This is a genomic window from Cupriavidus sp. 2SB, from assembly GCF_005503625.1.
Taxonomy (GTDB): Bacteria; Pseudomonadota; Gammaproteobacteria; order Burkholderiales; family Burkholderiaceae; genus Cupriavidus.
The window spans coordinates 114,339-171,500 of the sequence record NZ_SCMX01000003.1 but is presented as its reverse complement, the minus strand read 5'-3'; the positions used below and the strand labels follow the sequence as shown (position 1 = coordinate 171,500).

General features: G+C 64.3%; 51 protein-coding genes, 1 tRNA gene and 1 pseudogene (2 of these 53 running past the window's edge). 37 read left to right on the top strand and 16 right to left on the bottom strand.

Annotated features, from left to right (window positions below; all coding sequences use genetic code 11):
• The 13 genes in view from rsmH to ftsA are tightly spaced (at most 41 nt apart) and all read left to right on the top strand, a layout consistent with a single transcriptional unit that may run on beyond the window.
• Positions 1-342, top strand: the 3' portion of a protein-coding gene (rsmH, locus tag FFS21_RS02655) for a 16S rRNA (cytosine(1402)-N(4))-methyltransferase RsmH (RefSeq protein WP_137923384.1). It extends 636 nt beyond the left edge of the window; only the last 342 of its 978 coding nucleotides appear in the window; its start codon lies beyond the left edge, outside the window; its stop codon occupies positions 340-342.
• On the top strand, positions 339-656 hold the full coding sequence (gene ftsL / locus FFS21_RS02650) for a cell division protein FtsL (protein WP_137923383.1): 318 nt from the start codon (positions 339-341) through the stop codon (positions 654-656). The genes rsmH and ftsL overlap by 4 nt, the downstream gene beginning before the upstream one ends.
• Positions 653-2,467, top strand: a complete 1,815-nt coding sequence (locus FFS21_RS02645; protein ID WP_137923382.1) for a peptidoglycan D,D-transpeptidase FtsI family protein — start codon at positions 653-655, stop codon at positions 2,465-2,467. The genes ftsL and FFS21_RS02645 overlap by 4 nt, the downstream gene beginning before the upstream one ends.
• Complete coding sequence (locus FFS21_RS02640; protein ID WP_137923381.1) at positions 2,464-4,011, top strand: UDP-N-acetylmuramoyl-L-alanyl-D-glutamate--2,6-diaminopimelate ligase; 1,548 nt, start codon at positions 2,464-2,466, stop codon at positions 4,009-4,011. The genes FFS21_RS02645 and FFS21_RS02640 overlap by 4 nt, the downstream gene beginning before the upstream one ends.
• Positions 4,008-5,417, top strand: coding sequence for a UDP-N-acetylmuramoyl-tripeptide--D-alanyl-D-alanine ligase (locus tag FFS21_RS02635; protein ID WP_137923380.1), 1,410 nt, complete (start codon positions 4,008-4,010; stop codon positions 5,415-5,417). Before FFS21_RS02640 ends, FFS21_RS02635 begins: the two co-directional genes overlap by 4 nt.
• A 13-nt stretch (positions 5,418-5,430) precedes the next feature.
• On the top strand, positions 5,431-6,600 hold the full coding sequence (mraY, locus tag FFS21_RS02630; RefSeq protein WP_137923379.1) for a phospho-N-acetylmuramoyl-pentapeptide-transferase: 1,170 nt from the start codon (positions 5,431-5,433) through the stop codon (positions 6,598-6,600).
• Positions 6,601-6,641: 41 nt separating this feature from the next.
• Positions 6,642-8,150, top strand: coding sequence for a UDP-N-acetylmuramoyl-L-alanine--D-glutamate ligase (gene murD, locus FFS21_RS02625; protein WP_137923378.1), 1,509 nt, complete (start codon positions 6,642-6,644; stop codon positions 8,148-8,150).
• On the top strand, positions 8,147-9,388 hold the full coding sequence (ftsW, locus tag FFS21_RS02620; protein WP_137923377.1) for a putative lipid II flippase FtsW: 1,242 nt from the start codon (positions 8,147-8,149) through the stop codon (positions 9,386-9,388). The genes murD and ftsW overlap by 4 nt, the downstream gene beginning before the upstream one ends.
• A complete protein-coding gene (gene murG, locus FFS21_RS02615; RefSeq protein WP_137923376.1) occupies positions 9,385-10,455 on the top strand; it encodes an undecaprenyldiphospho-muramoylpentapeptide beta-N-acetylglucosaminyltransferase in 1,071 nt (356 codons plus the stop codon). Before ftsW ends, murG begins: the two co-directional genes overlap by 4 nt.
• A gap of 10 nt (positions 10,456-10,465) precedes the next feature.
• Entirely contained in the window at positions 10,466-11,881 is a 1,416-nt protein-coding gene (gene murC / locus FFS21_RS02610; RefSeq protein WP_137923375.1) for a UDP-N-acetylmuramate--L-alanine ligase, read from the top strand.
• Positions 11,878-12,861 (top strand): D-alanine--D-alanine ligase, encoded by a 984-nt coding sequence (locus FFS21_RS02605; RefSeq protein ID WP_137923374.1) that lies wholly within the window; start codon positions 11,878-11,880, stop codon positions 12,859-12,861. The genes murC and FFS21_RS02605 overlap by 4 nt, the downstream gene beginning before the upstream one ends.
• Before the next feature lie 33 nt (positions 12,862-12,894).
• Positions 12,895-13,803 (top strand): cell division protein FtsQ/DivIB, encoded by a 909-nt coding sequence (locus FFS21_RS02600; protein ID WP_137923373.1) that lies wholly within the window; start codon positions 12,895-12,897, stop codon positions 13,801-13,803.
• Positions 13,800-15,032, top strand: a complete 1,233-nt coding sequence (gene ftsA / locus FFS21_RS02595; RefSeq protein ID WP_061955279.1) for a cell division protein FtsA — start codon at positions 13,800-13,802, stop codon at positions 15,030-15,032. The genes FFS21_RS02600 and ftsA overlap by 4 nt, the downstream gene beginning before the upstream one ends.
• Before the next feature lie 12 nt (positions 15,033-15,044).
• On the opposite strand, the gene FFS21_RS02590 is transcribed toward ftsA, so the two are convergent.
• Entirely contained in the window at positions 15,045-15,224 is a 180-nt protein-coding gene (locus tag FFS21_RS02590; protein WP_137923372.1) for a hypothetical protein, read from the bottom strand.
• On the opposite strand from FFS21_RS02590, the gene ftsZ reads away from it, so the two are divergent.
• The 3 genes from ftsZ to lpxC all read left to right on the top strand — a co-directional run bounded on the left by ftsZ (position 15,211) and on the right by lpxC (position 18,373).
• Positions 15,211-16,407, top strand: a complete 1,197-nt coding sequence (ftsZ, locus tag FFS21_RS02585) for a cell division protein FtsZ (RefSeq protein ID WP_137923371.1) — start codon at positions 15,211-15,213, stop codon at positions 16,405-16,407. The two genes, FFS21_RS02590 and ftsZ, sit on opposite strands and share 14 nt — an antisense overlap.
• A gap of 388 nt (positions 16,408-16,795) precedes the next feature.
• Positions 16,796-17,302, top strand: coding sequence for a peroxiredoxin (locus FFS21_RS02580; RefSeq protein ID WP_137923370.1), 507 nt, complete (start codon positions 16,796-16,798; stop codon positions 17,300-17,302).
• Between the two features lie 153 nt (positions 17,303-17,455).
• Positions 17,456-18,373: a UDP-3-O-acyl-N-acetylglucosamine deacetylase gene (gene lpxC, locus FFS21_RS02575; protein WP_137923369.1), complete on the top strand. Its 918-nt coding sequence runs from the start codon at positions 17,456-17,458 to the stop codon at positions 18,371-18,373.
• 76 nt (positions 18,374-18,449) lie between these two features.
• Here the strand turns inward: lpxC and FFS21_RS02570 are convergent, their stop codons facing one another.
• From FFS21_RS02570 to FFS21_RS02560, 3 genes are all read right to left on the bottom strand, one after another.
• Positions 18,450-19,151, bottom strand: a complete 702-nt coding sequence (locus FFS21_RS02570) for a hypothetical protein (RefSeq protein WP_137923368.1) — start codon at positions 19,149-19,151, stop codon at positions 18,450-18,452.
• A 33-nt stretch (positions 19,152-19,184) separates the two neighbouring features.
• Positions 19,185-20,357, bottom strand: a complete 1,173-nt coding sequence (locus FFS21_RS02565; RefSeq protein WP_137923367.1) for a M20 aminoacylase family protein — start codon at positions 20,355-20,357, stop codon at positions 19,185-19,187.
• Positions 20,358-20,526: 169 nt separating this feature from the next.
• Positions 20,527-21,030, bottom strand: coding sequence for a DciA family protein (locus FFS21_RS02560; protein ID WP_137923366.1), 504 nt, complete (start codon positions 21,028-21,030; stop codon positions 20,527-20,529).
• A gap of 272 nt (positions 21,031-21,302) precedes the next feature.
• Here FFS21_RS02560 and secA point away from each other — a divergent pair, with 272 nt between their 5' ends.
• The 5 genes and pseudogenes from secA (at position 21,303) to FFS21_RS02535 (ending at position 29,052) form a co-directional block, all read left to right on the top strand.
• Positions 21,303-24,095, top strand: a complete 2,793-nt coding sequence (gene secA / locus FFS21_RS02555; RefSeq protein WP_137923365.1) for a preprotein translocase subunit SecA — start codon at positions 21,303-21,305, stop codon at positions 24,093-24,095.
• Between the two features lie 148 nt (positions 24,096-24,243).
• Positions 24,244-25,470 carry a bifunctional glutamate N-acetyltransferase/amino-acid acetyltransferase ArgJ gene (gene argJ / locus FFS21_RS02550; RefSeq protein WP_137923364.1) on the top strand — a complete coding sequence of 409 codons (1,227 nt, stop codon included), beginning with the start codon at positions 24,244-24,246 and terminating at the stop codon, positions 25,468-25,470.
• 42 nt (positions 25,471-25,512) lie between these two features.
• A complete protein-coding gene (locus FFS21_RS02545; RefSeq protein WP_137923363.1) occupies positions 25,513-26,403 on the top strand; it encodes an ATP-binding protein in 891 nt (296 codons plus the stop codon).
• 6 nt (positions 26,404-26,409) lie between these two features.
• Positions 26,410-26,850, top strand: a complete 441-nt coding sequence (locus FFS21_RS02540; RefSeq protein WP_137923362.1) for an NUDIX domain-containing protein — start codon at positions 26,410-26,412, stop codon at positions 26,848-26,850.
• 167 nt (positions 26,851-27,017) lie between these two features.
• Positions 27,018-29,052: pseudogene (locus tag FFS21_RS02535) on the top strand (OPT family oligopeptide transporter).
• 28 nt (positions 29,053-29,080) lie between these two features.
• Here the strand turns inward: FFS21_RS02535 and FFS21_RS02530 are convergent.
• The 8 genes from FFS21_RS02530 to ispB form a co-directional block, all read right to left on the bottom strand.
• Positions 29,081-29,269: a DNA gyrase inhibitor YacG gene (locus tag FFS21_RS02530; RefSeq protein ID WP_130389136.1), complete on the bottom strand. Its 189-nt coding sequence runs from the start codon at positions 29,267-29,269 to the stop codon at positions 29,081-29,083.
• A 6-nt stretch (positions 29,270-29,275) separates the two neighbouring features.
• On the bottom strand, positions 29,276-30,034 hold the full coding sequence (gene zapD, locus FFS21_RS02525; RefSeq protein ID WP_137923361.1) for a cell division protein ZapD: 759 nt from the start codon (positions 30,032-30,034) through the stop codon (positions 29,276-29,278).
• Positions 30,035-30,295: 261 nt separating this feature from the next.
• Entirely contained in the window at positions 30,296-30,922 is a 627-nt protein-coding gene (coaE, locus tag FFS21_RS02520; RefSeq protein ID WP_137923360.1) for a dephospho-CoA kinase, read from the bottom strand.
• A 52-nt stretch (positions 30,923-30,974) separates the two neighbouring features.
• Positions 30,975-31,874, bottom strand: coding sequence for a prepilin peptidase (locus FFS21_RS02515; protein ID WP_283205133.1), 900 nt, complete (start codon positions 31,872-31,874; stop codon positions 30,975-30,977).
• An 18-nt stretch (positions 31,875-31,892) separates the two neighbouring features.
• Positions 31,893-33,155: a type II secretion system F family protein gene (locus tag FFS21_RS02510; RefSeq protein WP_137923358.1), complete on the bottom strand. Its 1,263-nt coding sequence runs from the start codon at positions 33,153-33,155 to the stop codon at positions 31,893-31,895.
• A 150-nt stretch (positions 33,156-33,305) separates the two neighbouring features.
• A complete protein-coding gene (pilB, locus tag FFS21_RS02505) occupies positions 33,306-35,027 on the bottom strand; it encodes a type IV-A pilus assembly ATPase PilB (RefSeq protein WP_137923357.1) in 1,722 nt (573 codons plus the stop codon).
• Positions 35,028-35,352: 325 nt separating this feature from the next.
• Positions 35,353-35,429, bottom strand: a tRNA-Pro gene (locus FFS21_RS02500).
• Between the two features lie 141 nt (positions 35,430-35,570).
• Positions 35,571-36,500, bottom strand: a complete 930-nt coding sequence (gene ispB, locus FFS21_RS02495) for an octaprenyl diphosphate synthase (protein WP_137923396.1) — start codon at positions 36,498-36,500, stop codon at positions 35,571-35,573.
• A 509-nt stretch (positions 36,501-37,009) separates the two neighbouring features.
• On the opposite strand from ispB, the gene rplU reads away from it, so the two are divergent.
• The 4 genes from rplU (at position 37,010) to proB (ending at position 40,110) form a co-directional block, all read left to right on the top strand.
• On the top strand, positions 37,010-37,321 hold the full coding sequence (gene rplU / locus FFS21_RS02490; RefSeq protein ID WP_008647259.1) for a 50S ribosomal protein L21: 312 nt from the start codon (positions 37,010-37,012) through the stop codon (positions 37,319-37,321).
• A gap of 51 nt (positions 37,322-37,372) precedes the next feature.
• Positions 37,373-37,633, top strand: coding sequence for a 50S ribosomal protein L27 (rpmA, locus tag FFS21_RS02485; protein WP_071015560.1), 261 nt, complete (start codon positions 37,373-37,375; stop codon positions 37,631-37,633).
• A 211-nt stretch (positions 37,634-37,844) separates the two neighbouring features.
• A complete protein-coding gene (obgE, locus tag FFS21_RS02480; RefSeq protein WP_137923356.1) occupies positions 37,845-38,942 on the top strand; it encodes a GTPase ObgE in 1,098 nt (365 codons plus the stop codon).
• 49 nt (positions 38,943-38,991) lie between these two features.
• Entirely contained in the window at positions 38,992-40,110 is a 1,119-nt protein-coding gene (gene proB, locus FFS21_RS02475; RefSeq protein ID WP_137923355.1) for a glutamate 5-kinase, read from the top strand.
• Between the two features lie 103 nt (positions 40,111-40,213).
• On the opposite strand, the gene FFS21_RS02470 is transcribed toward proB, so the two are convergent.
• On the bottom strand, positions 40,214-40,804 hold the full coding sequence (locus tag FFS21_RS02470) for a CNP1-like family protein (RefSeq protein ID WP_137923354.1): 591 nt from the start codon (positions 40,802-40,804) through the stop codon (positions 40,214-40,216).
• The gene (locus FFS21_RS02465) at positions 40,797-41,492 is read right to left on the bottom strand and encodes an RNA pyrophosphohydrolase (RefSeq protein WP_137923353.1); all 696 of its coding nucleotides are present in this window, start codon (positions 41,490-41,492) and stop codon (positions 40,797-40,799) included. Before FFS21_RS02465 ends, FFS21_RS02470 begins: the two co-directional genes overlap by 8 nt.
• Positions 41,493-41,686: 194 nt before the next feature.
• Between FFS21_RS02465 and FFS21_RS02460 the strand changes: the two genes are divergently transcribed.
• The 6 genes from FFS21_RS02460 (at position 41,687) to FFS21_RS02435 (ending at position 47,418) form a co-directional block, all read left to right on the top strand.
• Entirely contained in the window at positions 41,687-43,408 is a 1,722-nt protein-coding gene (locus FFS21_RS02460; RefSeq protein WP_137923352.1) for a proline--tRNA ligase, read from the top strand.
• A 49-nt stretch (positions 43,409-43,457) separates the two neighbouring features.
• Positions 43,458-44,198 carry a lytic transglycosylase domain-containing protein gene (locus FFS21_RS02455; protein ID WP_137923395.1) on the top strand — a complete coding sequence of 247 codons (741 nt, stop codon included), beginning with the start codon at positions 43,458-43,460 and terminating at the stop codon, positions 44,196-44,198.
• Complete coding sequence (locus FFS21_RS02450) at positions 44,195-45,121, top strand: 2OG-Fe(II) oxygenase (RefSeq protein ID WP_137923351.1); 927 nt, start codon at positions 44,195-44,197, stop codon at positions 45,119-45,121. The genes FFS21_RS02455 and FFS21_RS02450 overlap by 4 nt, the downstream gene beginning before the upstream one ends.
• 7 nt (positions 45,122-45,128) lie before the next feature.
• Positions 45,129-45,926, top strand: a complete 798-nt coding sequence (locus FFS21_RS02445) for an AraC family transcriptional regulator (protein ID WP_137923350.1) — start codon at positions 45,129-45,131, stop codon at positions 45,924-45,926.
• Positions 45,927-46,034: 108 nt separating this feature from the next.
• The gene (locus FFS21_RS02440) at positions 46,035-46,673 is read left to right on the top strand and encodes a LysE family translocator (RefSeq protein ID WP_137923349.1); all 639 of its coding nucleotides are present in this window, start codon (positions 46,035-46,037) and stop codon (positions 46,671-46,673) included.
• 112 nt (positions 46,674-46,785) lie between these two features.
• Positions 46,786-47,418: a LysE family translocator gene (locus FFS21_RS02435; protein WP_137923348.1), complete on the top strand. Its 633-nt coding sequence runs from the start codon at positions 46,786-46,788 to the stop codon at positions 47,416-47,418.
• A 33-nt stretch (positions 47,419-47,451) separates the two neighbouring features.
• Here FFS21_RS02435 and FFS21_RS02430 read toward each other — a convergent pair whose 3' ends face one another.
• Both FFS21_RS02430 and ffh read right to left on the bottom strand, forming a co-directional pair.
• Positions 47,452-47,994, bottom strand: a complete 543-nt coding sequence (locus tag FFS21_RS02430) for a hypoxanthine-guanine phosphoribosyltransferase (protein WP_137923347.1) — start codon at positions 47,992-47,994, stop codon at positions 47,452-47,454.
• Positions 47,995-48,038: 44 nt separating this feature from the next.
• On the bottom strand, positions 48,039-49,430 hold the full coding sequence (gene ffh, locus FFS21_RS02425; RefSeq protein ID WP_137923346.1) for a signal recognition particle protein: 1,392 nt from the start codon (positions 49,428-49,430) through the stop codon (positions 48,039-48,041).
• A gap of 129 nt (positions 49,431-49,559) precedes the next feature.
• Here ffh and FFS21_RS02420 point away from each other — a divergent pair, with 129 nt between their 5' ends.
• From FFS21_RS02420 to FFS21_RS02395, 6 genes are all read left to right on the top strand, one after another.
• On the top strand, positions 49,560-50,495 hold the full coding sequence (locus tag FFS21_RS02420) for a cytochrome C assembly family protein (RefSeq protein WP_137923345.1): 936 nt from the start codon (positions 49,560-49,562) through the stop codon (positions 50,493-50,495).
• Positions 50,496-50,560: 65 nt separating this feature from the next.
• Complete coding sequence (locus FFS21_RS02415) at positions 50,561-50,839, top strand: PP0621 family protein (RefSeq protein WP_137923344.1); 279 nt, start codon at positions 50,561-50,563, stop codon at positions 50,837-50,839.
• Positions 50,839-52,866: a PAS domain-containing sensor histidine kinase gene (locus FFS21_RS02410; RefSeq protein ID WP_137923343.1), complete on the top strand. Its 2,028-nt coding sequence runs from the start codon at positions 50,839-50,841 to the stop codon at positions 52,864-52,866. The genes FFS21_RS02415 and FFS21_RS02410 overlap by 1 nt, the downstream gene beginning before the upstream one ends.
• 25 nt (positions 52,867-52,891) lie before the next feature.
• On the top strand, positions 52,892-54,592 hold the full coding sequence (locus tag FFS21_RS02405; RefSeq protein ID WP_137923342.1) for a sigma-54-dependent transcriptional regulator: 1,701 nt from the start codon (positions 52,892-52,894) through the stop codon (positions 54,590-54,592).
• Complete coding sequence (gene ampD, locus FFS21_RS02400; RefSeq protein ID WP_137923341.1) at positions 54,585-55,193, top strand: 1,6-anhydro-N-acetylmuramyl-L-alanine amidase AmpD; 609 nt, start codon at positions 54,585-54,587, stop codon at positions 55,191-55,193. Before FFS21_RS02405 ends, ampD begins: the two co-directional genes overlap by 8 nt.
• Positions 55,194-55,762: 569 nt before the next feature.
• Positions 55,763-57,162 carry the 5' end (the start) of a ribonucleoside-diphosphate reductase subunit alpha gene (locus FFS21_RS02395; RefSeq protein ID WP_137923340.1) on the top strand. It continues 1,540 nt past the right edge of the window, so 1,400 of the gene's 2,940 nt are visible here — the first part of the coding sequence; the start codon lies at positions 55,763-55,765; its stop codon lies off the right edge, out of view.

Below are 57,162 nucleotides of genomic sequence, written 5' to 3'. Positions count from 1 at the left end.
TTTCAAGCTCTACGGATTCACGTCAATCAAGAGCTTGCGGACCTCGAAACCGGTCTGAAGGCTGCATACGATCTGCTGCAGGTCGGGGGCCGTCTGGTGGTGATCAGCTTCCACTCGCTCGAGGACCGCATCGTCAAGCGGTTCATGCAGGCGCACGCGCGTCCAGAGCAGGATGTCGATCCCGCGCTGCGCCGTGCGCCGCTGCGCGCGGTGGACCTGCCCCAGCCGACCATGAAGCTGCTGGGCCGCTTCAAGCCGGGTACCGAGGAAGTGGCCGAGAACCCGCGCGCGCGCTCCGCCGTGATGCGCGTGGCCGAGAAGCTTGGAGCGCAGCCGGCATGAACCGCCTGACCTTCTTTCTGCTCGCTGCTCTGATGCTCTGCGCCCTGTCCCTGGTCAGTGCGCAGCATCAGGCGCGCACGCTGTTCGTGGCACTTGAACGCGGGCAGTCCGAGGCCAAGCAACTCGATATCGACTGGTCGCGCCTGCAGTACCAGCAGAGTTCGCTCAGCAAGAGCGCCCGCATCGCCGATTCGGCCCGGGACCAGCTCAAGATGTCGCCGGCGCTGGCCGGTCGCACGCACTACCTCCAGGGGGTGATACTGCCCCCCACACCTCCCGATGCCGAAAAGCCGGGCGGAGGCGCTGACAAATGACCGCCCGCCCGAACCTGAACCGCCCCCGCAACGGCAACAAGCCGCGCGGCGAGGCCGCACGTCCGCGCACCGGCCAGTTCTCGGCCAGTCCGGTGCTGGGCCTGCGCCTGCCGATGTGGCGGTCCAAGTTCGTGGTGTTCCTGATGTTTGCCGCGTTCGGAGCGCTGGCCATCCGCGCAATGTGGATCCAGGGGCCGGGCAACCAGTTCTATGAGGCCGAAGGCAAGAAGCGATTCCAACGCACGCTGGAGTTACCGGCCACGCGCGGCAAGATCCTGGACCGCAACGGACTGGTGCTGGCTACGAGCCTGCCGGTCAAGGCCATCTGGGCGGTGCCCGAGGATGTGCCGAACAATATCGACGCCCAGCAGATGCGCCAACTGGCGAAACTGCTGGAGATGTCCGAGAAGGAGTTGCGCGCCAAGTTCAACGAAGACAAGAGCTTCGTCTACCTGAAGCGTCAGGTGCTGCCCGACGCGGCTGACAAGATCGCCGCGCTCAAGATCGACGGTATCCACCAGACCCGCGAATACAAGCGCTTCTATCCGGAAGGCGAGGCGATGGCGCACATCGTCGGCTTCACGAATGTCGAGGACAAGGGCCAGGAAGGGATGGAACTGGCGCGCGAGACCGCGCTGGCCGGCCGCCCGGGCGCGCGGCAGGTGATCAAGGACCGGCTGGGCCGCGTGGTCGAGGACGTCGGCATCCTGAAGACGCCGCGCGACGGCGAGGACCTGCAACTGTCGATCGACGCCAAGATCCAGTACCTGGCCTACAACGAGGTCAAGGCCGTGGTGGAGCGCCACAAGGCCAAGGCGGCCAGTGCGGTGGTCATCGACGCGCAGACCGGCGAAGTGCTGGCGCTGGCGAACTGGCCCACTTACAACCCGAACGATCGTAGCCGGCTGTCGGGCGAGCAACTGCGCAACCGCGTGCTGACCGATACCTTCGAGCCGGGCTCGATGATGAAGCCGATCACGATTGGCCTGGCGCTGCAGCTGGGTCGCGTGACGCCGTCCACGGTGATCGCCACGACGGGCAAGTACAACTTCGAGGGTGCCACGATCTCGGACACCCACAACTACGGCTCGCTGACGGTGGGCGGCGTGATCCAGAAGTCGAGCAATATTGGCACGACCAAGATCGCGATGATGATGAAGTCCCAGGAAATGTGGGACATGTTCACGAGCGTGGGTCTGGGTCAGGCGCCCAAGATCGGCTTCCCGGGCGCAGTGGCTGGCCGCGTGCGTCCGTGGAAGAGCTGGCGCCCGATCGAGCAGGCAACGATGTCGTATGGCTACGGCCTGTCGGTGTCGCTGTTCCAGGTGGCGCATGCCTATACGATCTTCGCGCATGACGGCGAACTGATCCCGGTGTCGATGTTCAAGACCAATGGTCCGGCTTCGGGCGAGCGCATCCTCACGCCCAAGGTTGCGCGTGACGTGCGCGCGATGCTCGAAACCGTGACGGCCCCGGGCGGCACCGCCCCCGAGGCGCAGGTGATGGGTTACCGCATCGGCGGCAAGACCGGTACGGCGTACAAGCACGTTGGCCGCGGCTACGACCGCAGCAAGTACCGCGCGTCGTTCATCGGCCTGGGTCCGATGTCGAATCCGCGCGTGATCGTGGCAGTGAGCGTCGATGAACCCACGGCCGGCAGCCACTACGGTGGCGCAGTGGCCGGTCCGGCGTTCTCGGCGATCACCGGCGGCGCATTGCGGGCGCTGAACGTGCAGCCCGATTCGCCGATTCGCCAGTTGATGGTCACCGACAAGGTGGCCGAGAGCGAACCCCTGGGTGCGATGCCATGACGACCATGTCGATGCTCCCGCTCGAAGTTTCCGCCCAGGCCAGCAATGCGCTGGCCTGGCTGCGTACGCACGCCCCCGCTGGCGCGAGGCTGACCGGCGACACGCGCCGCCTGCAACCCGGTGATGTGTTCTTTGCCTACGTGCTTGGCAACGAGCGCCTGGCGACCGATGGGCGTCCGCATATCGACAAGGCCATCGCTGCCGGCGCGTCGGCCGTGATCTACGAATCCGACGATTTCGACTGGTTCCAGGGCGACGCCGTGCCGCACCTTGGCGTGTCGCGCCTGCACGAACTGGCAGGACCGATCGCGGCCGGCTGGTACGGCATTGCGGCACGCGGGCTGGCCGTGACCGGCATCACCGGCACCAACGGCAAGACCTCGTGCGCACAGTGGCTGGCTCGCCTGCTGCAGGCTATCGGCACGCCATGCGCGACCATTGGCACGCTGGGCACGGGTTTCCCTGACGCCCTGCGGCACACGGGGTTCACCACGCCCGACGCCGTGCAATTGCAGGCCAGCCTGGCTGGTCTGCATGACGAGGGCGCACGCGCCATCGCGATGGAAGTTTCTTCGCACGGCCTGGAGCAAGGCCGCGTGGCCGGCACCGGGTTTGCCGTGGCCGTGCTGACCAACCTGACGCAGGACCACCTCGACTACCACGGCACGATGGCCGAGTACGAGGCGGCCAAGGCGATGCTGTTCCAGTGGGATGGCTTGCGGGTGGCCGTGCTCAATCGTGACGATGCGATGGGTGGCCGCCTGCTGGCTGGCAACGCTGCCGCCGTCAGCGCGCCGCAGGTGATCGAGTATGGCATCGACGGCAAGGCCGGCGCCACGGCGGGGCGGGCCCAGTGGCTGCGCGCCACCGACGTGCGCGCCACGGGCACCGGCACCGCATTCCGCGTCGACGGCAGCTTCGGCACGGCCGAGATGACCACGCCGATGATCGGCGCCTTCAACGTCAGCAACCTGCTGGCCGTACTCGGCGCTGCGCTGGCGCAGGGAGTCGCGTGGGACGCAGCGTTGGCCGCGTTGCGCACGCTGACGCCGGTGGAAGGCCGCATGGAGCTGTTCGGCGGCCATGACGCGCCGCTGGCCGTGGTCGATTACGCCCATACGCCCGACGCGCTGGTGCAGACACTGACCGCGCTGCGTCCCGTGGCCGACGCCCGTCAGGGCCGGCTCTGGTGCGTGTTCGGCTGCGGCGGCGATCGCGATGCCACCAAACGCCCGCTGATGGGCGAGGTAGCCGAGCGGCTGGCCGACGACGTGGTACTGACCAGCGACAACCCGCGCAGCGAAGATCCGCGCGACATCCTCGAACAGATTGCCGATGGCATGCAGGACCGTAGCCGCGCGAGGCTGATCGAGGACCGCGCCGCTGCCATCCTCCATGCAATCAAGCACGCCGCCCCGGCTGACGTGGTGCTCGTGGCCGGCAAGGGCCATGAAGCCACGCAGGAGATCCAGGGACGCAAGCGGCCGTTCTCGGACCGCGAACATGTGCGCCTGACGCTGGGCGCACGGGGGGTGTCGGCATGAATGGAACCCCAATGACGAATTTGCAGCAAGCCGCCGGCTGGATGGCCGGTGCGCGTATTTCAGGCGATGCCGCGCGTACGTTCACACGTGTGCATACCGACAGCCGTACCGTCGCCGCTGGCGACCTGTTCGTGGCGCTCAAGGGCGAGCGGTTCGACGCACACGACTTCCTGGCCGATGTGGTGGCGCGCGGCGCCGCCGCGGTGCTCGTCAGCGATGACGCGGCCTTGGCCGGGCTCGATGTTCCGGCGCTGATCGTGGCTGACACGCGCATCGGACTGGGTGAACTGGCTGCCGGCTGGCGTCGCGAGTTCACGCTGCCCACGGTGGCCGTGACGGGCAGCAACGGCAAGACGACGGTCAAGGAAATGATCGCCGCGATCTTCGCGGCGGCCGTGGGCGAGGCCGACCGGCTGGCCACGGGCGGCAACCTGAACAACGATATCGGCCTGCCGCTGACGGTGCTGCGCCTGCGCGCGCACCACCGGCTGGCCGTGCTCGAACTGGGCATGAATCATCCGGGCGAGACGGTCTACCTGGCGGGCATCGCCCAGTCGACCGTGGCCGTGATCACCAACGCCCAGCGCGAGCACCAGGAGTTCATGGTCAGCGTGGAGGCAGTGGCGCACGAGCATGCCAGCGCGATTGCGGCGCTGCCGGCTGACGGCGTGGCCGTCTTCCCGGTGGATGCCGAAAGCGGCGGCGCGCACGTGGCCATCTGGCGCCAGGCGGCCGGCACGCGTCGCGTGCTGGCGTTCGGCACCGATGCGTCCGCCGATGTGCGGGCCACGGTTTCGCTCGAGGATGGTGTGCAGGTATTGCATGTGGACGCGGAGGATAAAACGTTCGACTTGCGCCTGCCACTGCTGGGTGCACACAACGTGCGCAACGCGCTGGCCGCCACGGCCTGCGCACTGGCGGCGGGCGTGGACGTGGCAGCCATCCAGCGAGGCATTGCAGGATTTGCCGCCGTGAAGGGGCGCCTGCAGGTCAAGCACACGCCTGCCGGCGTGGTTGTGATCGACGACACCTACAACGCGAACCCGGATTCGGTGCGCGCCGCCATCGACGTGCTGGCCGGGTTTGCCGCGCCCCGCGTGCTGGTGCTCGGCGACATGGGCGAAGTGGGTGACCAGGGTCCGGTGTTCCATGCGGAGATCGGCGCTTATGCGCGCGAGCGTGGCATCGAAACGCTTTGGACGTTGGGCGAACTGGCGCCGCACGCGGTGCAGTCGTACGGCGCCGGTGCGCGCCATTTCGACAAGGCAGAGGCGCTGCTGGACGCGCTGCAGCAGGACAGGGAGGGTGTGGTGGCCGGTGCGGCCGCCGTGCTCGTGAAGGGATCGCGCTTCATGCGCATGGAACGGATGGTCGATGCGCTGGTCGCAACACCTTCCGCTCACTAATAGAAGACATACGATGTTATTGGCTCTGGCCCAGTGGCTGCAAAACGATTACAGCTTCCTGCGGGTCGTCAACTATCTGACTTTCCGCGCGGTGATGGCCAACCTCACCGCGCTTGTGATCGGCCTCGGTTTCGGGCCGTGGGTGATTCGTCGCCTCACCGAACTGAAGATCGGCCAGGCCGTGCGCACGATTGGCCCGCAGACGCACCTCGTGAAGGCGGGCACGCCCACGATGGGCGGCGTGCTGGTGCTGATCTCGATCGCCATCTCCACGCTGCTCTGGTGCGACTGGGGCAACCGCTTCATCTGGGTGGTGCTGCTGGTGACGATCGGTTATGGCGCCGTGGGTTGGGTAGATGACTATCGCAAGGTGGTCTATCGCGATCCGCGTGGCATGTCGAGCCGCGAGAAGTTCTTCTGGCAGACGCTGATCGGGCTTGTGGCGGCCGTCTACCTGGCGTTCTCGGTGTCCGAGGCCAGCAACGTGCGCGTCTGGAGCCTGTTCCTGGGCTGGATCGAAGGCGGCATGTTTGCCGACGTGCCGTACAAGACCAACCTGATCGTTCCGTTCTTCAAGGAAATCAGCTACCCGCTGGGCGTCACGGGTTTCATCATCCTGACCTACCTGGTCATCGTGGGATCGAGCAATGCCGTGAACCTGACCGATGGCCTGGACGGCCTGGTCATCATGCCGGTGGTGCTGGTGGGCGGTGGCCTGGGCGTGTTCGCCTATGTGATGGGTAGCTCGGTCTACAGCAAGTACCTGCTGTTCCCGCACATCCCGGGGGCTGGCGAACTGCTGATCTTCTGCTCGGCCATGGCCGGCGCGGGGCTGGCGTTCCTCTGGTTCAACGCGCACCCGGCACGGGTGTTCATGGGTGACGTTGGCGCGCTGGCGCTGGGCGGCGCGCTGGGAACCATCGCCGTGATCGTGCGCCAGGAAATCGTGTTGTTCGTGATGGGCGGGATCTTCGTGGTGGAAACGCTGTCGGTAATGCTGCAGGTCACGTGGTTCAAGTTCACGAAGAAGCGCTATGGCGAAGGCCGGCGCCTGTTCCGCATGGCGCCGCTGCACCACCATTTCGAACTGGGCGGCTGGAAGGAAACGCAGGTGACCGTGCGGTTCTGGATCATCACGATGCTGCTGGTGCTGATCGGGCTGTCGTCGCTGAAGCTGCGCTGAGCGCATTCGTCTCTCTATATAGATAAAGGCAGGAAATCGAAGTGTTTGGCGCGTTGCAAAAACCTCAAGTGCTGGTACTGGGCCTCGGTGAATCGGGGCTGGCCATGGCACGCTGGTGCGGCCTGAACGGCTGCCGCGTGCGCGTGGCCGACACGCGCGAGGCGCCCGCCAACCTGTCCCCGCTGCAATCGGAACTGCCGTCGGCGCAGTTCGTCGGCGGGCAGTTCGCCGAAGCGCTGCTCGACAACATCGGCCTCGTGGCAATCAGCCCGGGGCTGTCGCCGCTGGAGGCGGACACCCGCGCGCTGATCGAGGCCGCGCAGGCGCGTGGCATTCCGGTCTGGGGAGAGATCGAACTGTTCGCGCAGGCGCTCGGTTATCTCGAAGCCACGTCGGGTTACGCTCCGAAGGTGCTGGCGATCACCGGCACCAACGGCAAGACCACGACGACTGCATTGACTGGCCGGCTGGCCGAACGGGCGGGCAAGACCGTCGGCGTGGCCGGCAACATCAGCCCGTCGGCGCTGGACAAGCTCTCGGCATGCATTGCCAGCGCTACGCTGCCTGATGTCTGGGTGCTGGAACTGTCGAGCTTCCAGCTTGAGACCACATATTCCCTGGCGCCCCATGCGGCGACTGTGCTGAACCTCACACAGGATCACCTGGACTGGCACGGCTCGATGGAAGCCTATGTCGCATCCAAGGCGCGCATCTTCGGCCCGGCCGACAAGGGTTGCGTGCAGGTGCTGAATCGCCAGGACAAGCTGACGATGGACATGGCCCGTGCCGGGGCGTCACTGGTGACGTTCGGCACCGACCTGCCCGAAGTGGCTGGCAGCTATGGCGTGCTGCGCGATGGCGGCATGCCGTGGCTGGCCGTGGCCGAGCCCGATCCCGAAGCGGAGAGCGAGCAGAAGCCGCGCCGCCGCAAGAAGGACGAGGTGGCAGAAGCCGCCGTGCCGGTGCGTCACAAGCGCCTGATGCCGGCGGACGCGCTGCACATCCGCGGCATGCACAACGCCACCAATGCCATGGCCGCGCTGGCCCTGTGCCGCGCAATCGACCTGCCGTTGAATGCGCTGCTGCATGGACTGCGCGAGTATCGCGGCGAGCCGCATCGCGTGGAATGGGTGGCGACGATCGACGAAGTCGAATATTTCGACGACAGCAAGGGAACGAACGTGGGTGCCACGGTGGCCGCGCTGAACGGGCTGGACAAGCGCGTGGTGCTGATCGCCGGCGGTGAAGGCAAGGGGCAGGATTTTTCGCCGCTGGCCGCGCCGGTGGCGCAGTACGCGCGGGCGGTGGTGCTGATCGGCAAGGATGCCGGGGCGATCCGCGAGGCACTGGGCACCGGAGCGGAGATCGTCGACGCTGCTTCGCTGGAAGACGCCGTGGAGAAGTCGGCAGCGCTGGCGGAGTCAGGCGATGTCGTGCTGCTGTCACCGGCATGCGCCAGCCTCGACATGTTCCGCAATTACGTCCACCGCGCGCAGGTGTTCCGCGGCGCCGTGGAAGAACTGGCCTTGTCCCGGGGGATCATGCCATGAGCGAGTCGCAGGTCAAGCGCAGCGGATTCATCGGCGCCACCATCGGCAATGCCTGGGGTGGGCTGCGTGACGCGGTCTCGGGCGTCAAGCCGACCCGTTCGCGCATGATGGAGTACGACCAGCCCTTGCTGTGGGTGGCGATCGTGCTGCTGACGTTCGGCCTCGTGATGGTCTATTCGGCGTCGATTGCGCTGCCGGATTCGCCGCGCTACGCCAACTACCGCGAGGTGCATTTCCTGACGCGCCACGCGTTTGCGTTGTTTGTCGGCCTGTCGATGGGGCTCGTGGCATTCCAGATTCCAGTGAAGGTCTGGGACAAGTACGCCCCGAAGCTGTTCCTGATCGCGCTAGCACTGCTGGTGATCGTGCTGGTGCCGTTCGTCGGCAAGGGCGTGAATGGCGCGCGACGCTGGATTCCGCTCGGCGTGATGAACTTCCAGCCCTCCGAATTGATGAAGCTGGCCGTGGTGCTGTACGCCGCCAACTACACGGTGCGCAAGCAGGAGTGGATGCAAACCGTCGCCAAGGGCTTCCTGCCGATGGGCGTGGCCGTGGTGGTGGTGGGCATGCTGCTGCTGCTGGAGCCAGACATGGGCGCGTTCCTTGTGATCGCGGCCGTGGCCATGGGCATTCTGTTCCTGGGTGGTATCAACGGCAAGCTGTTCGCCGGGCTGGTGGGCGTGGCGGTGGGCGCGTTCGGCCTGCTGATCACGGCATCGCCATGGCGGCGCGAACGGATTTTTGCGTACTTGAATCCGTGGGAAGAGAGCAATGCACTGGGCAAGGCATACCAGCTCACGCACTCCCTGATCGCCTTCGGGCGCGGCGAATGGACGGGCGTGGGCCTGGGCGGCAGCATCGAGAAGCTGCACTACCTGCCCGAAGCGCATACCGACTTCATCCTCGCCGTGATTGGCGAGGAGTTCGGCTTCATCGGCGTGCTGGTGATGATTGTGCTTTTCTACTGGCTGGTGCGCCGCTGCTTCAACATCGGCCGCACCGCACTGCAACTCGACCGCACCTTCGCTGGGCTGGTAGCTAAGGGCATGGGCGTGTGGATCGGCTGGCAGACGTTCATCAACATGGGCGTGAACCTGGGCCTGCTGCCGACCAAGGGGCTGACGTTGCCGCTGGTGAGCTACGGCGGCTCGGGCATTTTGATGAACTGCGTGGCGTTGGCGATCGTACTGCGGATCGATTATGAAAATCGAGTGTTGATGCGCGGAGGGAAGGTATGACAGCGCGCACCCTTCTCGTCATGGCTGGCGGCACAGGAGGACACGTGTTCCCCGGGCTGGCGGTCGCGCATGCATTGCGTGACGAGGGCTGGCGCGTGGTCTGGCTGGGTAATCGCACGGGCATGGAAGCCACGCTGGTGCCGAAGCACGACATCCCGATGGAGTTTATCCAGTTCGGCGGACTGCGCGGCAAGGGCCTGGTGACCAAGTTCATGTTGCCGCTGAACCTGCTGCGCGCGTTCTGGCAGAGCATCGGCGCGCTGCGCCGGGTGAAGCCGGATGTGGTGCTCGGCATGGGTGGCTACATCACGTTCCCGGCGGGGATGATGGCGTCGCTGCTGGGTCGGCCGCTGGTGCTGCATGAGCAGAACTCGATTGCCGGGCTGACCAATAAGGTACTGGCTAAGGTGGCCGACCGCGTGCTGTGCGCGTTCCCGGATGCACTGCCGGACAGCGAGTGGACCGGCAACCCCGTGCGCGCGGAACTGGCGACGATCCCGGCGCCGGAGTCGCGCTATGACCACCGCACCGGGCCGCTGCGCATCCTCGTGGTGGGCGGCAGCTTGGGCGCGGCGGCGCTCAATGACGTCGTACCGAAGGCGCTGGTGTTGTTGCCCGAGGCCACCCGGCCCACGGTCAAGCATCAGGCCGGTGCGAAACAGATCGAGCAGTTGCGCGCGAACTACGCGGCAGCGGGCGTGGCCGGCGAGACCGTGCCATTCATCGACGACATGGCGGCGGCGTATGCCGATGCTGACCTGGTCATCTGCCGCGCGGGCGCGATGACGGTTTCGGAAGTAGCGGCTGCCGGAGTGGCCGCGCTGTTCGTACCGTTCCCGCACGCGGTGGACGACCATCAGACCACCAACGCGATGTTCCTGTCGAAGCAGGGCGCCGCGTTACTGGTGCAACAGAACGAACTGGGCGCGGAAGGACTGGCGAAAACCATTGCCAGCCTGACGCGCGAGCAACTGAAAGACATGGCGCGCGCGGCGCGCAGCCTGGCCAAACCTGAGGCAACCCGGCGCGTAGCCGAGATCTGCCGGCAGGCGGCGGGCGAAAAGTGAAACGAATTCCATGAAGCATATCGTCAAGAATATCCACTTCGTAGGCATCGGCGGTGTCGGAATGAGCGGCATCGCGGAGGTCCTGCTGAACCTGGGCTACAAGGTCTCGGGCTCCGACATGGGCAGCAATGCTGCCACGCGGCGCCTGGCCTCGCTCGGCGCACGCGTTTGCCACGGCCATGATGCCGCGAACGTGGAAGGCGCCAACGCCGTGGTGGTATCCACCGCGGTGGCCAATGAAAATCCCGAAGTCCTGGCCGCACGCGCCAAGCGCATCCCGGTGGTGCCGCGGGCGGTGATGCTGGCCGAACTGATGCGCCTGAAGCAGGGCGTGGCCATCGCCGGCACGCACGGGAAGACGACCACGACCAGCCTCGTGGCCTCGGTGCTGGCCGAAGGCGGGCTGGACCCGACGTTCGTGATCGGCGGCCGGCTGAATTCGGCTGGCGCCAACGCGCGGCTGGGCACCGGTGATTTCATCGTGGCCGAGGCCGATGAGTCGGACGCGTCGTTCCTGAACCTGTTCCCGGTGATGGAAGTCATCACCAACATCGACGCCGACCACATGGACACCTACGGGCATGACTTTGCCCGGCTCAAGCAGGCGTTCGTGGAGTTCACGCAGCGACTGCCGTTCTACGGCATCGCCGTGGTATGCGTCGATGATCCGAACGTGCGCGAGATCCTGCCGTTCGTGTCCAAGCCCGTGGTCCGCTACGGCTTTGCCGAGGACGCCCAGATCCGTGCCATCAACGCGCGCGCCGTGGATGGCCAGATGCATTTCACGGTGCTGCGCCAGTTGAACGGCCACGCCGAGCCGCCGCTGGATATCGTGCTGAACCTGCCGGGCGACCACAACGTGCAGAACGCACTGGCCGCCATCGCCATCGCCACCGAACTGGAGGTGCCCGACGCCGCCATCGTCAAGGCGCTGCGCGAGTTCCATGGCGTGGGTCGCCGCTTCCAGCGATATGGTGAAGTGGCGACGCCCGACGGCGTCGGCACGTTCACGCTGGTGGACGACTACGGCCACCACCCGGTGGAAATGGCCGCCACGCTGGCCGCCGCACGCGGCGCGTTCCCGGGCCGCCGGCTGGTGCTGGCCTTCCAGCCGCACCGCTTTACCCGGACGCGCGACTGCTTCGAGGACTTCGTGAAGGTGCTCGGCACCGTGGATGCGCTGCTGCTGGCGGAAGTCTATGCCGCTGGCGAGGCACCGATCGTGGCCGCCGATGGCCGCGCCATGACCCGCGCGTTGCGCGTGGCAAACAAGGTGGAACCCGTTTTTGTGGAACAGATCGAGGATATGTCCCAGTCGATCCTGAATGCCGTGCGACCTGGCGATGTGGTCGTGACAATGGGTGCCGGCTCGATCGGCGCCGTACCGGGACAACTGGTGTCGCACCAGACGGGAGGCCAGCAATGAGTTTCGTGGCCCAACCCAATATCGATCCGAAATCGCTGGGCAAGGTTGGCGTGCTGCTGGGCGGCAAGTCCGCCGAGCGCGAGATCTCGCTGATGTCCGGCAACGGCGTGCTGGCCGCGCTGAAGTCCCGTGGCGTGGACGCGCACGCGTTCGATCCCGCCTTGCAGTCCGTGGCGGAGCTCGCTGCAGCCAAGTTCGACCGCGTCTTCATCGCCCTGCATGGCCGCTACGGCGAGGACGGCACGATGCAGGGCCTGCTCGAACAACTGGGCGTGCCCTACACCGGTAGCGGCGTGCTGGCCTCGGCGCTGGCGATGGACAAGCAGGCGACCAAGCGGCTGTGGATGACCCACGGCCTGGCGACGCCGCGCTTTGCGATGCTGGACGCGAACACAGATTTCGACGCCGTGGTGCGTGACCTGGGCCTGCCGCTGATCGTCAAGCCGGCACGCGAAGGTTCGTCGATCGGCCTGACCAAGGTGACCGCCGCCGACCAGATGCAGGCCGCGTTCCAGAAGGCCGCCGACTTGGATAACGACGTCATCGCCGAGTCCTTCATCGACGGCGCGGAGCTGACTTGCCCGGTCGTGGGCGAGGGCGCGAGCGCCGCGGCGCTGCCAGTTATCAAGATTGTTGCGCCTGAGTCGAACTACGACTATCAAAATAAGTACTTTACTGACGATACCCAATACCTGTGCCCCTCGACTTTGCCTGAAGCGCTGGAGAACGAAGTCCGCGCGCTGGCCGTCGAAGCATTCCGCGTACTGGGTTGCCGAGGCTGGGCCCGCGCGGACGTGATGTTGACGCGCGACGGCAAGCCGTACCTGCTCGAAATGAATACCTCGCCTGGCATGACCGGCCATTCGCTCGTGCCGATGGCGGCGCGCGCGCAGGGCATCAGCTACGAGGATTTCGTGATGCAGGTGCTGGCGATGGCCACGCTGGATCTGCATCCGAACGAGCATTGGAAGCCCGAGTAACCCTGAAACGACAACCCGAAGACCCGACCAACCATGTGGCATAACGCGCGCCTGCTCAACCTGATCGCCTCAGCGCTCTACGCGCTGGTGGCGCTCATGGCGCTTGGCGCGGGGTTGCTGTGGTTGGCGCAGCGGCCCGTGTTCGGCATCACGCATGTGGAGCTGACCTCGATGGAAGGTGGTCAGCTGCGACACGTGAACGCGCCGAGCGTGCGCGCCAACGCGCTGGGCAAGCTGACGGGCAATTTCTTCACGCTGGACCTGAACGCGGCCCGCCAGGCGTTCGAGTCGGTGCCCTGGGTGCGCCACGCCAGCGTACGGCGCGAATGGCCGAACGGGCTGGCGGTGCAGGTGGAAGAGCACGAGGCGCTGGGCACGTGGGGCAGCCCGGACAGCGGCCGGTTGATAAACACCTACGGCGAGGTGTTCGTGGCCAACACGGCCGAGGCCGAAGAGGATGCGCAACTGCTGGCGCTGGATGGCCCGCAGGACAGCGAGGAAGACGTAGTGGAAAAGCTGGAAATCATGCGCGAGTGGTTCCGGCCGATGAAGGCCGAGCCGCTGGCGGTGGCGCTGTCGGGCCGCTACGCGTGGCGCGCGAAGTTGTCCAACGGCATGGTGGTCGAACTCGGCCGCGAGCAGAACGATGAAGACCGCGCTGCCATGGAGGCGCGGGTGAAGCGCTTCGTGGCCTCGTGGCCGCAGTTGACGGAGCAGTGGGGCAAGCAGATCGAGTATGCCGACCTGCGCTACCCCAATGGTTTTGCGATCCGCGCGGCCAGCGTGCGCTTCCTGACCGATGCCCAGGCCGCCGCGGCAGCCAAGGCAGCGGCGAAGGCGGCGGCCACAGGCACGGCGGCGGCGCCCCAGGCGGCTTCGGCCGGTAATACCAATAACAATCCGACGCGACTCAAGAGCAAGAACGCGGAGAAAAGTCGATGAGCAAGGAATACAAGGACCTACTGGTCGGTCTCGACATCGGCACCTCGAAGGTGGCGGCCGTGGTGGCGGAACTGCGCCCCGACGGCAGCTACGAGGTCATCGGGATGGGTCAGTCCGAGTCCAAGGGTCTGAAGAAGGGGGTCGTGGTCAACATCGAAGCCACCGTGCAGTCGATCCAGCGCGCGCTGGAGGAGGCCGAACTGATGGCCGACTGCAAGATTGCCGAGGTGTTCACCGGTATCGCCGGCAGCCATATCCGCAGCTTCAACTCCAGCGGCATGGTGGCGATCAAGGACAAGGAGGTCACGCAGACGGACGTGGCCCGCGTGATCGAAACCGCCAAGGCGGTCAATATCCCGACCGACCAGCAGATCCTGCACATCCTGACGCAGGAATTCATCATCGACGGCCAGGAAGATGTGCGCGAGCCTATCGGGATGAGCGGCATCCGCCTGGAAGTAAAGGTGCATATCGTGACCGGCGCGGTCAGCGCGGCGCAGAACATCGTCAAGTGCGTGCGCCGCTGCGGGCTGGAAGTGCATGACCTGATCCTGCAGCCGCTGGCGTCGAGCCTGGCCGTGCTGACAGAGGACGAGAAGGAACTGGGCGTGGTGCTGGTCGATATCGGCGGCGGCACGACCGACATCGCCATCTTCAGCGAAGGCGCGATCCGCCATACGGCGGTGATTCCCATCGCCGGTGACCAGATCACCAACGACATCGCGATGGCGCTGCGTACGCCGACGCCCGATGCCGAGGATATCAAGATGCAGTACGGCATTGCCAAGCAGGCGATTGCCGATCCGGAAGACATGATCGAAGTGCCTGGTGTTGGCGATCGCGGTACCCGCACGTTGAGCCGGCAGGCGCTGGCGGCGGTCATCGAGCCGCGCATCGAGGAACTCTATTCGCTGGTGCATCAGGTGGTGCGCGAGTCGGGCTACGAGGAACTGCTGTCGTCGGGCGTGGTGATCACCGGCGGCACGGCGATGATGCCGGGCATGGTCGAACTGGGCGAGGACATCTTCCTGAAGCCCGTGCGCGTGGGTGTGCCCGAGTATCGCGGCAACCTGCACGAGGTGGTGAAGAGCCCGCGTTATTCGACCGTGATGGGGCTACTGCAGGAAGGCTGCGTGCAGCGCATGCGCGGGCGCAAGGTGGCGGTGCAGAGCGGACAGGTCAAGCAGGTGTGGACACGCATGAAGGAATGGTTCGTCGGCAACTTCTGAAGCCGTCGCGTGTCAGGAAAGATTCAGTGCCGTGATCCCGAATCGCGGCACGAAGAGCAGGTCAGACGTTTCACCGGCCATATTGGCCAGGCAGTTTTTGATGGTTTCTTGTTCAGGAGCCAAGGGTTGCGGCGGGGAGGCTGCAGCGTTTGGGGACTGATTTTTCTCGGAGGCAGTGATGGACTTTGACATGATCGAAACGGAGATTCAGGACGGCACCATCATCAAGGTGGTGGGCGTGGGCGGTGCGGGCGGCAACGCCGTGCAGCACATGATCAGCCGTGGTGTGCAGGGCGTGGAATTCATCTGCATGAACACGGATGCCCAGGCTCTGAAGCGCTCCAGCGCGTCGCGCGTGCTGCAACTCGGCAATACGGGGCTGGGCGCTGGCGCCAAGCCTGAGGTGGGCCGCAACTGCGCAGAGCAGGCGCGCGAGCAGATCGCCGATTCGCTGCGTGGCGCACACATGGTCTTCATCACTGCCGGCATGGGCGGCGGTACCGGTACCGGTGCCGCGCCGATCGTGGCACAGGTGGCCAAGGAAATGGGCATCCTGACCGTGGGCGTGGTCAGCAAGCCGTTCGACTTCGAAGGCGCCCGCCGCGCCAAGGTGGCCGAACATGGTTCGGGCGAGCTGGAATCGTCGGTGGATTCGCTGATCGTCGTGCTCAACGAAAAGCTCTTCGAAGTCATGGGCGACGACGCCGAGATGGACAAGTGCTTCCAGTGCGCCGATGACGTGCTGCACAACGCTGTGGCTGGCATCGCTGAAATCATCAATGTCGATGGTCTGGTGAACGTCGACTTTGAAGACGTGAAGACGGTGATGGGCGAACAAGGCAAGGCCATGATGGGCACGGCAACCGTGTCTGGCGTGGACCGCGCCCGCCTGGCTGCCGAGCAGGCTGTGGCCAGCCCGCTGCTGGAAGGCGTGGATCTGTCCGGCGCGCGTGGCGTGCTGGTCAACATCACGGCCAGCCGCTCGCTGAAGCTGTCGGAAACCAAGGAAGTCATGAACACGATCCGCAGCTATGCCGCGGAAGATGCGACCGTGATTTTCGGTACGGTGTACGACGACGCGATGGGCGACGCACTGCGCGTGACCGTGGTGGCAACGGGCCTGGGCCGTTCGGCCAAGAAGCAGCAGCCGATGACGCTGCTGAAGACCGGTACGGACAACATGCCGGTGCAGATGATGTCGGGCATGACCGCCGCCACGTCGCACGCGCACGCCGCGCCGGACTACAGCAACCTGGATACGCCCGCCGTGTGGCGCAGCTCGCGTGAGTCCGCATCGGCTCACGTGGCGGCACTGCAGGAAAAGGGTGTGGATACGTACGACATCCCGGCCTTCCTGCGCAAGCAGGCAGACTGAGTTGGGCTCCGGCAGGGCAGCGGTAACAGCCGTACGCCTGGCAGGTGGTCCTTGGTCCTTTACGCGTCGCGCGAGCGCTCCCTATCCGCTCGGCGATTGCCTGGACTGACGCGATACCCGTCAGGGCGCCCGGCTGTGCCGCGCCCGCGCCCCATGTCGTCCATCGCATCCCGTTGCCGGGACAGGCGGGCCATCGGCCGCCTCCCCGGACTCATCTCCCGCCTCCGGCGGCGGGATGTACTCGTCCGCGCGGCGCGTCCAGAAGACGCGCCGCGCGGCGTTTCTATCGCATGTAATGCCTGCCGCACCTGACGTAAAACCGTGCTTGGTCGCGGTGATGTCAGTCTCTATGATGCAGGCAGGGTTTTCACCAAGAGGGCACAATTCCATGATCGCAGTTGGCCAGCGCGTCCCGGACGCAACGCTGTACGAATTCTTCGAAACGGAATCGGGTGGCTGCGCCCTCGGTCCCAACGCTTTCCAGGTGACCGAACTCGTCAAGGGCAAGAAGATCGTGGTGTTCGGCCTACCCGGCGCGTTCACGCCGACCTGCTCGGCCAAGCATGTGCCGGGCTACGTTCAACTGATCGACGATCTGCGTGCCGCAGGCGTGGATGAGGTCTGGTGCCATTCGGTCAACGACGCTTTCGTGATGGGCGCGTGGGGCCGTGAGCAGCACGCCGGCGACAAGGTGCGCATGATGGCCGACGGCGCCGCCCAGTGGGCGAAGGCGCTCGGCCTCGACCAGGACCTGAGCCAGCGTGGTCTGGGTGTCCGGGCGAAGCGCTACGCCATGGTCATCGACGACGGCGCGGTGACGCACCTGTTCGTCGAGGAACCTGGCGCATTCCAGGTCAGCAGCGCTGAAGCGGTGCTTGCAGCGTTGCGCGACTGATACGAAAGCTTTGTCATTAAGTGCCTTATTGGGCGCTTTACTTACATGTCTAACAGGCGGAAACAGTTTGGTGCAGCGCAGTACACCGGTTGGTGGTAGCATCGCCTTATTAGAATTTTCGCCCAATAGCTTTTAATAATAGTTGAGGCCGTCATGCTCAAACAGCGCACTATCAAATCCCTGGTGAAGACGGTTGGCATTGGTTTGCACTCGGGCCGCAAAGTGACGCTGACCTTGAGGCCTGCTCCCGCCGATGCCGGCATCGTTTTCACTCGCGTCGATCTTCCCGAAGCCGTGGAGATTCCCGTGGCGGCGTCCGCTATTGGCGATACTCGCCTGGCGTCGGTATTGCAGAAGGACGGCGCGCGCGTCTCGACGGTCGAGCATCTGATGTCGGCCTGCGCCGGCCTGGGTATCGACAATCTCTATGTGGATGTCGACGCCGAGGAAATCCCGATCATGGATGGCAGCGCCGCATCCTTCGTATTCCTGCTGCAGTCGGCGGGTATTGAAGAGCAGCCCGCCGCCAAGCGTTTCATCCGCGTCAAGAAAGCCGTAGAAGTGCGTGAGGGCGACAAGCTCGCACGTCTGGAACCATTCTTCGGCTTCAAGCTGGCCTTCACCATCGACTTCCGCCATCCGGCCGTCGACAAGACTGGCCAGACTTTCACGATCGATTTCGCCGATACGAGTTACGTCCGTGAAATTGCCCGTGCACGCACGTTTGGATTCGCCCATGAGGTGGAAGCTTTGCGCGAAATGGGCCTGGCCCGTGGCGGCAGCCTGGACAACGCCATCGTGCTGGACGAGCACCGCATGCTCAATAACGAGGAACTGCGTTACGGCGACGAGTTCGTGCGCCACAAGATCCTCGATGCGATCGGTGACCTGTACGTGGTGGGCCATCCGCTGATCGGTTCGTACGTGGCACACAAGTCCGGCCACGGCCTGAACAACCAGCTCCTGCGCGCATTGCTGGCCGATCAGGAAGCCTACGAATTCGTGACGTTCGACAAGATCGAGGAAGCCCCAGTGGCCTTCCTGCCGCAGGCCCAGCCGGCATTTGCCTGACGGCCAGCCCGGTTAAACCGAAAAAAAACCCCGCGTTCGCAAGAGCGCGGGGTTTTTTTCATGCCATTCCTTTTGCTCAGGCTTGCGCAGTCGCCGGCTTGGGACCTGCAATGGCCAGGACGATGCCGAGTGCGACACCGAGCAATGCCGCGAACAGGATCTGCGAATCCGGCGGCAGCAGGAAGGTCAGTCCATGAGCCGGGAGCCAGAAGAGCGGAATCGTCTTCTTGAACACGAATCCCCACTGCGTCTGCCAGTCCATCGCCTTCAGATGTTCTGCGACGGCGATGGGCCGGCACAGCGCGCGCAGCGATCCCTGATGACGGGCGATATGCATGTCCGTAACCTTGTGCGCGGTCATCATGACCGGCGAGAAGATCAGGTTCATCAGGGCGCTGATGGTGAGCGCGCCCGCCAGTTTCAGCATCGAGAATCCGCCGTTCATGGCGGCGACGACGCCATCCAGTCCCAAGTACTCGGCGCAATACGGCGAGCCGATGGCAAAGACCTTGAACGCGATGCTGATGAACAGGCCGAGAATCCCCCACACCACCATCTTCGGCAGAACACCAAAGCGTGCCAGCCGGTAGCCGCCGGTCCGGATGCGCTGCCCGATCACTTCCCCCAGTGTTGCCAGGACACCGAACTTGATGAATGCCATCACCATGCCGTGTTCGGCATTGAAGCCTTTATAGGCGTCGAGCAATGCCGATGAGGCGACAAAGGGCAGCATGATCAGCCCAAGCAGGGCTAGCAGCGCCAGGTCCTGCATTTTCATGAGTGGCTCCCTGTGGTCATATGAAGGCCCGGACTACTTCAGGTAGGCTTCGGTGATGGCGCACCAATAGGCGGCGGCGGGAACCAGGCATTTGTCGTTGAAGTCGTAGCCCGGGTTGTGGACCATGCAGTAGCCCGGCTCGTCACCGGCGCCGATTAGCATGTAGCTGCCATTGGGATTGGCCTCGAGCATGAAGGCAAAGTCTTCGCTGCCCGGCAGTTGCGGCGCGTCGGTGTGCACCCGCTCTGCCCCGAACATGTCGCGCGCTACCCGGGCGGCAAAATCGGTGGCCTCGCTGCCATTGATCAGCACCGGACTGCCGTTGACGTGCATCACTTCGGCGGTAGCGCCGAAACTCTGCGCCTGCATCTGCGCCACTTCTCCGATACGCTTCAGCAGCACCGCGCGGACGGCGGGATTCAGGGAGCGCACACTAAGCTTCATCAGCGCCTTGCTGTTGATGATGTTCGGGGCCTCGCCGGATTGGATACTGCCGATGGTGATCACCGCAGCTTCGAACGGCGAGACACTGCGCGACACGATGGTTTGTAGCGCCGTGCCAATGTGGCAGGCGACGAGCGTGGCGTCGATGGCCTTTTCAGGAATGGCACCGTGCCCGCCCACGCCATGGATTTCGATGTGCAAGGTATCGGACGACGCCATGAATGCGCCTTCGCGGAAATAGAACTCGCACTCCTTGAATCCCGGCATGTTGTGCATGGCGAAAATGGCGTCGCAGGGAAATTCCCTGAACAAGCCATCGTCGACCATGACCTTGCCGCCGTAGAGCAGTTCTTCGGCCGGCTGGAAAATCAGGTGCAAGGTGCCGTCGAAATTTCTGGTTCTGGCGAGATACTCGGCGGCGCATAGAAGAATTGCCGTATGCCCGTCGTGCCCGCAGCCGTGGAATTTCCCTGGAACCGTGCTGCTCCACGCTTTTCCGCTGGTCTCGGCCATCGGCAGGGCGTCCATATCTGCGCGAATGCCGACCCGCTTTTTGCCGCTACCCACCTTCAACGTTCCGACCACGCCGGTCTTGGCCATGCCGCGAGAGACCTCGTAGCCCCAGCCTTTCAGCATTTCTGCTACCAGGTCGCCCGTTCTGGTTTCGGTAAAACCGACCTCCGGGAATTGATGGATCTGGCGCCGGATCTCGATGAAACGATCCGCGCTTTCGGTGATGGCTTGAAGAATGCCCTGATACATGATCGCTCTCCTGATTCCGGCAAAAAGTTAAGGGTTGGCCGGGAAAAGAATGCGGTGATCAGGGAGGCGCTTCCTTGTTCGTGGTCAACCGTCGCCGTTTCAGCGGTGGTCGTTCTGCGGGATAGCGAGATGCGTCAATTCCAGCCTGCTCCAAACGCAGGCGGCAGACTCAGCGGTGGCGTGCCAGCAACGCCTGCACGGCGTCCTTGAGTGGAGAATCCTCGAGATCGCGCGCCAGTGCATCCATGCTGCGCAGACCGAGTTCCGGCAGATTGGCGCCGCGCGGCTTGCGCTCGACCGGCCCAGTGTCCCAGTCGCCACGTCCGACTTCGGGTTGTACGCGTACCCGGATTGCGGTGACCTGGGAGCCACGTTGCTGCAGTCTCGAGAGTAGCGTCGGCACCACTTGGCGGACGCGGGCCGCAGCCGCGCCATGGGCTGCCAGCAGCAGGAGCGTGTGCTCCGCTTGCGGTCCCCGATTGTCGGACTTCACACCGGCCACGGCGATACCGGCCCGCATGCCGGGCGGGAGCAGCCCAAAAACCTCCGCCTCCAGCAGGGCCAGTTGCCGGGCGGTCTGCATCAGCGTGGAGACCGGCCCGGACTTGGCCAGCCAGTCTTGCAGGGGCTTGGCGGCAGGGGTCTGCAGGGCGTGGTGGGTGAACATGCGCATGCGCGCATTCTAGCGCGCAATACCCGGGGAGCACCTATCAGACCCGTGGACGGAACATTGAAGTCACCGCGTCAGTCCCAACCTGCTGGCGTAGTCCGGGACCGGGTTCCGAACTACGCCAGAGCCGTTGTAACTGTGCAGAATCTGCGCTGGCAATACGCCGGGTCAGGACATCGGCACATGATAAACTCGGCGTTTCGCGCCAATCTACTCATTCCTCGCGCTCGGTCGACCTGGTTCCTGCCGGTTGCTCGCGCAGGTGAAAGCACTCGATGATCACGGGCCTTCTCAAGAAAGTCTTCGGCAGCCGCAATGAGCGGCTGATCAAGCAATATCGCCGCACGGTGGCACAGATCAATGCGCTCGAACCGAAGTTCGAGTCGCTGTCGGACGACGAACTGCGTGGCATGACCGAGATCTTCCGGCAGCGCCATGCCGGTGGCGAGTCGCTGGAATCCCTGTTGCCCGAGGCCTTTGCCGTCTGCCGCGAAGCCAGCAAGCGCGTCATGAAGATGCGCCACTTCGACATGCAGATGATCGGTGGCATGGTCCTGAACGACAACAAGATCGCGGAAATGCGCACCGGCGAAGGCAAGACGCTGACCGCCACCCTGGCCGTGTACCTGAATGCGTTGACCGGCAAGGGCGTGCACGTCGTCACCGTGAACGACTACCTGGCCCAGCGCGATGCCGAGTGGATGGGACGCCTGTATAACTTCCTGGGCCTGTCGGTAGGTGTGAACCTGTCGCAGATGCCGCACGATCAGAAGCAGGTGGCGTACAACGCCGACATCACTTACGGCACCAACAACGAATTCGGCTTCGACTACCTGCGCGACAACATGGTCTATGACCCGTCGCAGCGGGTACAGCGGCCGCTGCACTACGCCATCGTCGACGAAGTGGACTCGATCCTGATCGACGAAGCGCGCACGCCGCTGATCATCTCGGGTCAGGCCGAGAACCAGACCGATCTCTACCAGCGCATGAACGGCATTCCCAAGCTGCTGGAGCGCCAGATCGGCGAGGAAAAGTCCGATGGCACGGGCGTGGAAAAACCGGGCGACTACTACGTGGACGAGAAGGGCCATCAGGTCTACCTGACCGAGGCTGGCCACGAAAAGGCGGAGCAGATCCTGGCTGCACAGGGCCTGATCGGCGAGGGCGAATCGCTCTACGCGCCACAGAACATCACGTTGATGCACCACCTGTACGCCGCCCTGCGCGCGCAGAGCCTGTTCCATCGTGACCAGCACTACGTGGTGCAGAACGACGAAGTCATCATCGTCGACGAGTTCACGGGCCGCCTGATGACGGGGCGCCGCTGGTCCGATGGCCTGCACCAGGCCGTGGAAGCCAAGGAAGGCGTGTCGATCCAGCAGGAAAACCAGACGCTGGCGACGATCACGTTCCAGAACTATTTCCGGATGTACGAGAAGCTGGCCGGCATGACCGGCACGGCCGACACCGAAGCTTACGAATTCCAGGAAATCTATGGCCTGGAAGTGGTCGTGATCCCGACCAACCGCCCGGCGCAGCGCCAGGATTTGCAGGACCAGATCTACAAGACGTCGAAGGAACGCTACGACGCGGTGGTGCGCGATATCCGCGACTGCTTCGAGCGCGGCCAGCCGGTGCTGGTGGGCACGACGTCGATCGAAACGTCCGAGTATCTGTCAGACCTGCTGAACAAGGAAAAACTGCCTCACCAGGTGCTGAATGCCAAGCAGCACGAACGTGAGGCCGAGATCGTGGCGCAGGCGGGTCGTCCGAAGATGATTACGATCGCCACGAACATGGCCGGTCGGGGTACGGACATCGTGCTGGGCGGCAACGTCGAAAAGCAGTCAGGGTTCATCGAGGCCGATGCGAGCCTGTCGGACGCCGAGAAGGCGCAGAAGATCGCGCAGCTCAAGGACGAATGGCAATCGCTCCACGAACAGGTCAAGGCTGCTGGCGGCCTGCATATCGTGGGCACCGAGCGCCACGAGTCGCGCCGGATCGACAATCAGTTGCGTGGCCGAGCCGGTCGCCAGGGCGACCCGGGTTCCTCGCGCTTCTACCTGTCGCTGGACGACCAGCTACTGCGCATCTTCGCCGGTGACCGCGTCCGCGCGATCATGGAGCGCCTGAAGATGCCTGAAGGCGAGCCGATCGAAGCCGGTATCGTCACGCGCTCGATCGAATCGGCGCAGCGCAAGGTGGAAGGCCGCAACTTTGACATCCGCAAGCAACTGCTGCAGTACGACGACGTTGCCAACGACCAGCGCAAGGAAATCTACAAGCTGCGTAACGACGTGCTGGAGTCGCAGGACGTTGGCGACATGGTGGCCAACCTGCGCGAGAGCGTGCTCGTGGAACTGTTCCGCGACTACGTGCCGGCCGAGAGCATGGAAGAACAGTGGGATATCGCGGGCCTGGAGCAGCGTTTGCGCGAGGACTGGAACCTCGACGTCCCGCTGGCCAAGACCGTGGAAGCCGCGCAGAGCATCGAGGACGAAGAACTGCTGAACATCGTCCTGAAGACTGCCCGCGAAACGTATGACGCCAAGATTGCCCAGGTGGGACGCGAGTCGTTCGCCGGCTTCGAGCGTTCGGTCATGCTGCAGAGCATCGACACGCACTGGCGCGAGCATCTGGCCGCGCTGGACCACCTGCGCCAGGGTATTCACCTGCGCGGCTACGCTCAGAAGGATCCGAAGCAGGAGTACAAGCGCGAGTCGTTCGAACTGTTCGCCCGCCTGCTGGACGTCATCAAGAGCGAAGTCACGCGCGTGGTGTTCAACGTGCAGATCCAGTCGCCTGAGCAGCTGGAGCAGGCATCGGAGCAGATCGAAGAGGGCTTGTCGCACCTCGAGAACGTGCAGTACAAGCATGACGACTTCGCCGGCAGTGCCGACCCGGTCGAGCAGGCTTCGGCACGCAGCGGGACTGCCATGGCGGCTGCCGCGGCCATGGGGGGCGACGACGTGGCGCTCGCGGGCATGCCCAAGGTTGGCCGTAACGACCCGTGCCCGTGCGGCTCGGGCAAGAAGTTCAAGCAGTGCCACGGCAAGCTGAGCTGAAGCCAGCCGCCGCTGCAGGCGCCGACGCGAAGGAGACTTCGCGCCGCGCTTCGCGATAGAACAAGAACATGCCCGCTTGGACTCGCGTTCAAGCGGGCATGTTCGTCAGATAGACCGAGTAGTCGTAAAAGTCCGTAGAGGAACGCAAATGCCCGTGAACTTGCCACTGCCGCAGGCAGAAAACCTGAAATCCGTCGCTGGTGTCGAACTCGGCTGGGCCGAAGGTGGCATCCGCAAGGCCAACCGCAAGGACGTGCTGGTGGTGAAAGTTGCCGAGGGCAGCACCGTCGCCGGCGTGTTCACCCAAAACCGTTTCTGCGCAGCGCCGGTTCAGGTCTGCCGGGAGCACCTGACGGGCGGCGCGGGCATCCGCGCCCTCGTGGTGAACACGGGCAATGCCAACGCCGGCACGGGTGAGCCGGGACTGGCCGCCGCACGCGCCACGTGCGAGGCGTTGGCAAGGCAACTCGGCATCGCCGCCAGTCAGGTGCTGCCGTTCTCGACCGGCGTGATCCTTGAACAACTGCCGGTGGATCGCTTGACCGCCGCGCTGCCGGCGGCCATCGCCAACGCGCGCGCAGACAACTGGCTGGCTGCTGCCGAGTCGATCATGACCACCGACACGCAGCCGAAGGCGGCTTCGCGGACGGTGGAGATCGACGGCAAGACCGTGACGATGTCGGGCATCAGCAAGGGCGCGGGCATGATCCGCCCGAACATGGCGACGATGCTGGGTTTTATCGCCACGGATGCCGCCGTATCGCAGCCTGTGCTCCAGAAGCTCGTGTCGCACGCCGCCGATCACTCGTTCAACAGCATCACGATTGACGGCGATACCTCGACCAATGATTCCTTCGTGCTGATCGCATCGGGCAAATCCGGCGCCACGGTGAACAGCGCCGAGGGTGTCGCTTTCGAAGCGTTGCGCGATGCCGTGACCTCGCTGGCGCAGGAACTCGCCCAGATGATCGTGCGCGATGGCGAAGGCGCCACGAAGCTGATGACGATTCGCGTGGAAGGCGGCAAGAACGTGGCGGAATGCCGCCAGATCGCCTATGCCGTGGCCCATTCCCCGCTGGTGAAGACGGCCTTCTACGCGTCGGACCCCAACCTGGGCCGCATCCTTGCCGCAGTGGGATACGCCGGCGTGGATGACCTCGACGTGGATCGCGTCAACCTGTGGCTGGACGACGTCTGGGTGGCTCGCGATGGCGGCCGCAATGCCGAGTATCGCGAGGAAGACGGCCAGCGCGTGATGAAGCAGGCCGAGATCACGGTGCGCATCGCACTGGGTCGTGGCAATGCGGAAGCGACTGTATGGACGTGCGATCTGTCGCACGACTACGTGTCGATCAACGCCGACTACCGTTCCTGAAATCCTAAAACTTCAAGTTTCAGCATCAGAGCCATCGCCCCCATGTCCGACCTCGCTACACGCCTCGACAGTTTTCTCGCCCGTCTTGAACAATGGTTGCCGCCGGAACTGACCGACGCGGACTGGAAGGAGGCGGTAGCGTTCCGGTGGCGCAAGCGGCAAAGCCTGTTTGGCAACATCGGCTATCTGCAGGCCATCCGCCAGTTGCCGCCGATTCATCTGACCGATCTAAAGAACATCGATCGTCAGAAGGATGCCATCGTGGCCAACACGCGCCAGTTCGTGAAGCATTTGCCGGCCAACAACGTGCTGCTGACCGGCGCGCGCGGGACTGGCAAGTCTTCGCTGATCAAGGCCTGCCTGAACGAATTCGTGCAGGATGGCCTGCGGCTGGTGGAAGTGGACAAGGACGATCTGGGCGACCTGGGCGATATCGTGGAGAAGCTGGCCACGCGGCCTGAATGCTTCGTCGTGTTCTGCGACGACTTGTCGTTCGAGGACGGCGAGTCGGGCTACAAGTCGCTGAAGTCGGCGCTTGACGGATCGGTGGCCGCGCAATCGGACAACGTGCTGATCTACGCCACGTCGAACCGTCGCCACCTGCTGCCCGAGTACATGAAAGACAACGAGACCTACCAGCACACGTCCGATGGAGAAATCCATCCTGGCGAGGTGGTGGAGGAAAAGATCTCGTTGTCCGAGCGCTTCGGGCTGTGGCTGTCGTTCTATCCACCCAAGCAGGACGAATACCTGGCTATCGTCGGGCACTGGTTGTCGCACTTCGGCTGCAGTGCGGCCGATATCGAGGCGGCACGCGGCGATGCGCTGGTCTGGGCGCTCGAGCGCGGTTCTCGTTCGGGCCGGGTGGCGTGGCAGTTCGCGCGCGACTGGGGCGGCAAGCACGGCAAGCCGTTCGTCGCGGACAAGGAATAACCGAGCATGAGTGGTCAGGAGGAAACCGTGACGACGTCCGACGGGCAGACCCGCAAGGTCACCGAGGTGGCCGTCGGTGTGATGATCCAGCCGGACGGCCGCTTCCTGCTGGCCCAACGGCCTGCGGGCAAGCCGTACGAAGGCTACTGGGAATTCCCGGGTGGCAAGCTTGAACCGGGGGAAACCGTCGAGGCGGCGTTGGCGCGGGAACTACACGAGGAACTCGGTCTCGATATCCTGCGCAGCGAGCACTGGCACACGCTGGAACATGACTACCCGCATGCCTATGTGCGGCTGTATTTCTGCAAGATCACCGACTGGCGCGGCGAGCCGGTGGGACGCGAGGGTCAGGCGTTCTCCTGGCAGTCAGTGCCCGTGGAAGTCGGGCCGCTACTGCCAGCGACGATCCCGGTGGTCGAATGGCTGGCGGAAGAGTCGCGCGGCTAATGTTGTGATGGAGACCCGGCTGATTGCCGGGTTTTCTCTTTTTGGCGTGTGTTTGCTCCCCTCTCACGCTTGCGGGAGAGGGGAGAAAGAGAGGCGCGCGCGAGGGCTAGCCTAAAAGGCTCACACCCATCAACCAACAACCCAACAACACAATCTCAGGAGGCTCCATGCAACGTGTCGATCGTATCGATGACGCTGTCTCGCTGCCCGAACTGACTTTACGCGGCATCATCCTTGGTGCCTTGATCACGGTAGTCTTCACCGCGTCGAATATCTACCTGGGCCTCAAGGTGGGGCTGACGTTCTCGTCGGCCATTCCCGCCGCCGTGATCTCGATGGCCGTCCTGCGCCTGTTCCCGGGCGCGAACATCCTCGAAAACAACATGGTGCAGACGCAGGCATCTGCTGCGGGCACGCTGTCGTCGATCATTTTTATCCTGCCCGGACTGGTGATGCTTGGGCACTGGCAGGGCTTTCCGTTCTGGCAGACGCTCGCCATCTGCGCGGCGGGCGGCATGCTCGGGGTTATCTTCAGCATTCCGCTACGGCATGCAATGGTTGTGCAGAGCGACCTGCCGTATCCGGAAGGTGTGGCGGCGGCGGAAATCCTGCGCGTTGGCAGCGCGGGACAGGATGCCTCGGGCGCGAAGCAGGCTACGGGCCTGGCCGACCTGCTGGCGGGCGGTGTGGCGGCCGGTCTGTTCAGCTTCGCGGCGGGCGGATTGCGCGTGCTGGCCGAAGGTGCGAACGCCTGGTTTGCAGCGGGCGCGTCGGTGGTGCGGCTGTCGATGGGGTTCTCGCTGGCGTTGGTCGGGGCGGGCTATCTGGTTGGCATCGTCGGTGGCCTGGCGATGCTGCTGGGGTCTGGTTCTGACCTGGGGCGTGGCGGTGCCGTGGCTGACGGCCATCACGCCGATGCCGGCGGGCGCCACGTTGCAGAGCTTTGGGACCTCGGTCTGGAGTTCTCAGGCCCGTTTCATAGGCGCCGGGACTATTGGCATCGCCGCCATCTGGACATTGGCTACGCTGTTCAAGCCGATGGTCGAAGGTGTGCGCGCGTCGATGGGTGCCATCCGCGGTCAAGGTGGTGCCGGGGAAGGCGGCGAGCTGCCTCGCACGCAGCGCGACATGCCGGTGATCTGGATCGGCCTGCTAATGGTCGTGCTGCTCGCGGTGCTGGCCGCCACGTTCGGACACTTCATGGCGCCGGCGCCGCTGGACCGCGCGGCAACATGGAAACTGGTGGGATGCGCGGTGTTGTTCGCGTTCGTGTTCGGCTTTCTGGTAGCGGCGGCGTGCGGCTATATGGCTGGCCTCGTCGGATCCTCCGCGAGTCCGATTTCAGGCATTGGCATCATCGCGGTGATCCTGGTGTCGCTGCTGATCCTCGGCCTTGGCACGCTCGACGGGCTGCTGGATACCCCGGAGGGCGGCAAGTTTGCGATTGCGCTGGCCATCTTCACCACGTCGGCCGTGGTAGCCGTAGCGTCGATCTCCAACGACAACCTGCAGGATCTGAAGACCGGATGGCTGGTCGGCGCCACGCCGTGGCGGCAGCAGGTGGCACTGCTGATCGGCTGTGCAGTCGGCGCGGCGGTCATTCCTCCGGTGCTGGATCTGCTCTACCACGCCTATGGTTTCGCGGGCGCGTTGCCGCGTGCAGACATGGACCCCAACCATGCGCTGGCCGCCCCGCAGGCCACGCTGATGACGGCCATCGCCACCGGCATTTTCACGCACCAGTTGAACTGGACGATGATCCTGATTGGCATCGCGCTGGGCGTCGTGCTGATCGCCATCGACGAAATGCTGCGCCGTCGTGGCGGCGTGGCGCGGCTTCCCGTGCTGGCGGTAGGCATCGGCATCTACCTGCCCCCCACCATCAGTTCGGCACTGGTCGTCGGCGCCATATTGTCATGGGCCTTGCTGAGAGTGGAGCGCCGCCGCGCCGAGGCACGTGGCGACGATGTCAAGACGGTGCTCGATCATGCCGAGCGGCGCGGCACGCTGCTGGCATCGGGACTGATCGTGGGCGAGAGCTTGATCGGCGTGGCGCTGGCAGCGGTGATCGGGCTGTCAGGCAAGGAGGCGCCTCTGGCACTGGTCGGCGAGGGGTTTGCCGGTACTGCGCAGTGGCTGGGACTGGCAGCGTTCGTGCTGGTGTGCGTGGGGTTCTGGAGGAGGGTGCTGGCGGCGCGGTGATAGCTTAAAACCAAGGGATCAGCAAGAACTAGTCGTCCTTATCCTCAGGCAATTCCGGCGACGCATCGGCGGGCTTGCCTTCGATCACGTACTTCTCGGACGCCCAGGCGCCCAGGTCGATTTGCTTGCAGCGTTCGGAGCAGAACGGGCGAAACTTGTTCTCGGGTGCCCAGACCACGTCCTTGGCACAGGTGGGGCATTTGACGACGGCAGGCATGGGACTTCAGAAATTGCAGAGTTTGAGCAGGAAGGGGATATCGGCGTCCACCGAGCGCGGGCGCATGTCGCCGTCCTGCTGCGTGAAGCGGACCCAGAGCATGTACTTGTTGGCGCTCATCTCGGGGATGAAGGCCAGCAGTGACTCGTCCAGGTACACCTGCATCAATTGGTAGCTGCGGCCGGAGAGCATTTGCTGGTAGCTGCCGCCGGTGGCGATCACCTTGCCGCTTTGGCCCGACTCGCGCAGCAGGCGCAGCACCATCGTGGCACCCATGCGCAGCGAGGCCAGCGGGCGTGCCCATTTGAGAATGTCGGCGCGGCGGTCTTCGGAAGGCCGGTGCTGCCACGCGTAGTAGGCCGGGAGATCGAATTCGCAGGTGCCGCCCGGAATGATCGCGCGGCTGCGAATACTGGTCAGCCACTCGTTGTCGGTCAGTAGCTGGCCCGCCTTGCCGACGGTCTGGTTCAGCGCGGCGATGCCCTGTTCGATTTCGGTAATGACGGAAACCAGCGCGTCCTGATCGATCTGTGGATTGGCACGCAGCGGCGCAAGCGCCTGACGCTGACGCTCCAGCTCCTTGATCAGATCGGTCTTGAGGTCGGCTCGGCCCGCCACATCGATGATTTCGAAGATCGTGGTGATGGCAACGTGATGCTGCAGCGGATGTTCCTGCCCGAGGAAATAATCCAGCCGATCGAACAGGTCCTCCAGGCGCAGGAGTGTCCTGATGCGTTCGTTGAAAGGATATTCGTACAGGATCAAGTCGGTATCCGTGCTACGCGCCGATTGGCCATTCGGGCGGTTCGTTTCAGTCGGGGGCGTTACGTGCTGCCCGTTGCCGGCTGTGGCCTGACCCGTGATCGGCAATTGTGCCGAAAGTCGTCACGCAGCACACATTTGCCAGCATGTTTCAGCGCATTCTATGCGAGTCACGGCGCGAGGACAAACTGAATCGGCCTCGAATTTCGCTCAAGCGGCGTACGCGGGACGTGCGAGCGTGCAATCGTGCGGCAATCGAGCCAATTATGCGGAGGCGGGGGCAGACGACGACAGCGAGCGATATAGCGCATCGAGTCTTTCCACCTGGGGTGCCAGCGCTTCCGGTGGACCATCGTTGTCGATCACGTCGTCGGCTACCGCCAGTCGAGCGGTCCGCGTGGCTTGCCGGTTCATGATGGCCAGCACCTGCTCGCGCGAGAAGCCGTTGCGCGCCATGACACGGGCTTCCTGGGTGGATTCCTGGCAATCCACTACCAGCACACGGCCCACGCGGGCGCGCCACGTGCCCGACTCCACCAGCAGCGGCACGACGTAAATCAGGTAGGGGTGTTGTCCGCCCGCGCGGATTGCGGCGGCGCGCGATTCTGTCAGTTGGCGGATCAGCGGATGGGTGATGGCTTCAAGCCGGGCCTTGGCCGAAGGGTCGGAAAACACCAGCGCGCGCATGGCATCGCGGTCCATCGCGCCATCGCTTCGCAGGCAGCGCGGCCCAAAGGCTTCGACGAGCGGGGCGATGGCCAGGCCGCCGGGGGCGGTGATTTCGTGGGCGAGCAGGTCGGTATCGATCAGTGCGGCACCGCGTGCGGCGAACATGTCCGCGACGCGTGTCTTGCCGGAGCCGATACCGCCGGTGAGGCCAATTTCCAGCATGGGGGCAACAGTCGTTCCAGTGGCGATGCCGCTAACGATACCAGCTTTGAAACTACAGCCCGGGCAGCACCAGCGGCCGGATGCTCTCGCCGAAGAACAGGTAGACCACGCCCGCGCCGACGATATACGGTCCGTACGGGAACTGTGTGTCCTTGCCCTTGCGTTGCAGGAGCAGCAGCGCGCCGCCGAGCACGGCTCCCACGATTGACGACAGCAGAATCAGCGGCGGCAGTGACTGCCAGCCGAACCACGCGCCCAGCGCCCCCATCAGCTTGAAGTCGCCATATCCCATGCCATCGTGCCCGCGTACCAGCCGGTAGACCGTGTTGACGGTCCATAGCACCAGATAGCCCGCGGCCGCGCCGATGACGGCATCGGCCAGCGGTGCGAACCAGCCCTGCAGATTCAGCAACAGTCCGAGCCACAGCAGTGGCAGTGTGATCTGGTCGGGCAGCAACTGGGTATCGGCATCGATCATGAACAGCGCCACCAGCGACCAGAGCATGGCAATGGCAGCCACCGCCTGCACCGTCGGCCCGAAATGCCACATCGCCAGCGCGCTGAGTGCGGCTGTCACGGCCTCGACGAGCGGATATCGGATGCTGATCGGCGTCTTGCAGGATGCGCAGCGCCCGCGCAGGAACAGATAGCTGACGACGGGAATGTTCTCCCACGCCGCAATCTGGTGATGGCAGTGGGGGCAGGCCGAGCGCGGCACCATGAGGTTGTAGCGCTCCGGGTGCGGGAGCGGCTCGCCCCGGAGTTCGGCAATGTAGTTGGCTTCTTCGTGATCCATCATCTTCGGCAAGCGATGGATCACGACATTCAGGAAGCTGCCGACCAGCAGGCCGAGCAGCCCGGCCACGACAATCAGGAACGCTGGCGGGAGCGCCGCCAGCATGTCCAGCGGGACCAACGGAATGGCGCCGCTGGCGCCCGGTACGGCTTGCATCGGTGACACCATCCTTCGTTAGACCACTTGGCCGAGCTTGAAGATAGGCAGGTACATGGCCACCACCATGCCGCCGATCAGCACGCCGAGGATCACGATGATCAGCGGTTCGATCAGGCTGGAAATAGCGGCAACGGCGTCGTCCACCTCGCGCTCGTAGAACTCCGCCACTTTCAGCAGCATGTTGTCCAGTGCGCCGGATTCCTCGCCGATCTGCGTCATCTGCAGCACCATGTTGTCGAATACATGCGTGGCCTGCATCGCATTCGTCAGGCTGGTACCGATCCGCACCGACTGCTCGATCTCGCGCGTCGCATCATAGTAAAGCCAGTTGCCGGCCGCACCGGCTACTGACTCCATCGATTCCACGAGCGGCGTACCGGCTGCAAACATGGTGGCGAGCGTACGTGTCCAGCGCGCGATCACCGCCTTGCGGAACAGGCTGCCGAAGATCGGCATTTTCAGCAGTGCCTTGTCATGCCAGCGCTGCACCTTCTCCGACTTCTTGCGAGCGTGGAAGTATCCGATGATCGATCCGATCGGGATGCCGATCACCGCATACCAGTAGGTGACAAAGAAGTCCGACATGTTGATCACGACCTGCGTCGGCGCAGGCAGTGCCGCGCCGAAGCTAGAGAACACGCCCTTGAAGGCCGGGATCACGAAGATCATCAGCACCACCGTCACCGCGAAGGCCACGCTCAGCACGGCGATCGGATAGATCATCGCGGACTTGATCTGGCTCTTCAGCGCGATGCTCTTCTCCATGTACAGCGACAACCGCTCGAGCAGCGCGTCGAGGATACCGCCTTGCTCGCCGGCGTCGATGAGATTGCAGTAGAGCGTGTCGAAGTACTTCGGCTGGCGCCGGAACGCCGTGGCCATGCTGCTACCCGCCTCGATGTCGAAGCGGATGTCGTTCAGCAGTTGCGTGAAGTTCGGGTTGGAGTGGCCGCGCGCGATGATGTCGATCGATTGCAGCAGCGGAATGCCCGCCTTGAGCATCGTCGAAAGCTGGCGCGTGAAGTACGCGATGTCCTTCTCTGTGATTTTCTTGCCGCGCGCCGCCTTGCGCTTCTTCATCTTGACGACGGTCAGCCCCTGCTTGCGCAAGGTGGCCGAAACCTCGGCCTGATTCTCGGCCCGCTGCTCGCCCTTGAAGGACTTGCCCTTCCGGTCCTTGGCTTCCCATTCGAAGATGTACTGCGTGGGCGCTTTCCGCCCTCTGGCCCGCGACGGTGCTGCCGTCCGGGCGCTCGCCGCTGGTGCGCGCGTCGCCATGATGTTTGACCCCCGACTGAATTGCTATGGAACTGCTTTTGTTTTTAGGGCATCCGCATCGTCGCGCGGATGCCGTTTGCGCAGCCTACCCCTCCTGGAGCCGCCCCGGCTGCGCGCCCGGCGGCTTCCTTTTCTGCTGCGCTTCTGCTGCTAACTGTTCGTCGTCGCCAGCACTTCTTCCAGCGACGTCACCCCTTGCTTGACCTTCAGCAGCCCCGAGTCGCGCAGCGACAGCACGCCTTCGCGCCGGGCCTGTTCCGCAATCTGCAGTGCCGTGCCGTGCGACAGGATGATCTGCTGCATGGCTTCCGAAATCGGCATGACCTGGTAGATACCGCATCGACCCTTGTAGCCGCTGCCGTTGCAGCGCTCGCATCCCACCGGGTGATAAGGCGTCCAGGAACCATCGATATCGGCCTCGGCAAATCCTGCGTCGATCAGCACCTGCGGCGCAAGGGCGCCTGCCTTCTTGCACGTACACAGCCGGCGCGCCAGACGCTGCGCGGTAATCATGAGTACCGACGACGCGATGTTGAATGGTGCCACGCCCATGTTCATCAGGCGTGTCAGCGTCGTGGGGGCGTCGTTCGTGTGCAACGTGGACAGCACAAGGTGGCCCGTCTGGGCGGCCTTGATCGAGATATCGGCCGTTTCCAGGTCCCGGATTTCGCCGACCATGATGATGTCCGGATCCTGCCGCAGGAACGACTTCAGCGCCGCCGCAAAGGTCAGGCCCGCCTTGTCGTTGACGTTGACCTGGTTGATGCCGGGCAGCTGGATTTCTGCAGGGTCTTCGGCCGTGGAGATGTTGATGTCGCCCTGATTCAACATGTTCAGGAACGTATAGAGCGACACGGTCTTGCCGCTACCCGTCGGGCCGGTCACAAGGACCATGCCATACGGGCGCTTGATGACCTCCATCAGCAGCGCCTTCTGCTGCGGCTCGTAGCCAAGCTGGTCGATGTCTAGCTTGTCGGTCGAGGAGTCGAGAATCCGCATCACGATCTTCTCGCCGAACAGCGTCGGCAGCGTCGAGACGCGGAAATCGATGGCCTTGTCGGTCGTTTCCTTGCCTTCCTTGTCCTTGGGCACCGAGATCAGCAGCTTCATGCGGCCGTCCTGCGGCACGCGCTTCTCGGAGATATCCAGGCGCGACAGCACCTTGATGCGCGTGGCGATCTTGTCGCGGATATCGAGCGGCGGACGCGCAACCTCCTGCAGCACGCCGTCCACACGGTAGCGGATGCGGTAGAAGAACTCGAACGGTTCGAAGTGGAGGTCGGAGGCGCCGCGGTTGAACGCTTCGGTCAACAGCTTCTGGAGGAACCGGACCACCGGCGCATCGTCGATCTCGTTGCCGGGCCCCTTGCGCGCGGCAGCCGCCGCCGAGGGGTCATACTCGATCATCTTCGTCGCGGTGGGCGTGACCGGCGAGATATTCTTGAGCGTGCCCAGCGCTTCCCCGGCCGCGCGCACATGCTTCATCAGTTTGTCGTGCTCGACGACCACGGTTTCCACGGGGAGGTTGAACTTCTGCTGGATCGCTTCCACACCCGCCTGGTTGGCCGGATCGGACATCGCCACGATCAGCCGGTTCTCGCGCCGCGCCAGCGGCAGCAGCCGATGCGCGTGGAATTCGCGGTTGCCGGCCAGTGCAGGCGGCACGCGGCTGAGGTTGTATTGCGCGAGATCGAGCAGCGGCAAGCGGTACTTGTCGGCGGCAAAGATCGCGATATCGTGCGCGGACATCGTGCCGCTGCCGATGATCTCGTCGATCAATTGCGACTTCTTCTCCCGGGCCGATTGCTCCAGCTGCGCGAGCAGCGCTGGTGCGATCCGCCGGCTCTGGGCTAGTGCTAAGCCTAGTGTCATGGCGAAAACTGTGCGTGATGCGCAGGTCAGCCTGAAGGAGCCAGGCGCGCGCTTGTTAACGGCGGTGGGAGCGGGGGCGAAGTCCCGGACCGAGGCAGTTTGCCGTCGGGGTCACTTTTTGTAAAGCCGGCGCGCGGGCCCGTTGGCGTTTGCGCGACACGGCTGCAACCCTACTTGCGCGGGGGGAAGAAAAGGGGGGAGAAACGAGGGGCGCAGGAGCGCGAAGGGAAAACAAAAAGCCGCACATTGCTGTGCGGCTTTTTGTGAATACTGCGTTTGATGCTGCGCGAGGATATCGTTGCCAATCGTCGCGATCATCGAAATCTGGTCGGGGTGAGAGGATTCGAACCTCCGGCCTCTACGTCCCGAACGTAGCGCTCTACCAGGCTAAGCTACACCCCGATTTTTATTGCTTCCTTCGGCTGTCGAAAACCTTGCGCCGTCAGCAGCAAAGAACAAAAGTTTAGCAGCGTTTCCGGAGGATGGGAAGGCCCTTTCTCAAGAAATTCGGCAGGGCGCCGTGCGTCGTCCGGCCCGTCTCTGTCAGCTCTGGCGTTGCAGCGAGAAGGCGCAGAGTTCGATCAGGGTGTCCTTGAGCGGCGAGTCGGGGAACTGCTTCGCGGCGGCTGCGGCGGCCTCGGCCTCGCGCTGGGCGGCGGCAAAGGTGATGTCGAGCGCGCCGCTGGCATGGATGGCCGCGAACACGGCGTCGAAATGCTCTGTGCCGCCCTGGACGATGGCCTCGCGTGCCAGTTCGCGTTGTTCTGCCGTGCCGTGCTCCAGCAGGTGCAGCAGCGGCAGGGTAGGCTTGCCTTCACGCAGATCGTCGCCGGCGTTCTTGCCCATCTGTTCGGCGCTTGCCGTGTAGTCGAGCATGTCGTCGATCAACTGGAAAGCCGTGCCGATGCGGCGGCCGTACTCGGCGGCGGCCTCTTCCATTGCGGCGTCGGCACCGGCCAGCACGGCACCCAGTTGGGCCGAGGCTTCGAACAGTTTGGCCGTCTTGTAGCGGATCACCTGCAGGTAGCGCTCCACGGTGACGTCCGGGTCGTGCATGTTCAGCAGCTGCAGCACCTCGCCCTCGGCAATCACGTTGGTGGCGTTGGAGAGAATCTCCATGATGCGCATGCTGCCGGCGTCCACCATCATCTGGAAGGCGCGGGAGTAGAGGAAGTCGCCAACCAGTACGCTGGCGGCGTTGCCGAACACGGCATTGGCTGTCTGGCGGCCCCGGCGCAGTTCGGACTCGTCCACCACATCGTCGTGGAGTAGCGTGGCGGTGTGGATGAACTCCACCACGGCGGCCAGTTCGTGATGGCGATGACCTTCATAGCCAAATGCCCGCGCGGAAAGCAGCAGGATCACCGGACGCAGGCGCTTGCCGCCCGCACTGATGATGTATTCGCCGATCTGTTCGACCAGCGGAACCTCCGACGACAGGCGTCGGCGGATAACGGCGTCAACGGCGCGCATGTCGGCAGCGACCGGGGCAAGCAAGGCAGTGGCGGAAGACTGGGACAAGATCAGATCACCGATTCGCGAAACCGGGGGATTATATGCGATGCGCGTTGGTGTATGACGGTTCCCTTCCGGCGACCGAGTGGTTCCTCGGGCGGGTTAGTCATGATGTGGGGCGGGGTACCGTGCATCTATAATGCCGCGCATGGACAAGCCTCGATCGACTCGACCGCAGGTCCGTCGCACCGCCTGGTGGGTGGCGTTCGCTGCCCTGGCCGGGTTTCTGCTGGCCGACCTGACCTGATCCGCGCAACCTCGGTGTGCGCCTCCCGCCGCAGCCTGTGCTCCGGCTGGCTATCTCGTTGTTTTCTTTGCCTTTTCTGTAAACAGCGCTATAATCCCCGGTTCCTTCGGTCGCGTCTACGTGCGCGCACCGTTTGCGGCGCACGAAACGGCGCCGGCTCGGGCGGCTTCGGCCGTCGGGGCAGCATTCCTCGTTTCATTCATACATGAGAGGTTCGACAATGTACGCGGTCGTAAAAACCGGCGGCAAGCAATACAAGGTTGCTGCTGGCGAAAAACTTAAAGTAGAACAGATACCGGCTGACATTGGCGCAGAAATCACGCTGGACCAGGTGCTCGCAGTGGGCGCTGGCGACCAAATCAAATTTGGTACGCCGCTGGTGAGCGGGGCTTCCGTCAAGGCTACCGTTATCGCCCAAGGTCGTCACGACAAGGTGAAGATCTTCAAGATGCGCCGTCGCAAGCACTACCAGAAGCGTCAGGGCCATCGTCAGAATTACACCGAACTGCGCATCGAAGCCATCGTGGCCTGAGCCTCGGCTCGGACACAGGCAACATCGCAATAGGTCAACTGGAGTTAAGACATGGCACAGAAAAAAGGCGGCGGTTCCACGCGGAACGGCCGTGATTCGGAATCGAAGCGTCTGGGCGTGAAGGTGTTCGGTGGTCAGGCTATCAACGCCGGCGGCATCATCGTTCGTCAACGCGGCACGCGTGTTCACGCTGGCGATAACGTGGGCGTGGGCAAGGACCACACCCTGTTCGCGCTGGTGGACGGCCACGTGCAGTTCGCCGTCAAGGGCGCTGCCAAGAAGCAGCAAGTCAGCGTCGTCCCGGCGGCCTGATAACAGCCTTTGCAGCACGAAAGGCCCCGCATCGCATGCGGGGCTTTTTTTGTTTTGAGAACGCTACCCAAACGATTCTGGCGTTGGGGCACGGCCTTGCCGTAACATTTACTGTCTGCGGCCACGTCTGGTCCAGAACGCCTCGCTCCGTTTTGGCAGCGTTTTCGGTCGGCAACTTGCTTGCCGGAACCTCCTCGGAAAGAAAACTAATATGAAGTTCATCGACGAAGCTCGTATCGAAGCGATCGCCGGCAATGGCGGCAACGGAAGTGCTTCGATGCGTCGCGAAAAATTCGTGCCGTTCGGCGGCCCCGATGGTGGTGACGGTGGGCGGGGCGGCAGCGTATTCGCGCAGGCCGACCGCAATATCAATACGCTGATCGATTTCCGCTACGCCAAGAAGCACGTGGCGAAGAACGGCGAGAACGGCCGTGGGGCAGACTGCTACGGCGCGGCTGGCGAAGACATCACGCTGCGCATGCCCGTGGGCACGCAAATCATCGACATGGATACCGACCAGGTCCTGGCCGACCTGACCGAGCATGGTCAGTTGGTGTGCCTGGCCGAAGGCGGCATCGGCGGCTGGGGCAACCTGCACTTCAAGTCGAGTACCAACCGCGCGCCGCGCCAGCAGGTGGACGGCAAGCCCGGCGAACGCCGCATGCTGAAGCTCGAGCTGAAGGTGCTGGCGGACGTGGGCCTGCTGGGCATGCCCAACGCGGGCAAATCGACCCTGATCTCGCATATCTCGAATGCCCGCCCGAAGGTGGCCGACTACCCGTTCACCACGCTCCACCCGAATCTGGGCGTGGTCCGCGTGGATCATGAGCAGTCATTTGTCGTGGCCGATATTCCTGGCCTGATCGAGGGCGCCGCCGAGGGTGCCGGGCTGGGTCACCAGTTCCTGCGCCACCTGCAGCGCACTGGCCTGCTGCTCCATATCGTGGACCTCGCCCCGTTCGACGAAGCGGTGGACCCGGTGGCGGAGGCCAAGGCCATCGTCAACGAGCTGAAGAAGTACGACGAATCGCTGTACGAGAAGCCGCGCTGGCTCGTGCTGAACAAGCTGGACGTGGTGCCCGAAGAGGAACGCGCAGCTCGCATCAAGGACTTCATCAAGCGCTACAAGTGGAAGGGTCCGGTGTTCCATATCTCGGCGCTGACCGGCGAGGGCTGCCGTGAACTGATCTACGCGATCAAGGATCACCTGGTCGCGTTGAAAGCCGAAGAGGCCGCGGCACTGGCCGAACCCGATATCCGCCTGGACGACCGTCTGCACAACGTCGAACGGGACGGGTCAGAAGACTGAACCGGCATCCGCCCATCATCATAAGAACCATCGGAGACAGGACCCCGCCATGCAATCGGTCATCGCCCAGGCAAAACGCATCGTCGTCAAAGTAGGTTCGAGCCTGGTTACCAACGACGGCAAAGGGCTGGATCACGATGCCATCGCACGCTGGGCGGCGCAGATTGCCAAGTTGCGCGGCACGGGCAAGGAGGTGGTGCTGGTCAGTTCGGGCGCCATCGCCGAAGGGATGCAACGGCTGGGCTGGTCGCGGCGTCCCAAGGAAATTCACGAACTGCAGGCTGCCGCCGCCGTGGGCCAGATGGGCCTGGCGCAGGTCTACGAAAGCCAGTTTGGGCGCTATGGCATCCGTACCGCGCAGGTATTGCTGACCCATGCCGATCTGGCGGATCGCGAGCGCTACCTGAATGCACGCTCCACGCTGCTGACGCTGCTGGGGCTTGGCGTGGTGCCGATCATCAACGAGAACGACACCGTGGTTACCGACGAAATCAAGTTCGGCGACAACGATACGCTCGGCGCACTGGTCACCAACCTGATCGAAGGCGATGCGCTGGTGATCCTCACCGATCAGCGCGGCCTCTACACCGCCGATCCACGCAAGGACCCGGCCGCCCAGTTCGTCGACGAGGCGCTGGCGGGCACGCCGGAACTGGAGGCGATGGCCGGCGGCGCGGGTTCGTCGATCGGCCGGGGTGGCATGCTGACCAAGATCCTTGCTGCCAAGCGTGCGGCCAAGTCGGGCGCGCACACGACGATTGCCTCGGGCCGCGAGCAGGATGTTCTCGGACGTCTGGCGACGGGCGAGGCGATCGGTACGCAGTTGCTGGCGCCGACGGGTCGGCTGACCGCTCGCAAGCAATGGATGGCCGATCACCTGCAGTTGCGCGGTCGTGTGCTGATCGACGCCGGTGCGGTGGAGAAGCTGACCGGAGGCGGCAAGTCGCTGCTGCCGATCGGGGTGACCGAGGTGCAGGGCGAGTTCGCGCGCGGCGAGGTCATCGCGTGCGTGGATACGGAAGGTCGCGAGGTCGCGCGCGGCATCACGAACTATTCCAGTGCCGAGGCACGCTTGATCGCACGCAAGCCATCGTCAGAAATTGAATCGGTGCTGGGGCACCTGAACGAGCCCGAACTGATTCATCGCGACAACCTCGTTCTGGTTTGAGATTGACCCGGTAGCGAATCAGCAGCACGCAACCAAGGGATACAAAACAAAACGGCGAGCCAACTGGGCTCGCCGTTTTGTTTTGGCGCAAATCGACGTCAGCTCACGGTCCGGTCCGGCGCGGTGCATATGCCTTCAGGTCGCGGATCAAGCGATCTGGCTTGCCTGCCACGGTGCGCCCATCGCAGAAGTAGTCCCGCGCCAGCGTTGCCGCATAGGCGTTGCGTGCACGGGTCTGCATGCGAATCCACAAGTCGCGTTCCTCGCCCATGTTCGGCACCCAGGCGGGGGCGTCCTTGGGCAGCGTGGCGTAGATGCGACGCTCGAAGGCATCGCAACGCAAGCCTTCGTAGCTGACGTTGCGGCCGCCGCCCGTGCTGGTGATGACCACGGTGTAGCGCACCACGTTGTCATCGCCCACGGAGATGGACTTCTGATCCACGGCGAATCGGAAATTGTCCGACGAGTCGTTGACCGAGAAGGGAATCAGGTCGGCATCCTGGGGCAACGCGGGCAGCGTGGTCTGCTGTTCCTTGAACGGCTTGTCCTCGAACGGATTGACGAAGCCGCTGCTGCTGGCCTTTTCCTCTTCCTCGGGCATGCCCTTGCCGGTGGTCTTGCAACCCGCCAGCACCAGGCAGGCGGTCATGCACAACAGGCCGGCACGAAGGCCCCGGCCGCTGAAACTATTCATCTGAACTCCGTGAGGTGGTTGCCGGACTGGCCGGCGCAACAGATGCGGTCGCCGGCACTTCAGCAGCTTGCGCTGTCGCGTGGATGGTAACCGATGGGGTGTCCGCTGCCGGTTCGACATTGGATTCGTCCGCCACCTGATGCACCGGACGCGCGTCATCGCCATGACGACCTTGGTGACCATGGTGGTGCCCGTACGGGCTCAACGGCACGCGGGCGCGATGCAGGAAGCGTGACAACTCGGTCAGCGCCAGCTGGTACACGTCGCGCTTGAATTCGATGACTGCGTCCAGCGGTACCCAGTACTGGCTCCAGCGCCAGGCGTCGAATTCGGGATGGTCTGAGGCACGCAGGTGGATGTCGCAATCGCGACACACCATGCGCAGCAAAAACCAGATTTGTTTCTGGCCCCTGTAATGGCCGCGGATCTCGCGGCGGATGAACTTGTCCGGCACCTCATAACGCAGCCAGTCGCGCGTGCGACCGACGATCCTGACGTGCTCCGGTAGCAGGCCGACTTCTTCCTGTAGCTCGCGGTACATGGCCTGTTCAGGCGTTTCGCCGTACTTGATGCCACCTTGCGGAAACTGCCAGGAGTGTTCGCCGATTCGCTTGCCCCAGAAGACCTCGTTACGTGCGTTGATGAGGATGATGCCGACGTTCGGGCGAAAGCCTTCACGATCGAGCATGACTGCACCTCGAATCCTTTAGAATTACGACGATTATAAAGGATGCGCGCAACTAGGCCCGCCGCGGGGAATGCTGGTTTTCCCGAGCAAATGGGCAGTTTCAGGCGCGTCCTCTCCAATGGCAGCCCATGGCAGCCGGGCGGGCGGCGCGGTCGGAACGACCCGCCGTGCCCGGTCTTACGAGAAAGCAACGCATGAAAGCCTCGCAATTCTTCATTTCCACCCTCAAGGAAGCACCCGCGGACGCGGAAATCGTGTCCCACAAGCTGATGATGCGCGCCGGCATGATCAAGAAGCTTGGCGCCGGTATCTACAGCTACATGCCGGTGGGGCTGCGCGTGATCCGCAAGGTGGAGAACATCGTGCGCGAGGAAATGAACCGCGCTGGTGCGGTGGAACTGTCGATGCCGGTCATCCAGCCGGCCGAGCTCTGGCAGGAAACGGGTCGCTGGGACAAGATGGGCCCGGAACTGCTGCGCCTGAAGGATCGCCACGAGCGCGATTTCGCCGTCCAGCCCACGTCCGAGGAAGTCGTGACCGATATCGCCCGCAGCGATATCCGCAGCTACAAGCAACTGCCGGTCAATTTCTATCAGATTCAGACCAAGTTCCGCGACGAGCGCCGTCCCCGCTTCGGGATCATGCGCGGCCGCGAATTCACGATGAAGGACGCGTACTCGTTCGACCGTGACGTGGAGGGCCTGAAGGTCTCGTACCGGAACATGTACGACGCTTATACGCGCATCTTCCAGCGTTTCGGCCTGGAGTTCCGCGCCGTGGCGGCCGACAACGGCGCCATTGGCGGCTCCGGTTCGCACGAGTTCCACGTGATTGCAGAGACTGGCGAAGACGCCATCGTCTATTGCCCCACGTCGGAGTACGCGGCCAATATGGAAGCTGCCGAGGCCCTGCCGCTGCAGGCCGAGCGCGCTGCACCGGCCGAGGAACTGAAGAAGACCTCGACGCCCGAGAAGGCCAAGTGCGAGCACGTGGCCGAGTTCCTGGGCATCCCGCTGGCACGCACGGTCAAGTCGATTGTGCTGGCCACCGAGGGCGATGCGGGCGTGCAGATCTGGCTATTGCTGATCCGTGGCGACCACGAACTGAACGAAGTGAAGGCATCGAAGGTGGCGGGCCTGACTGAGTTCCGATTCGCCACCGAAAGCGAGATCGTCGACACGTTCGGCTCGCCCCCGGGCTACCTCGGCCCGATCGGCACGAAAAAGCCAGTCAAGCTGGTGGCGGACCGCACGGTGGCCAACATGGCCGATTTCTGCTGCGGCGCCAACGAGCGCGATTATCACTACACGGGTGTGAACTGGGGCCGCGACCTGCCCGAGCCCGTGGTGGCGGATCTGCGCAACGTGGTGGCTGGCGATGCTTCGCCGGACGGCAAGGGCACGCTGGAAATCTGCCGCGGGATCGAGGTGGGCCACGTGTTCATGCTCGGCACGCGCTACTCGGAATCGATGCGCGCCACGTATCTCGACGAGAACGGCCAGACCCAGCCGATGCAGATGGGCTGCTACGGCATTGGCGTGACCCGTATTCTGGGCGCGGCAATCGAGCAGAACTACGACGAGCGCGGCATCATCTGGCCGGCCGCCATCGCCCCGTTCGCGGTGGTGGTGTGCCCGGTAGGCTATGACCGCAACGAAGCCGTGAAGGCCGAGGCCGATCGCATCCACGCTGAACTGCTGGCTGCGGGCATCGACGTGATCCTGGACGACCGTGGCGAGCGCCCGGGCGTGATGTTTGCCGACTGGGAGCTGATTGGCGTGCCGCACCGCGTGGTCGTGGGCGACCGTGGCCTGAAGGAAGGCAACGTCGAGTACCAGGGCCGACGCGACGCGCAGGCGACGCCGGTCGCCGTGGCCAACGTGGTTGCGCATGTGCGTGGCCTGCTGGCCGGCTGATCGGTCGCCTATCGTCATGCGCCTGGTGTTTCGTCAATCTGCTCTCACGATGCCGCGCCGCTGGTCTGCGGCGCTCGCCGCGGCCTTGCTACTCTGTGCCGTGGCGATGCCCGCCCATGCCGGCGCGCAGAAGGAGGAGGCACTCGCCGATTCCGTCCGTGGCGCGCTGGCCGCAGCCATCGCCGACAACCGTCCCGTGCGCCCGACGTTTGCGTCAGGCGGCGAGAAGATGGGCTACCTGAAGTGGCTCGGGGAGATGTCGGTGCGGCTGGAGTCGCGGATGCCGAACCCGCAGGCGCGCGTCGAGCTGATCGAATCCGTCTATTACGAAGCCAAGCGCGCGGGACTGGAGCCATCGCTGGTGCTGGGCCTGGTGCAGGTCGAGAGCGGTTTTCGGAAGTATGCGATCAGCTCGGCGGATGCGCGCGGGTTGATGCAGGTGATGCCGTTCTGGGTGCGCACCATCGGCGACGGTGACACGCGCAAGCTGTTCCATCTGCAAAGCAACCTGCGCTACGGTTGCACGATCCTGCGCCACTACCTCGATCGCGAGAATGGCGACCTGTTCCTGGCGCTGGGCCGCTACAACGGCAGCCGGGGACGTCCCGAGTATCCGAACGCGGTGCTTGCCGCATGGAAGCGCTGGCAGTACTCGGAAGCCACCGTGACGATTGCTGGCGATCCCGATGGCGCGGCGCCGGTTGTCAATACGCCGTCGCGCCGAACGCTGCCGCCGGAACTGCCCGCGCGCAATCCTTTCTCGCCGCAGCGGCTGGCCAATCCGTCATGACGCGCGAACACCGCACGGGCTACAGCGCTTCGTCGCCCGAGCTTGAACAGTGGTTGCGTCGCCATATCGAGCAGGGCTTCGACGCCGAATCGCTGGTGCTGTCGATGCTGCGCTCGGGGTACGACGCCGCGTTTGCACGCGATACGGTGAATGCTGCGCTGGGCCATCGTGCGCCGATCCGGCCAACGCCGGCGCAGGCGCCCGTGCCGATGCAGGCTCGGCAGCCGATGCTTCAGCCTACCGCCGGGGCAACTGCGCAGGCGATGCCTGAGGCCGGTGCCGGCAGCAACGTCTTCCGCCACGAAGGACGCGAGATCCCGATTCTCTTCGCATTCGAAGCACCGCGCATCCTGCTTCTGCAGAACCTGCTCGACGGCACCGAGTGCGACGCGCTGATATCGCTCGCAAGAGACCGGCTGCATCGCTCGCCGGTGGTCAATCCCGATACCGGTGCCGAGAACCTGATCGACGCCCGCACCAGCATGGGCGCGATGTTCCAGGTGGGCGAGCACGCGCTGATCGAGCGGATCGAGGCGCGCATCGCCGCAGTAACGGGCCTGCCCGCCGACCATGGCGAGGGCCTGCAGATCCTGAACTACAAGCCCGGCGGCGAGTATCAGCCGCACTTCGATTTCTTCAATCCGCAACGCCCTGGCGAAGCGCGCCAACTGCGCGTCGGTGGTCAGCGCGTTGCCACGCTGGTGATCTACCTGAACAGCCCGCCAGCAGGCGGTGCCACGGCGTTTCCACGACTTGGACTCGAAGTCGCACCGGTCAAGGGCAATGCGGTGTTCTTCAGCTACAAGCTCCCCGACGGTGGACTCGACGAGCGCACGCTGCACGCGGGGTTGCCGGTGGAGTCGGGCGAGAAGTGGATCGCCACCAAGTGGCTGCGCGAACTGCCGTATCGCAGCAAGCCTTGAGCCCGTCATGACGGCCAAGGCCACCCGATACTGGTTCGATCCTGCCTTGCCGATGGTCGAGAGTCGCAGTGCCTGCGACAGTCGGGCCGCCTATCTTCCGCATACCCATCCCACGGTCTCGGTTGGCGCCGTCGACGCTGGCCGGAGCGTCTTTACCCACGACCCGTACGTCACGCGACTCGCGCCGGGCGCAGTGGTCTGGGTGCCGGCTGGTTGCGTCCACGCGTGTAATCCCGAGCCCGATGCAGCGTGGAGCTACCAGATGATCCATATCGAAGCGGCCTGGGCCGATGCGGTGCTCGACGAGGCCGGTCGGGCCGGGCTGCGGCGCATCCACGTCACGCATGATGAGGAGGCTTACGCGGCAGTCTGCGCGCTGAATGCCGTGCTGTTTTCCGATAGCGATCCTGTGGAAAAGGAATCGGCGCTGGTGGCATGTATCGGCGACCTGCAGGAGATGCTCGGCGATGGCATGGATGCCCAACGCAGCGATGCCCAGGACCTGCACGATGTCACCGCAATGCTGCAGTCGCGTCATGACGATCGCCTGCCGCTGGCCGAACTGGCTGCTGTGGCGGGCCTGAGCCGTTATCAGTTGATCCGGCAGTTCCGCGCGCAGTTCGGCATGACGCCCCATGCCTATCAGCTCGACATTCGCATCAACCGCGCGCGACACCTGCTGCGCCAGGGCGACGCACCAGCGGACGTGGCGCAGCAGCTCGGGTTTGCCGATCAGAGCCATTTTCACCGGGCCTTCCGGCAGCGGGTAGCGATGACGCCGGGCGCGTATCAGCGCGTTGGCTGAATCCGCTGAATCCGCTGAATCCACCGAATCGGGCCGGGCGCAATTTTCTACAATCCTCGCCGCGCCGATCTCTCCAGACTCCGTCCCTTTGCGGCATGGAGTATGGCGATGGAACATTTTCCCTGGCAGCAGTTTGCGATGGTCGCGGGCGCGCACGCGCTGGCATTGTTGAGTCCCGGGCCGGACTTCTTCCTGGTTGTGTGCGCGGCGATGGTCGAGGGCGTGCGGCGCGCCTCGGGCGTGTGCCTGGGCATCGCGCTGGGCAACGGTGTCTATATCGCGCTGGCGATGGCGGGACTCGCGGCATCGGCAGGTGTCAACGGCGTCTTCATCACCTTGCAATGGTCGGGCTGCGGCTATCTGGCGTGGATGGGCTGGCGATTCCTGCGCGCGCACGGGAGTGTAGAGATACTCTCCGACCAGACCGATACCGCGCCGCGCGGCGCTTGGCTCATGCACGTGGGCACGGGCTTTCTCTCGGCTGTGCTGAATCCCAAGAACGGGTTGTTCTACGCGAGCCTGTTCGCCGTCCTCGCCGGGCAGCGCACACCGCTCGCCGCGCAGGCGGCCTATGGCGTCTGGATGTTTGGCGTGGTGTTGCTGTGGGATGTGGCGGTGGCCGCAGCTGTCCGTCATCCGGCGGTGATGCGGCGGTTTGTCCGCTCGGTGCGAACCTTGGAACGGATGACCGGGGCAGTGCTGTTGGGAATGGCGATCGCCGTGGCCGTCAATGCTGCGCGGCACTAGCCTTCCAGAGCACCCAGCCCCGTACCGGCACTTTTTGATCTAACTGTATCGGTACTGTACCGTTTGCCGTCCATAGACTGAGCGCCTGTCCTGATTTTCCTGGAGCGCCGTCATGGCTCTGACCCTTCCTCCCGAACTTGCAGCAAGCACTGGCGCGCTGATGGCCTATGCGGCTTTCGTGCTCGTCTCGTCGATCACCCCCGGTCCCAACAACACGATGCTGCTTGCCTCGGGCGTGAACTTTGGCCTGCGCCGGACGGTGCCGCATTTGTTTGGCATCTGCATCGGCATGGTGATCATGATGATCGTGGTCGGGCTAGGGTTGGGATCGGTGTTCACGGCGTTTCCGTGGACGTGGAGCGTGCTGCGCGTGGCGGCCACAGCGTACTTAGTCTGGCTGGCCTGGAAGCTGGCCACGGCGGGCGGATTGCAGGATCGCGAGGTGGCACGGCCGATGAGCTTTCTGCGCGCGGCGGCGTTCCAGTGGGTGAATCCGAAGGCGTGGGTGATGGCGGTGGGCGCATGCAGCGCCTATGTACTGCATCCCAATCTGTGGGTCAATGCCACGCTGATGGCGGCGCTGTGCGGCGTGGTGAACCTGCCGAGCATCACGACTTGGGCAGTGTTTGGCGCCGCGCTGCGGCAGTGGCTGGCGAATCCGCGCGTGCTGCGCGTGTTCAATGTGACGATGGCGCTGTTGCTGCTGGCTTCCCTGTATCCCATCCTCGGCGCCCATCCGCACTGAGCGGGGCGCCGGGAGGGGTGGACAGACTGAGGTTCAGACCAGGGCGCGGATGGCGCCGAGGTTGCGCCAGTAGCCCTTGACGTCCATGCCGCAACCGAAGACGTAGCGATCCGGCACCTTGAAGCCGCAGAAGTCCGGATGCATCGGCTTGAGCTTGGTGAGCGTCTTCTCGCACAGCACGGCGGCGTGGAATTCCTTGGCGCCCATGTCCATGATGCGCTGGCGGATGGCGGCCATGGTCTCGCCTTCGTCCAGGATGTCGTCGAGCACCAGCACCACACGGTCCTTGACCGATTCGCGCGGTGCCACGCGCCACTGCATTTCGCCGCCCACGGTCTTGTTGTTGTAGCGCGAGAGGTGGATGTAGTCGAACTCCAGCGGGAACTGCAGCTTGGGCAGCAGCATGCCGGTGAAGACCACGGCACCGCCCATCACGGACAGCACCAGCGGGAAGGCATCGCCCATCTTCTCCGTGATATCGCCGGCCATGCGGTCCAGCGACTCCTGCACCTCGGCGGCGCTGACGATCTCTTCGGAGCTGGCCCAGAGTTCGCGGGCCTGTTCAGCGGTCATCATATTGTGTGTCCTGTTTCGTAGTGTCTTGCGGATGCAGCCGCCGGTCAGCGGTTGAACAGGCCCTTCATGCCGCCCTTCATCCCACCCATCTGGCGCATCATCTTCATCATGCCGCCGCCCTTGAGCTTCTTCATCATGCCTTGCATCTGGTCGAACTGGTTCAGGAGGCGATTGACTTCCTGTACCGGCACGCCCGCGCCCGCCGCGATACGGCGCTTGCGGCTGGCCTTGATCAGTTCCGGCTTGGCACGTTCGGCCGGCGTCATGCTGTTGATGATGCCTTCCATGCGGCCCACGGATTTCTCGGCCTGATCCATGTTGGCACCCTGGGCCTGCTGTGCGAACTGCGCGGGCAGCTTGTCCACCAGGCTGCCAATGCCGCCCATCTTCTTCATCTGGCCGATCTGCGCCTTGAAGTCTTCCAGGTCGAAGCCGCCCGTCTTCTTGATCTTCTTGGCCAGCTTCTCGGCGGCTTCCATGTCCACGCCGCGCTGGGCTTCCTCGACCAGTGCAAGGATGTCGCCCATGCCCAGGATTCGCTGGGCCATGCGGTCGGCGTGGAAGGCTTCCAGGCCGTCGAGCTTTTCGCCCACGCCCACGAACTTGATCGGGCGGCCCGTGATGTGACGCACGGACAACGCCGCACCGCCGCGCGCATCGCCATCAAGCTTGGTCAGCACGACACCGGTCAGCGGCAGGGCGTCGTTGAACGCCTTGGCGGTGTTCACGGCATCCTGGCCCAGCATGGCATCGACCACGAACAGCGTCTCGGCGGGCTTCAGTTCCGTATGGAGCGCGGCGATCTCCTGCATCATCGCCTCGTCGATACCGAGCCGGCCGGCCGTGTCGACGATCAGCACATCGTGGTAGTGCTTGCGCGCCCAGTCGAGCGCGGCGCGAGCGATATCGATAGGCTTCTGGTCAGGCTGCGACGGGAAGAAGTCCGCACCCACCTGTTCGGATACGGTCTTGAGCTGGGCGATAGCGGCGGGACGATACACGTCGCACGATACCGTCAGCACCTTCTTCTTGCGGTTTTCCTTGAGCCACTTGGCCAGCTTGCCGGTGGTGGTGGTCTTGCCGGCGCCCTGCAGGCCGGCCATCAGGATGATGGCGGGAGGCTGGACGTTCAGGTTCAGCTCGTTGGCCTTGGCATCGGCCAGCGCTTCATCGCCGCCGATGATGGCCGTAAGTTCGCGCTGCACCACGCCCACGAGCGCCTGGCCCGGGGTGAGGCTGGTGACCACGTCCTCGCCAAGGGCCTTTTCCTTGACGCGGGCAATGAAGTCGCGCACGACTGGCAGCGCCACGTCGGCTTCGAGCATGGCAAGGCGCACTTCGCGCAGCATCTCGGCGGTATTGGCCTCGGTCAGTCGGGCCTCGCCGCGCATGGTCTTGACGACCCGCGCCAGGCGTTGAGTGAGGTTATCCAGCATGGCAGGAAAGGGGGGAGGAGGTTCGGCTTGTGTGCGGGGCGCAGCGGGCTTTCGCGGGTAATGTGGCGGCGATCCATCGTCCGGATTCCCCGCGAACCGCCCGTGTAAGCACTAGGGTAAACTGCGTAAATGGCCATTGTACTGTATGCCCTGACGGCACTTCTCTACTGCGCCCTGGCCGTTCACGGCTGGGCAACGCGCAACCCGCGGCTCGCAACGGCCGGTGGGGCGACACTTGGCCAGCCCGGAAGACCGGGCGCGGCGGCCGCAGCCGTGCTGATGCCCGGCCCTGGCGCGCGTACGGAAGGCCAGCCGGCCTGGTGGCACGGACTGGTCATGGCGGCGCTGGTCAGCCACGGCATGCTGCTGCACGAAACGATCTTCCCCGCAGACCGCATGATCTTCGGCTTCGCGTTTGCGCTGTCGGCGATGTTGTGGCTCGGCGTGGGCATCTACTGGATCGAAAGCTTTTTCTTCTCGCTGGCGGGACTCGGGCTGATCGTGTTTCCCGTGGCGATGCTGGCCAGCCTGATCCCGCTGGCATTCCCCGGTACGCAGATCCTTGGCTACGCTGCACGACCGCTGTTCAAGTTGCATTTCGTGATTGCCAACGTGGCGTATGGCCTGTTCACCCTGGCCGCCTTCCACGCTTTCCTGATGCTGCTGGCGGAGCGCCGCCTGCACGGTTTCACCCGGCCCGCAACGGGCGAACGGGCGCCGGATCAGTGGCTGGGCCGCTGGCTGGATCTGCTGCCGCCGCTGCTCACGCTGGAGAAGCTGCTTTTTCGCCTGATCGCCGCAGGATTCGTGCTGCTGACGCTGACGATCGTCTCGGGATTCCTGTTCTCCGAGCAATTGTTCGCCCGGGCCTTCCGTGTGGATCACAAGACCGTATTCGCGATCATCTCGTGGTTGATGTTCGGCGGCATCCTGATCGGGCGTGTCTATCGCGGATGGCGTGGACGCACTGCGCTGCGCTGGGTGATCGCCTCGTTCGGCATCCTGCTGCTGGCCTATGTGGGCAGCCGCTTCGTGATCGAGGTGGTATTGCACCGGCTGGTCTGACCTGCGGCCGGTCTGCTTCTCTACATTTCTCCCGCTTTTTCTGCTTTCTTCCGCGACTCCGACCCATGGCAAGAATCTTTCTACTGCTGGCTGTCGTGCTGGGTATCGTCTGGTGGATCCGGTCGCGCGCCAGTGCACGGGATGAGGCCAGCCGGACCAACTCCGCGCAGCAACGCCAGCAGGCAGCGACCGAGGCATCGACCGGCGATGGCGCTATCGAGCCGATGGTGCAATGCGCGCAATGCGGCGTCCACCTGCCGCGCACCGATGCCATTGCCTGGCGCGGCCTGCATTATTGCCGCCGCAGCCATCTGCCCGATTCGTCTGCTGAAGGCGGCGCGTGATGAAGCGGGCGCCGGGATGGTCGTCGCTGAACGGCTGGCGCATGCTGGTCGATCTCTGGCGCCAGCCCGAGCCGCCTGAATTTCACTGGCGCCTGCTCCGCTATTTCTGCTGGACCCGGTTGGCAATGGCTCTGCTGCTGTTCGGCTATGCCTGGCTCCCCATGGAGCGCGGTACGGCGGACATGTCGATTGCCATCGCCACCAGCGCCCGCACTGCCGCGGCCATTCCGGTCGTGTTGCCGTACCTGCTGATCGGCATCCTCTCGCTGGTAGCCTCGTTCTGGCGGCGCCATTTTCACTTGCGCGTGCGCGTGCAGGTCATCGTCGACCTGATGTTGCTCGCGGCCGTCTATACGGTGATGGGCCGCAGTGGCAGCCACGGCGAAGGGCTGGCGATGATCTTCCTGCTGCCCGCACTGGAGGCTGGCGCGCTGACCAGCCTGCTGTTTGCGCTGTCGGCGGCCGCCGTGTCCGCCATGCTGGTAATGGCCAACCCGTTCCTGCAGACCCTGCTGGCGCGGCAGGCAGACGCCAACCTGCTGGGCTCGGGCCTGTTCGGGCTGGTCTTCATGATCGCGGCATGGCTGATGTACATGCTGGCCAATCGGCAGATCGCCCAGGAGCAACTGGCGCTGGCGCGCGAACAGGAGCTGCGGCTGCAGCAGTTGGTGAACCGGCTGATGGTCAACGACATGCAGGATGGCGTGATGTTGGTGCGCGCCAACGGCGTGGTGGTGGCGGCCAATCCGGCAGCGTTCGTGCTGCTGGGGGTGCAGCCCAACGAGCGGATTCGCGAAGGGCAGGTGCGCGCCGGGGAGCGTGAGAACGCGTTGTTCGACCTGCGCCGGATTGCGCGGCTGCAGCCGTTGATGGAAATGCTGCGCGACTGGATCGCGCGCAAGGACGATGTGCCGCGCATCCTGCAGTTGCTGCCGCTGCCGTCGCGTCCCACCTCCGCGCGCAGTCCGATGCTGCATACCCGGCTGCGCCTGCGCTTTGTGCTGCCCGGGCTGGCCGGCTTGCGTTCGACGCTATCCAGTGTGATGACGTCGCCGACCGGGCTCGACACCGCAAGCTGGAATGACCTGTCTCCCGAGGGCGCGGCGCGGCTGCGGCTGGCCATCGCGCAGAACGAGGCCATGGCATGGAGTCCGGCCGACGAGACGCTGCTGCGCAGCGAGATGCGTGACACGGTGCTGGTGCACATCGAAAGCTGGGAGCGGATTGCCGAGCAGGTGCAGCAGGAAAAACTCGCGGCGATGGGCCGGCTGGTGGCCAGCGTGGCGCACCAGATCCGCAACCCGCTGGCGGCGATCAGCCAGGCCAATGAACTGCTGGCCGATTCGGGCGCGGGGGAGGGCGGTGAAGGCAATATCGATGCACGCCTGCTGCGCATCATTAGCGACAACGTGCGGCGGCTGGATCAGGTGATTTCCGACGTACTGCAACTCTCGCGACGTCCGAAGACCGGTCACAGTTCGGCGGATCTTTCACAGGCGTTGCCGGACATCGTGGATCGCTGGCGGGCGGAGATGCGCTCGCGGGCCGGCACGCGCACCGACGTGAATCCCAATGCCATCCGCGTGACAGTGGACCTGCGACGGCCCGTGATCTTCGATACGGCGCAGTTGCAGCAGGTGCTGGGCAATCTCCTGGACAACGCCTGGCGCTACTGCAGCCGGCTGCCGGGGTCGATCCGGCTGCTGGCCCATGCGCTGGACCAGCACCATGCCGAACTGATCGTCTGGAACGATGGCGCCGAGGTGACGCGCGAGCAGCAGCGCAGTCTGTTCGAGCCGTTCTTCACCAGCAACCCGCAAGGCACCGGGCTGGGCCTGTTCATGGCGCGCGAGCTGTGCGGCGCCAACGATGCGCAGGTGCGCTACGGCACCGTGGCGCTGGAGGCGTTGCTGGAACGCACGGGCATGCTGGCCGGCGGGGCTCGCGATACACTGCCGGCCAAAGCCTTCGTGCTGACGATGCGCATCGAGACCCCCGACACCGTCGCTGCTGCTTCGCCAAGTTGACACCACAATAAAGACGCCTCCCAACATGCCCGCCAGACCGTCCGCTCCTGATCCGATCCTCGTCATCGACGACGAGGCAGACCTGCGCGAACTGCTCGACATTTCGCTACGCCGCATGGGCCACGATGTGGTCATGGCCGGCTCCCTGGCCGAGGCGCGCATCCGGCTGGCCGAGCGCCGCTACAGTCTGGTGTTGACCGATATGCGGCTGGGCGACGGACTCGGCATCGAGATCGTGCGGCAACTGTCGGCCTCGCCCGAGCGCACGCCGGTGGCCGTGATCACCGCATATGGCAGCGCGGACAATGCCGTGGATGCGCTCAAGGCGGGCGCGTTCGACTACATCGCCAAGCCGGTGTCGCTCGATCAGTTGCGCACGCTGATCCTCAACGCGCTGGGCCGCCACCAGCGCATGCCGGCGGATGGTGCGGTGGCTGCAGAGGGCGCGGAGATCGCCGATTTGGGCGATCGCGCTGCCGGGCTACTGCCTGGGCAGTCGGCGGCCATCCAGGAGGTGCGCCGGTCCCTGACGCGGCTGGCCCGCAGCATGGCGCCGGTGGTGATCAGTGGCGAGTCCGGCAGCGGCAAGGAGCGCGCGGCGCGGGCCATCCACGCCATCAGCGCGCGATCCGTGCATCCATTCGTGGCCGTGAACTGCGGCGCGATTCCGGAAACGCTGATGGAGTCCGAATTCTTCGGCCATGTGAAGGGTGCCTTCACGGGCGCGGATGCTGAACGCGGTGGCTTTTTCCAGGCCGCGCACGGCGGCACGCTGATGCTCGACGAGGTGGCCGACCTGCCGCTGGCCATGCAGGTCAAGCTGCTGCGCGCACTGCAGGAGCGGCGCGTGCGCAAGATCGGCGCCAGCAAGGAAGACAGCGTCGATGTGCGCGTCATGTGCGCGAGCCACAAGGATCTGGCCGCGATGGTGGCCGCCGGCACGTTCCGCCAGGATTTGTATTACCGGCTCAACGTGCTGGAACTGCGCATGCCCACGCTGCGCGAGCGCGGTGAAGACGTGCCGGTGCTGGCGCGGGCGATCCTGGAACATCTGGCGGTGCGTTACGGCGACGCGCATCCGAAGCGGCTGTCGCGCGAGGCGCTGGAGCGTTTGCGTGCCTACCCGTTCCCGGGCAACGTGCGGGAACTCGAAAACCTGCTCGAACGTGCCTACGCGTTTGCGGAGACCGAAGAGATCGAGGTGGCCGACCTGGGGCCGCTCGAAGCCGGCATGGAGCGCGCGAACCTGCTGCAGCCGCGCGGGCCCCACATGGGCCAGATGCCGCCAGTCCAGATGGCGCCGCCGCCTGCCTATCAGGCTTGGGGTTCGACGTCGGGCTGGTCTGCTCCCTCGCACGCACCGGCTGGTGTAGCGGGAATATCGAGTCAGCCGGAGGAGCCGGAACTGCCGGCCGAACCGGCGCCGCTGACAGCCGTGCGGGAAAGCGATCCGTTGGCCGAGGCATTGGCCGGACTCGCGCTACCGATCAACCTGCCGGCCCGGCTCGAAGCCATGGAGCGGGAACTGATTCTTCGCGCGCTACACCAGACCGGCTTCAACCGCACGGCTGCTGCGCCGTTGCTGGGCCTGAACTTCCGACAGTTGCGATATCGCATCCAGCAGCTCGGGATTCGCGATGAGCGGGAAGGGCGTGATGGCCGGGACGGTGGCGACGCCAGCGAGGACGGTGAATCGCTCGCCGAAAACGAGGGCCGCGATGGCTGACCGCGGCGCGCTGGGCAACCAGCCTGGCTACCTGCCCGATGCCGATGGCTGGGTGCCCGCCGCGCGGCGCGTGCCGTCGCCGAACTTCGACGCGCGCCCGGATGGCATGCCGGTGGACGTGGTGGTCATCCACAACATCAGCCTGCCGCCGGGACAGTTCGGCACCGGCGATATCGAGGCGTTCTTCCAGAACCGGCTCGATGCCTCGCGCCATCCTTTCTTCCAAACCATCCGCGATGTCCGGGTGTCGGCGCATTTCCTGATCTCCCGTGAAGGCGAACTGGTGCAGTTCGTGGCCTGCACGCAACGGGCCTGGCATGCCGGGCAGTCCGAGTACTGCGGACGGCAGCGTTGCAACGATTTCTCGATCGGCATCGAGATCGAGGGCACGGACGATGTGCCGTTCACCCCGGCCCAATACACGACGGCCGCCGCGTTGGTGGCTGCGCTGCGCACCGCCTATCCGATCCAGGGCGTTGCCGGACATAGCGATGTCGCACCCGGTCGCAAGACCGATCCGGGACCATGTTTCGATTGGGCCCGGTTCGTCACGCTGGCGAAGTTGCCTGTGGCGTTATTGCCATATTTGCGACAGGGCTAATTCGGTTTCGTATTCGTCATATCGGTGCAATGCCAATGTGACGGCGAGGTCGTATGCCTCCAAAGCGCGCAAATAACGGTACAATCGCCGCCCTTTTGAAGGGCCCCGCGCCCTGCTCCGGATCACCTATCGGATGATCCATGGTCATTAAAAAAATTTCGAGTTTTTGTGCGGCACCGAACGTGCTGCCGCCAACCCTTGCGGCAGCGCGCTTTGCGGGAATGTGGCGCCGCCGCATACCGCACCACGGTGTTGGAACGGCGCATGTCAAGTCTGTTCATTCACTCCCGTTTCACTATACTTAGCCCAGTTTTGAAACGGCACCACTAGATATAGTGGTACTTCCGGGGAGCCGGCCCTGATGTGGCGCGGGCGGCGCAGAGAGTGCGCAGCGTTCGCGTCATATTGGTCAACGGGCCGGGGTAGTGCCAGAAAGTCCCTAGCAAAGTGTTCGCAGTGCAGTTTGGTTCTCAACCGGCGACGCCGGTGCCGAGTGTCTTCTGAGGCGCATTTTGCTAGGGACTTTGTCGTCTTCTTATCAGTACTCAAAAAACACGGGGAGTTACCTCATGCAAACGGCCCAAAACGAACAGCAAACCACCGGCGTGGCCGGCATTGCCGGCGCGGCAGCCGGTACCGCGCAGCAGGGCGTCGCCGCTGCTGGCGTTTCGTATCAGGATTACAAGCTGATCCGTCGCAATGGCGCCGTGGTGTCGTTCGAGCCGAACAAGATCGCCGTGGCCATGACCAAGGCGTTCCTGGCTGTGAATGGCGGCCAGGGTGCAGCCTCTGCACGCGTGCGCGAGATCGTCGAGCAAATGACCCAGGGCGTGGTGCGCGCACTGGTGCGCAGCCGTCCGAACGGCGGCACGTTCCATATCGAGGACGTGCAGGATCACGTGGAACTGGCGCTGATGCGCTCGGGCGAGCATGAGGTGGCCCGTGCCTATGTGCTGTACCGCGAGAAGCGTACGCAGGAACGCGCCCAGGCCAATGCCCAGGCGGTGGCGCGTGTGCAGGAAGGCGGCGTGTCGGTCAACGTGAACGACAACGGCGTGGTGCATCCGCTGGACCTGGTGGCGCTGCACGCGCTGATCGACAACGCCTGCAGCGGTCTCGGCAATGCCGTGAGCGCAGAGCCGATCCTGAAGGAAACGCTCAAGAACCTGTACGACGGCGTGCCGATGACGCAGGTCTACGACTCGGCCATCCTGGCTGCGCGTACGCTGATCGAGAAGGACCCGGCCTACAGCCAGGTTACGGCTCGTATCCTGCTGCACACGATCCGCAAGGAAATCCTGGGCGCCGAAGTGACCCAGAGCGAAATGTCGACGAAGTACGCCGAGTACTTCCCGAAGTTCATCGCACGCGGCATCGAAGCCGAACTGCTCGACGAGAAGCTGGCCACGTATGACCTGGCCCGCCTGGGCGCCGCGCTGGACGCCTCGCGCGACTTCCAGTTCAACTACCTGGGCCTGCAGACGCTGTACGACCGCTACTTCCTGCACGTGGAAGAGCAGCGCATCGAAATGCCGCAGGCGTTCTTCATGCGCGTGGCCATGGGCCTGGCGCTGGAAGAGAAGGATCGCGAAGCCCGCGCCATCGAGTTCTACCAACTGCTGTCGTCGTTCGACTTCATGTCGTCGACCCCGACGCTGTTCAACTCGGGCACGCGCCGCTCGCAGCTGTCGTCGTGCTACCTGACCACGGTGTCGGACGACCTCGAAGGCATCTACGAAGCCCTGAAGGAAAACGCGCTGCTGTCGAAGTTCGCCGGCGGCCTGGGCAACGACTGGACCAACGTGCGTGCGCTGGGCTCGCACATCAAGGGCACCAACGGCAAGAGCCAGGGCGTGGTGCCGTTCCTGAAGGTGGTCAACGACACGGCCGTGGCCGTGAACCAGGGCGGCAAGCGCAAGGGCGCGGTCTGCGCATACCTGGAGACGTGGCACCTGGATATCGAGGAATT

Bases quoted from the DNA above. Each gene is read 5' to 3' on its own strand.
- FFS21_RS02640 (WP_137923381.1), top strand. From the start codon at position 2,464: ATGACGACCATGTCGATGCTCCCGCTCGAAGTTTCCGCCCAGGCCAGC.
- lpxC (WP_137923369.1), top strand. From the start codon at position 17,456: ATGCTCAAACAGCGCACTATCAAATCCCTGGTGAAGACGGTTGGCATT.
- ampD (WP_137923341.1), top strand. From the start codon at position 54,585: ATGGCTGACCGCGGCGCGCTGGGCAACCAGCCTGGCTACCTGCCCGAT.
- FFS21_RS02600 (WP_137923373.1), top strand. From the start codon at position 12,895: ATGTGGCATAACGCGCGCCTGCTCAACCTGATCGCCTCAGCGCTCTAC.
- ftsZ (WP_137923371.1), top strand. From the start codon at position 15,211: ATGGACTTTGACATGATCGAAACGGAGATTCAGGACGGCACCATCATC.
- FFS21_RS02470 (WP_137923354.1), bottom strand. From the start codon at position 40,804: ATGAATAGTTTCAGCGGCCGGGGCCTTCGTGCCGGCCTGTTGTGCATG.
- FFS21_RS02515 (WP_283205133.1), bottom strand. From the start codon at position 31,874: ATGCAAGCCGTACCGGGCGCCAGCGGCGCCATTCCGTTGGTCCCGCTG.
- FFS21_RS02435 (WP_137923348.1), top strand. From the start codon at position 46,786: ATGGCTCTGACCCTTCCTCCCGAACTTGCAGCAAGCACTGGCGCGCTG.
- FFS21_RS02545 (WP_137923363.1), top strand. From the start codon at position 25,513: ATGTCCGACCTCGCTACACGCCTCGACAGTTTTCTCGCCCGTCTTGAA.
- FFS21_RS02450 (WP_137923351.1), top strand. From the start codon at position 44,195: ATGACGCGCGAACACCGCACGGGCTACAGCGCTTCGTCGCCCGAGCTT.
- FFS21_RS02415 (WP_137923344.1), top strand. From the start codon at position 50,561: ATGGCAAGAATCTTTCTACTGCTGGCTGTCGTGCTGGGTATCGTCTGG.
- ftsW (WP_137923377.1), top strand. From the start codon at position 8,147: ATGAGCGAGTCGCAGGTCAAGCGCAGCGGATTCATCGGCGCCACCATC.
- mraY (WP_137923379.1), top strand. From the start codon at position 5,431: ATGTTATTGGCTCTGGCCCAGTGGCTGCAAAACGATTACAGCTTCCTG.
- pilB (WP_137923357.1), bottom strand. From the start codon at position 35,027: ATGACACTAGGCTTAGCACTAGCCCAGAGCCGGCGGATCGCACCAGCG.
- FFS21_RS02530 (WP_130389136.1), bottom strand. From the start codon at position 29,269: ATGCCTGCCGTCGTCAAATGCCCCACCTGTGCCAAGGACGTGGTCTGG.
- FFS21_RS02570 (WP_137923368.1), bottom strand. From the start codon at position 19,151: ATGAAAATGCAGGACCTGGCGCTGCTAGCCCTGCTTGGGCTGATCATG.
- rplU (WP_008647259.1), top strand. From the start codon at position 37,010: ATGTACGCGGTCGTAAAAACCGGCGGCAAGCAATACAAGGTTGCTGCT.
- FFS21_RS02460 (WP_137923352.1), top strand. From the start codon at position 41,687: ATGAAAGCCTCGCAATTCTTCATTTCCACCCTCAAGGAAGCACCCGCG.
- FFS21_RS02580 (WP_137923370.1), top strand. From the start codon at position 16,796: ATGATCGCAGTTGGCCAGCGCGTCCCGGACGCAACGCTGTACGAATTC.
- FFS21_RS02405 (WP_137923342.1), top strand. From the start codon at position 52,892: ATGCCCGCCAGACCGTCCGCTCCTGATCCGATCCTCGTCATCGACGAC.
- FFS21_RS02645 (WP_137923382.1), top strand. From the start codon at position 653: ATGACCGCCCGCCCGAACCTGAACCGCCCCCGCAACGGCAACAAGCCG.
- obgE (WP_137923356.1), top strand. From the start codon at position 37,845: ATGAAGTTCATCGACGAAGCTCGTATCGAAGCGATCGCCGGCAATGGC.
- FFS21_RS02410 (WP_137923343.1), top strand. From the start codon at position 50,839: ATGAAGCGGGCGCCGGGATGGTCGTCGCTGAACGGCTGGCGCATGCTG.
- ffh (WP_137923346.1), bottom strand. From the start codon at position 49,430: ATGCTGGATAACCTCACTCAACGCCTGGCGCGGGTCGTCAAGACCATG.
- FFS21_RS02465 (WP_137923353.1), bottom strand. From the start codon at position 41,492: ATGCTCGATCGTGAAGGCTTTCGCCCGAACGTCGGCATCATCCTCATC.
- ftsL (WP_137923383.1), top strand. From the start codon at position 339: ATGAACCGCCTGACCTTCTTTCTGCTCGCTGCTCTGATGCTCTGCGCC.
- ftsA (WP_061955279.1), top strand. From the start codon at position 13,800: ATGAGCAAGGAATACAAGGACCTACTGGTCGGTCTCGACATCGGCACC.
- FFS21_RS02440 (WP_137923349.1), top strand. From the start codon at position 46,035: ATGGAACATTTTCCCTGGCAGCAGTTTGCGATGGTCGCGGGCGCGCAC.
- coaE (WP_137923360.1), bottom strand. From the start codon at position 30,922: ATGCTGGAAATTGGCCTCACCGGCGGTATCGGCTCCGGCAAGACACGC.
- secA (WP_137923365.1), top strand. From the start codon at position 21,303: ATGATCACGGGCCTTCTCAAGAAAGTCTTCGGCAGCCGCAATGAGCGG.
- rpmA (WP_071015560.1), top strand. From the start codon at position 37,373: ATGGCACAGAAAAAAGGCGGCGGTTCCACGCGGAACGGCCGTGATTCG.
- FFS21_RS02455 (WP_137923395.1), top strand. From the start codon at position 43,458: ATGCCGCGCCGCTGGTCTGCGGCGCTCGCCGCGGCCTTGCTACTCTGT.
- FFS21_RS02560 (WP_137923366.1), bottom strand. From the start codon at position 21,030: ATGCGCATGTTCACCCACCACGCCCTGCAGACCCCTGCCGCCAAGCCC.
- FFS21_RS02510 (WP_137923358.1), bottom strand. From the start codon at position 33,155: ATGGCGACGCGCGCACCAGCGGCGAGCGCCCGGACGGCAGCACCGTCG.
- FFS21_RS02590 (WP_137923372.1), bottom strand. From the start codon at position 15,224: ATGTCAAAGTCCATCACTGCCTCCGAGAAAAATCAGTCCCCAAACGCT.
- FFS21_RS02430 (WP_137923347.1), bottom strand. From the start codon at position 47,994: ATGATGACCGCTGAACAGGCCCGCGAACTCTGGGCCAGCTCCGAAGAG.
- FFS21_RS02605 (WP_137923374.1), top strand. From the start codon at position 11,878: ATGAGTTTCGTGGCCCAACCCAATATCGATCCGAAATCGCTGGGCAAG.
- proB (WP_137923355.1), top strand. From the start codon at position 38,992: ATGCAATCGGTCATCGCCCAGGCAAAACGCATCGTCGTCAAAGTAGGT.
- FFS21_RS02420 (WP_137923345.1), top strand. From the start codon at position 49,560: ATGGCCATTGTACTGTATGCCCTGACGGCACTTCTCTACTGCGCCCTG.
- argJ (WP_137923364.1), top strand. From the start codon at position 24,244: ATGCCCGTGAACTTGCCACTGCCGCAGGCAGAAAACCTGAAATCCGTC.
- FFS21_RS02635 (WP_137923380.1), top strand. From the start codon at position 4,008: ATGAATGGAACCCCAATGACGAATTTGCAGCAAGCCGCCGGCTGGATG.
- FFS21_RS02540 (WP_137923362.1), top strand. From the start codon at position 26,410: ATGAGTGGTCAGGAGGAAACCGTGACGACGTCCGACGGGCAGACCCGC.
- murG (WP_137923376.1), top strand. From the start codon at position 9,385: ATGACAGCGCGCACCCTTCTCGTCATGGCTGGCGGCACAGGAGGACAC.
- murC (WP_137923375.1), top strand. From the start codon at position 10,466: ATGAAGCATATCGTCAAGAATATCCACTTCGTAGGCATCGGCGGTGTC.
- FFS21_RS02565 (WP_137923367.1), bottom strand. From the start codon at position 20,357: ATGTATCAGGGCATTCTTCAAGCCATCACCGAAAGCGCGGATCGTTTC.
- ispB (WP_137923396.1), bottom strand. From the start codon at position 36,500: ATGCGCGCCGTTGACGCCGTTATCCGCCGACGCCTGTCGTCGGAGGTT.
- FFS21_RS02445 (WP_137923350.1), top strand. From the start codon at position 45,129: ATGACGGCCAAGGCCACCCGATACTGGTTCGATCCTGCCTTGCCGATG.